Annotated in this window: 57 protein-coding genes, 1 tRNA gene and 1 pseudogene (1 of these 59 cut by a window edge); 26 read left to right on the top strand and 33 right to left on the bottom strand. The window is 62.9% G+C overall.

The features are described 5' to 3' along the window. The 3 genes from dapB to NKI95_RS08845 all read left to right on the top strand — a co-directional run. Window positions 1–194: the end of a 4-hydroxy-tetrahydrodipicolinate reductase gene (gene dapB / locus NKI95_RS08855; protein ID WP_352715989.1), read on the top strand. Its footprint begins 640 nt before the window's first position; 194 of the gene's 834 nt are visible here — the last part of the coding sequence; its start codon lies off the left edge, out of view; the stop codon is at window positions 192–194. Between the two features lie 59 nt (window positions 195–253). After that, on the top strand, window positions 254–874 hold the full coding sequence (locus tag NKI95_RS08850; protein WP_352715987.1) for a 2,3-bisphosphoglycerate-dependent phosphoglycerate mutase: 621 nt from the start codon (window positions 254–256) through the stop codon (window positions 872–874). A 73-nt stretch (window positions 875–947) separates the two neighbouring features. Then, a tRNA-Leu gene (locus NKI95_RS08845) sits at window positions 948–1,032 on the top strand. Window positions 1,033–1,161: 129 nt separating this feature from the next. Here NKI95_RS08845 and NKI95_RS08840 read toward each other — a convergent pair. From NKI95_RS08840 to NKI95_RS08810, 7 genes are all read right to left on the bottom strand, one after another. Beyond that, the gene (locus NKI95_RS08840) at window positions 1,162–1,533 is read right to left on the bottom strand and encodes a DUF4087 domain-containing protein (protein WP_352715984.1); all 372 of its coding nucleotides are present in this window, start codon (window positions 1,531–1,533) and stop codon (window positions 1,162–1,164) included. Between the two features lie 90 nt (window positions 1,534–1,623). Next, a complete protein-coding gene (locus NKI95_RS08835) occupies window positions 1,624–2,037 on the bottom strand; it encodes a hypothetical protein (RefSeq protein WP_352715981.1) in 414 nt (137 codons plus the stop codon). Between the two features lie 175 nt (window positions 2,038–2,212). Then, complete coding sequence (locus NKI95_RS08830) at window positions 2,213–4,090, bottom strand: M60 family metallopeptidase (protein WP_352715978.1); 1,878 nt, start codon at window positions 4,088–4,090, stop codon at window positions 2,213–2,215. Window positions 4,091–4,105: 15 nt separating this feature from the next. Next, complete coding sequence (locus NKI95_RS08825) at window positions 4,106–4,495, bottom strand: lysozyme inhibitor LprI family protein (RefSeq protein ID WP_352715976.1); 390 nt, start codon at window positions 4,493–4,495, stop codon at window positions 4,106–4,108. 117 nt (window positions 4,496–4,612) lie between these two features. Further along, window positions 4,613–5,353, bottom strand: a complete 741-nt coding sequence (locus NKI95_RS08820) for a PDZ domain-containing protein (RefSeq protein WP_352715973.1) — start codon at window positions 5,351–5,353, stop codon at window positions 4,613–4,615. A gap of 358 nt (window positions 5,354–5,711) precedes the next feature. Then, the gene (locus tag NKI95_RS08815) at window positions 5,712–6,146 is read right to left on the bottom strand and encodes a hypothetical protein (RefSeq protein WP_352715970.1); all 435 of its coding nucleotides are present in this window, start codon (window positions 6,144–6,146) and stop codon (window positions 5,712–5,714) included. Between the two features lie 34 nt (window positions 6,147–6,180). Beyond that, on the bottom strand, window positions 6,181–6,570 hold the full coding sequence (locus NKI95_RS08810) for a hypothetical protein (RefSeq protein WP_352715967.1): 390 nt from the start codon (window positions 6,568–6,570) through the stop codon (window positions 6,181–6,183). Between the two features lie 858 nt (window positions 6,571–7,428). Here NKI95_RS08810 and NKI95_RS08805 point away from each other — a divergent pair. Continuing rightward, window positions 7,429–8,067, top strand: a pseudogene (locus tag NKI95_RS08805) (L,D-transpeptidase). Window positions 8,068–8,202: 135 nt separating this feature from the next. After that, window positions 8,203–8,421: a hypothetical protein gene (locus NKI95_RS08800; RefSeq protein ID WP_352715965.1), complete on the top strand. Its 219-nt coding sequence runs from the start codon at window positions 8,203–8,205 to the stop codon at window positions 8,419–8,421. A gap of 120 nt (window positions 8,422–8,541) precedes the next feature. On the opposite strand, the gene NKI95_RS08795 is transcribed toward NKI95_RS08800, so the two are convergent. Then, the gene (locus NKI95_RS08795; protein WP_352716389.1) at window positions 8,542–10,539 is read right to left on the bottom strand and encodes a transcriptional regulator; all 1,998 of its coding nucleotides are present in this window, start codon (window positions 10,537–10,539) and stop codon (window positions 8,542–8,544) included. Window positions 10,540–10,786: 247 nt separating this feature from the next. Between NKI95_RS08795 and NKI95_RS08790 the strand changes: the two genes are divergently transcribed. After that, on the top strand, window positions 10,787–11,872 hold the full coding sequence (locus NKI95_RS08790) for a PLP-dependent cysteine synthase family protein (protein WP_352715962.1): 1,086 nt from the start codon (window positions 10,787–10,789) through the stop codon (window positions 11,870–11,872). Between the two features lie 25 nt (window positions 11,873–11,897). After that, a complete protein-coding gene (locus tag NKI95_RS08785) occupies window positions 11,898–13,427 on the top strand; it encodes a pyridoxal phosphate-dependent decarboxylase family protein (protein ID WP_352715959.1) in 1,530 nt (509 codons plus the stop codon). Window positions 13,428–13,536: 109 nt separating this feature from the next. Here the strand turns inward: NKI95_RS08785 and NKI95_RS08780 are convergent, their stop codons facing one another. From NKI95_RS08780 to NKI95_RS08740, 9 genes are all read right to left on the bottom strand, one after another. Beyond that, window positions 13,537–15,177: an ABC transporter substrate-binding protein gene (locus tag NKI95_RS08780; protein WP_352715957.1), complete on the bottom strand. Its 1,641-nt coding sequence runs from the start codon at window positions 15,175–15,177 to the stop codon at window positions 13,537–13,539. 140 nt (window positions 15,178–15,317) lie between these two features. Continuing rightward, window positions 15,318–16,325 (bottom strand): alpha/beta hydrolase, encoded by a 1,008-nt coding sequence (locus tag NKI95_RS08775; protein ID WP_352715954.1) that lies wholly within the window; start codon window positions 16,323–16,325, stop codon window positions 15,318–15,320. Between the two features lie 16 nt (window positions 16,326–16,341). Then, on the bottom strand, window positions 16,342–17,019 hold the full coding sequence (locus NKI95_RS08770; protein WP_352715951.1) for an isochorismatase family protein: 678 nt from the start codon (window positions 17,017–17,019) through the stop codon (window positions 16,342–16,344). Window positions 17,020–17,326: 307 nt separating this feature from the next. Continuing rightward, the gene (locus NKI95_RS08765; protein ID WP_352715948.1) at window positions 17,327–18,631 is read right to left on the bottom strand and encodes a M24 family metallopeptidase; all 1,305 of its coding nucleotides are present in this window, start codon (window positions 18,629–18,631) and stop codon (window positions 17,327–17,329) included. Window positions 18,632–18,924: 293 nt separating this feature from the next. After that, a complete protein-coding gene (locus tag NKI95_RS08760; protein ID WP_352716387.1) occupies window positions 18,925–19,902 on the bottom strand; it encodes a GlxA family transcriptional regulator in 978 nt (325 codons plus the stop codon). 289 nt (window positions 19,903–20,191) lie between these two features. After that, entirely contained in the window at window positions 20,192–21,373 is a 1,182-nt protein-coding gene (locus NKI95_RS08755) for a cystathionine gamma-synthase (protein ID WP_352715945.1), read from the bottom strand. After that, window positions 21,370–22,794 (bottom strand): pyridoxal-phosphate dependent enzyme, encoded by a 1,425-nt coding sequence (locus NKI95_RS08750; RefSeq protein WP_352715942.1) that lies wholly within the window; start codon window positions 22,792–22,794, stop codon window positions 21,370–21,372. The genes NKI95_RS08755 and NKI95_RS08750 overlap by 4 nt, the downstream gene beginning before the upstream one ends. A 186-nt stretch (window positions 22,795–22,980) precedes the next feature. Next, a complete protein-coding gene (locus NKI95_RS08745) occupies window positions 22,981–23,190 on the bottom strand; it encodes a RidA family protein (protein WP_352715940.1) in 210 nt (69 codons plus the stop codon). Beyond that, window positions 23,174–23,380, bottom strand: a complete 207-nt coding sequence (locus tag NKI95_RS08740) for a hypothetical protein (RefSeq protein WP_352715937.1) — start codon at window positions 23,378–23,380, stop codon at window positions 23,174–23,176. Before NKI95_RS08740 ends, NKI95_RS08745 begins: the two co-directional genes overlap by 17 nt. Window positions 23,381–23,556: 176 nt before the next feature. Here NKI95_RS08740 and NKI95_RS08735 point away from each other — a divergent pair, with 176 nt between their 5' ends. Both NKI95_RS08735 and NKI95_RS08730 read left to right on the top strand, forming a co-directional pair. After that, complete coding sequence (locus tag NKI95_RS08735) at window positions 23,557–23,886, top strand: hypothetical protein (RefSeq protein WP_023675896.1); 330 nt, start codon at window positions 23,557–23,559, stop codon at window positions 23,884–23,886. Continuing rightward, the gene (locus NKI95_RS08730) at window positions 23,883–24,530 is read left to right on the top strand and encodes a cysteine hydrolase family protein (RefSeq protein ID WP_352715935.1); all 648 of its coding nucleotides are present in this window, start codon (window positions 23,883–23,885) and stop codon (window positions 24,528–24,530) included. Before NKI95_RS08735 ends, NKI95_RS08730 begins: the two co-directional genes overlap by 4 nt. A 111-nt stretch (window positions 24,531–24,641) precedes the next feature. Here NKI95_RS08730 and NKI95_RS08725 read toward each other — a convergent pair whose 3' ends face one another. The 4 genes from NKI95_RS08725 to NKI95_RS08710 form a co-directional block, all read right to left on the bottom strand. Next, window positions 24,642–24,995, bottom strand: a complete 354-nt coding sequence (locus NKI95_RS08725) for a winged helix-turn-helix transcriptional regulator (protein WP_352715932.1) — start codon at window positions 24,993–24,995, stop codon at window positions 24,642–24,644. Between the two features lie 322 nt (window positions 24,996–25,317). Beyond that, entirely contained in the window at window positions 25,318–26,664 is a 1,347-nt protein-coding gene (locus NKI95_RS08720) for an FAD/NAD(P)-binding protein (protein WP_352715929.1), read from the bottom strand. A 49-nt stretch (window positions 26,665–26,713) separates the two neighbouring features. After that, window positions 26,714–27,166, bottom strand: coding sequence for an RrF2 family transcriptional regulator (locus NKI95_RS08715; protein WP_352665233.1), 453 nt, complete (start codon window positions 27,164–27,166; stop codon window positions 26,714–26,716). A gap of 147 nt (window positions 27,167–27,313) precedes the next feature. Further along, window positions 27,314–27,673 (bottom strand): hypothetical protein, encoded by a 360-nt coding sequence (locus NKI95_RS08710; RefSeq protein ID WP_352715926.1) that lies wholly within the window; start codon window positions 27,671–27,673, stop codon window positions 27,314–27,316. A gap of 177 nt (window positions 27,674–27,850) precedes the next feature. Between NKI95_RS08710 and tauA the strand changes: the two genes are divergently transcribed. The 4 genes from tauA (at window position 27,851) to NKI95_RS08690 (ending at window position 30,808) form a co-directional block, all read left to right on the top strand. Then, window positions 27,851–28,864 (top strand): taurine ABC transporter substrate-binding protein, encoded by a 1,014-nt coding sequence (gene tauA / locus NKI95_RS08705; protein ID WP_352715924.1) that lies wholly within the window; start codon window positions 27,851–27,853, stop codon window positions 28,862–28,864. A 112-nt stretch (window positions 28,865–28,976) separates the two neighbouring features. Beyond that, window positions 28,977–29,750 (top strand): taurine ABC transporter ATP-binding protein, encoded by a 774-nt coding sequence (locus NKI95_RS08700; RefSeq protein ID WP_352715921.1) that lies wholly within the window; start codon window positions 28,977–28,979, stop codon window positions 29,748–29,750. Further along, the gene (locus NKI95_RS08695) at window positions 29,747–30,613 is read left to right on the top strand and encodes an ABC transporter permease subunit (protein ID WP_352715919.1); all 867 of its coding nucleotides are present in this window, start codon (window positions 29,747–29,749) and stop codon (window positions 30,611–30,613) included. Before NKI95_RS08700 ends, NKI95_RS08695 begins: the two co-directional genes overlap by 4 nt. Before the next feature lie 6 nt (window positions 30,614–30,619). Further along, on the top strand, window positions 30,620–30,808 hold the full coding sequence (locus NKI95_RS08690) for a hypothetical protein (protein WP_352715916.1): 189 nt from the start codon (window positions 30,620–30,622) through the stop codon (window positions 30,806–30,808). A 58-nt stretch (window positions 30,809–30,866) separates the two neighbouring features. Here the strand turns inward: NKI95_RS08690 and NKI95_RS08685 are convergent, their stop codons facing one another. Then, window positions 30,867–31,052, bottom strand: a complete 186-nt coding sequence (locus NKI95_RS08685) for a hypothetical protein (RefSeq protein WP_352715913.1) — start codon at window positions 31,050–31,052, stop codon at window positions 30,867–30,869. Window positions 31,053–31,357: 305 nt separating this feature from the next. Here NKI95_RS08685 and NKI95_RS08680 point away from each other — a divergent pair, with 305 nt between their 5' ends. The 3 genes from NKI95_RS08680 (at window position 31,358) to NKI95_RS08670 (ending at window position 34,069) form a co-directional block, all read left to right on the top strand. Next, on the top strand, window positions 31,358–31,717 hold the full coding sequence (locus NKI95_RS08680; protein ID WP_352715911.1) for a septal ring lytic transglycosylase RlpA family protein: 360 nt from the start codon (window positions 31,358–31,360) through the stop codon (window positions 31,715–31,717). Between the two features lie 246 nt (window positions 31,718–31,963). Beyond that, entirely contained in the window at window positions 31,964–33,241 is a 1,278-nt protein-coding gene (locus tag NKI95_RS08675; RefSeq protein ID WP_352715908.1) for a polyhydroxyalkanoate depolymerase, read from the top strand. Window positions 33,242–33,451: 210 nt separating this feature from the next. Beyond that, window positions 33,452–34,069, top strand: coding sequence for a transglutaminase-like cysteine peptidase (locus tag NKI95_RS08670; protein ID WP_292659644.1), 618 nt, complete (start codon window positions 33,452–33,454; stop codon window positions 34,067–34,069). 9 nt (window positions 34,070–34,078) lie between these two features. Here NKI95_RS08670 and NKI95_RS08665 read toward each other — a convergent pair whose 3' ends face one another. Genes NKI95_RS08665 through NKI95_RS08650 form a run of 4 tightly spaced genes read right to left on the bottom strand, consistent with a single transcriptional unit; the run spans window position 34,079 to window position 36,842 of the window. Then, complete coding sequence (locus NKI95_RS08665) at window positions 34,079–34,447, bottom strand: helix-turn-helix domain-containing protein (protein ID WP_352715905.1); 369 nt, start codon at window positions 34,445–34,447, stop codon at window positions 34,079–34,081. A gap of 24 nt (window positions 34,448–34,471) precedes the next feature. After that, window positions 34,472–35,008 (bottom strand): Smr/MutS family protein, encoded by a 537-nt coding sequence (locus NKI95_RS08660; protein WP_352715902.1) that lies wholly within the window; start codon window positions 35,006–35,008, stop codon window positions 34,472–34,474. Beyond that, window positions 35,005–36,111 carry a murein transglycosylase A gene (gene mltA / locus NKI95_RS08655; protein ID WP_352715900.1) on the bottom strand — a complete coding sequence of 369 codons (1,107 nt, stop codon included), beginning with the start codon at window positions 36,109–36,111 and terminating at the stop codon, window positions 35,005–35,007. Before mltA ends, NKI95_RS08660 begins: the two co-directional genes overlap by 4 nt. Window positions 36,112–36,134: 23 nt before the next feature. Then, entirely contained in the window at window positions 36,135–36,842 is a 708-nt protein-coding gene (locus NKI95_RS08650; protein WP_292659652.1) for a Tim44/TimA family putative adaptor protein, read from the bottom strand. Between the two features lie 198 nt (window positions 36,843–37,040). Here NKI95_RS08650 and NKI95_RS08645 point away from each other — a divergent pair, with 198 nt between their 5' ends. Beyond that, window positions 37,041–37,532 (top strand): FxsA family protein, encoded by a 492-nt coding sequence (locus tag NKI95_RS08645; RefSeq protein ID WP_352715898.1) that lies wholly within the window; start codon window positions 37,041–37,043, stop codon window positions 37,530–37,532. Window positions 37,533–37,645: 113 nt separating this feature from the next. Continuing rightward, complete coding sequence (gene secB / locus NKI95_RS08640) at window positions 37,646–38,149, top strand: protein-export chaperone SecB (RefSeq protein WP_292659655.1); 504 nt, start codon at window positions 37,646–37,648, stop codon at window positions 38,147–38,149. Between the two features lie 258 nt (window positions 38,150–38,407). Here secB and dnaQ read toward each other — a convergent pair whose 3' ends face one another. From dnaQ to NKI95_RS08615, 5 genes are all read right to left on the bottom strand, one after another. Next, a complete protein-coding gene (dnaQ, locus tag NKI95_RS08635) occupies window positions 38,408–39,127 on the bottom strand; it encodes a DNA polymerase III subunit epsilon (protein WP_352715895.1) in 720 nt (239 codons plus the stop codon). A gap of 85 nt (window positions 39,128–39,212) precedes the next feature. Further along, entirely contained in the window at window positions 39,213–39,815 is a 603-nt protein-coding gene (coaE, locus tag NKI95_RS08630) for a dephospho-CoA kinase (RefSeq protein ID WP_352715893.1), read from the bottom strand. Then, a complete protein-coding gene (locus tag NKI95_RS08625; RefSeq protein WP_352715890.1) occupies window positions 39,812–40,654 on the bottom strand; it encodes a shikimate dehydrogenase in 843 nt (280 codons plus the stop codon). The genes coaE and NKI95_RS08625 overlap by 4 nt, the downstream gene beginning before the upstream one ends. Next, complete coding sequence (locus tag NKI95_RS08620) at window positions 40,647–41,246, bottom strand: Maf-like protein (protein WP_352715887.1); 600 nt, start codon at window positions 41,244–41,246, stop codon at window positions 40,647–40,649. The genes NKI95_RS08625 and NKI95_RS08620 overlap by 8 nt, the downstream gene beginning before the upstream one ends. Window positions 41,247–41,417: 171 nt before the next feature. Continuing rightward, entirely contained in the window at window positions 41,418–42,236 is an 819-nt protein-coding gene (locus NKI95_RS08615; protein ID WP_292659665.1) for a pyruvate, water dikinase regulatory protein, read from the bottom strand. Window positions 42,237–42,637: 401 nt separating this feature from the next. Here NKI95_RS08615 and hemE point away from each other — a divergent pair, with 401 nt between their 5' ends. The 3 genes from hemE to rho all read left to right on the top strand — a co-directional run bounded on the left by hemE (window position 42,638) and on the right by rho (window position 45,646). Continuing rightward, on the top strand, window positions 42,638–43,666 hold the full coding sequence (gene hemE, locus NKI95_RS08610) for a uroporphyrinogen decarboxylase (RefSeq protein ID WP_352715884.1): 1,029 nt from the start codon (window positions 42,638–42,640) through the stop codon (window positions 43,664–43,666). A gap of 2 nt (window positions 43,667–43,668) precedes the next feature. Then, entirely contained in the window at window positions 43,669–44,214 is a 546-nt protein-coding gene (gene hemJ / locus NKI95_RS08605) for a protoporphyrinogen oxidase HemJ (RefSeq protein ID WP_502909142.1), read from the top strand. Between the two features lie 166 nt (window positions 44,215–44,380). Beyond that, a complete protein-coding gene (gene rho, locus NKI95_RS08600; RefSeq protein WP_023675925.1) occupies window positions 44,381–45,646 on the top strand; it encodes a transcription termination factor Rho in 1,266 nt (421 codons plus the stop codon). A gap of 183 nt (window positions 45,647–45,829) precedes the next feature. On the opposite strand, the gene NKI95_RS08595 is transcribed toward rho, so the two are convergent. Next, on the bottom strand, window positions 45,830–47,848 hold the full coding sequence (locus NKI95_RS08595; protein WP_352715882.1) for a thioredoxin domain-containing protein: 2,019 nt from the start codon (window positions 47,846–47,848) through the stop codon (window positions 45,830–45,832). Window positions 47,849–47,908: 60 nt separating this feature from the next. Between NKI95_RS08595 and mnmE the strand changes: the two genes are divergently transcribed. The 5 genes from mnmE (at window position 47,909) to NKI95_RS08570 (ending at window position 53,860) form a co-directional block, all read left to right on the top strand. After that, window positions 47,909–49,237 (top strand): tRNA uridine-5-carboxymethylaminomethyl(34) synthesis GTPase MnmE, encoded by a 1,329-nt coding sequence (gene mnmE / locus NKI95_RS08590; RefSeq protein WP_352715880.1) that lies wholly within the window; start codon window positions 47,909–47,911, stop codon window positions 49,235–49,237. 339 nt (window positions 49,238–49,576) lie between these two features. Next, window positions 49,577–51,466: a tRNA uridine-5-carboxymethylaminomethyl(34) synthesis enzyme MnmG gene (gene mnmG, locus NKI95_RS08585; RefSeq protein WP_352715878.1), complete on the top strand. Its 1,890-nt coding sequence runs from the start codon at window positions 49,577–49,579 to the stop codon at window positions 51,464–51,466. Further along, window positions 51,463–52,104: a 16S rRNA (guanine(527)-N(7))-methyltransferase RsmG gene (gene rsmG, locus NKI95_RS08580; protein WP_352715875.1), complete on the top strand. Its 642-nt coding sequence runs from the start codon at window positions 51,463–51,465 to the stop codon at window positions 52,102–52,104. The genes mnmG and rsmG overlap by 4 nt, the downstream gene beginning before the upstream one ends. A 33-nt stretch (window positions 52,105–52,137) precedes the next feature. Beyond that, window positions 52,138–52,938 carry a ParA family protein gene (locus NKI95_RS08575; protein ID WP_352715872.1) on the top strand — a complete coding sequence of 267 codons (801 nt, stop codon included), beginning with the start codon at window positions 52,138–52,140 and terminating at the stop codon, window positions 52,936–52,938. 40 nt (window positions 52,939–52,978) lie between these two features. Next, complete coding sequence (locus NKI95_RS08570; RefSeq protein WP_352715870.1) at window positions 52,979–53,860, top strand: ParB/RepB/Spo0J family partition protein; 882 nt, start codon at window positions 52,979–52,981, stop codon at window positions 53,858–53,860. Window positions 53,861–54,098: 238 nt separating this feature from the next. Here the strand turns inward: NKI95_RS08570 and holA are convergent, their stop codons facing one another. Beyond that, window positions 54,099–55,145 (bottom strand): DNA polymerase III subunit delta, encoded by a 1,047-nt coding sequence (holA, locus tag NKI95_RS08565; RefSeq protein ID WP_352715868.1) that lies wholly within the window; start codon window positions 55,143–55,145, stop codon window positions 54,099–54,101. Window positions 55,146–55,432 lie beyond the last annotated feature (287 nt).

Raw genomic sequence — 55,432 nt, 5'->3', positions numbered from 1 at the left:
CCAGCTTGCGTGGCGGCTCGGTGGTCGGCGACCACAGTGTGGTGCTGGCCGGTACCGGCGAGCGCATCACGCTCGCCCACCACGCCGAAGACCGGGCGATCTTTGCCCGCGGCGCGGTCAAGGCAGCCCTGTGGGCGCGCGGCCGCAAGCCGGGCCTCTATTCGATGCGGGACGTACTCGGCCTGACAAGCTGATCCACAGAATTGGCTGATCCACAAGACTTGGCTGATCCACAAAATTTCAAGGAGCAAATATGTCGAGAACTCTCGTGCTCGTGCGCCACGGCCAGAGCGAATGGAACCTGAAGAACCTTTTTACCGGCTGGCGCGACGTCGACCTGACCGAACTGGGCCATGCCGAGGCCAAGCAAGCGGGCGCCAAACTGAAGGCGCGTGGCATGAAATTCGACATCGCCTTTACGTCGTCGCTGATCCGGGCGCAGAAGACCTGCCAGCATATTCTCGACGCCGTCGGCCAGAGCGAGCTCGAGACCATTCGCGACCAGGCGCTGAACGAGCGCGACTATGGCGATCTGTCCGGCCTCAACAAGGATGATGCGCGCAAGAAATGGGGCGAGGAGCAGGTGCATGTCTGGCGCCGCTCCTATGACGTGCCGCCGCCCGGCGGGGAAAGCCTGAAGGACACCGGCGCGCGCGTCTGGCCCTATTACCTGCACGATCTGCAACCGCATGTGCTGCGCGGCGGCACGGTGCTGGTGGCGGCACACGGCAATTCGCTGCGCGCGCTGATCATGGCGCTGGACGGCAAATCGGGCGAGGAGATCGTCAAGCTCGAACTCGGCACCGGCGTGCCGGTCATCTACACGCTCAACGCCGATTCCACGGTGGCGTCGAAGGAAGTGCTGGGGCACTGAGCCGGAGAAGGAACGCGGCTTTCAAAAAAGCGCGTTGACACTCATCCCTCGCCCGCTTAATGAGCGCGCACCAGCCCAGATGGCGGAATTGGTAGACGCGCACGGTTCAGGTCCGTGTTCCGCAAGGAGTGGAGGTTCGAGTCCTCTTCTGGGCACCAAATTCCCGTTTCGAACTTTTTGATAGGGTTCAGAAACTCCAAGAAAAAGCCCGGTCTGCCGGGCTTTTTCTTGGCCGGATGTCCTAGTCTGCCTGCCGTCGTCCATGGCATCCACAAGATATCTAACAATTATCCGCCCGGGTTAGGCAGCGATCTGTCGTTGCGACAGCGCAGCAGCGGAAGGATTTCGCCCGAGATCACTCTGGTGATCTTCTGTTGCTTGGCGTTGGTTGCTACGGTCATGCACGCGCATCCGTAGCCGTGGCCCGAACCAGGCACATTGGTCTCGACGAATTGCCGCTCGTTAAAGGCCGGCACATTGTCGATGCCTTTGGGATCCGGCCGTCCCTGCATCTGGATCCACCAATCCCCGTCACTGTCGGTCAGGACGAGGTTGCCGGGTGTCGGGCTGGAGTACCAGCCACAACGACGCTCGGCATAGGCGGCGGCAGGCAAGGACATGATGGCCAGGCAGAAACAGATTGCGAACAATGGGCGCATGAGAATCCTCACCCTCCCTTGAGTAAAGCAGGTCATGCCGCCGATAATCTGCGTTAACGCCGGTCACGAGGCGGCATGATTTTGTAAGCCTTATGGCCTCAACTTCGTGTCCACATTTTCTTCGATCAATCCGCAATGAAGCGTCACAGGCTTCCTTTGGACATCGCTTAGTGGACCGTCGATGAAATCGCAGCTGAGCAGATTGTCCGGACTGCTCTTGCGCGCCGACGCAACGTTGACGTTGACCTCGGGAGGGCCGGCAAGCCAATCGAGACGCTTCGTGTCCACCTTTGTGCCGCTGATGTGGGCGTGGCCCGCTGTGCCCGCTATCTCGACCTCTTCGTCCTGCGGCGTGAGATCGATCTGGCCGACTTCGTTGGCGTGCTTCTCGGCGCTCCGCTTCGGGTCACCGTAATAGGAGGCGAGGACAACGATCCCTTCCTTTTTAGCCGCGAGCCTGGCGGCTGCCTTTTTGGAAAGCGTGACGTTGACGTCGAAGCCCATATCGCCCTGGGTTGTTGCCGACGCAACACATGCCAACAGCGCAGATGCTGCGATCGTCACTGCGGGCAGTGATCTATAGCGTTTCACAATCCACCTCCTTTAAGGCCCCTCACGCAATGCCGATGCCCCCCGCATCCTTTCGTGTCTGGCGCCGGCATCACGCTCGCCGCCGGCTTCACCGTGAAGCGACATTCAGACGAACGCGCGACAGTTGAGAATCTGCTGGAGGCAGGTTCAAACGCTTCAATCTGTCGGCGGTTTCCTGCTCGATGTGCAGCCCCCAATCGGAAAAGAACCGGGTCAGGTCCTGATTTGCGACCGTACTGGCACGCAGGATGAAGGTTTGTATCTTGACCGCATCCTGCTCATTGGCATCATCCAGTGGATGCTCGCGATAATATCGGTGAAGCTTCGGATAGAAATCCTCGCCGAGACCCCGGCGCAATTGATCGAACATGACCAGCCGCGCCCAAAGCTCATCGTCGTCATCCGCGCTGACACGCATCTGTTTTTCATTGTCGAAATCGCGCGTCTTCCGCGCCAGATATCGCGCCGCCAGATCCAGCGGCGTCTTGCCAGTAGAGTCATCGCGCTCTTTCAAGCGGAACGGATGGCCAAAATGTGCCTGGGCGTTGAGCGAGTAGATATTGACCGTAGTTTCTACAATCTCGCCCCAGGTCCAATCTTGCTGCTGGTACATATGGCCGGTTTCATGCCAGATCGACCACGCTTGCCGCAGCTTCTTCACGTTCAGCAAATCACCCATGTTGCTGCCGGGGACACCTATGAAATAGTTGCCTGCGTACATGTATATGCCGTCGTCGAAGACCTTCGCCGGTGTCACCGTGTCCTGCTGATAGTGCATGCGCAAACGGGATGCCCGATGAAGTTTGGAGGAACCGTCGAGACCGGATAGCGCATCGTACCAGCCTAGAATTTGCTCGAGGGTGTCGAGAATTTCCGCAGGGTCGTCCTGAGGCGCCCTCATATAGACTTTGCGGGTCGCGGTAATGGCAACACGCTCGCTTATCATCTCGACGAATGGCGCACCGGGCATGTCGGTGAGCATTTTACGCCAGTCTTCGAAGCTTGTTTTTCCCTTGACGTAGAGGGGGATCGAACTGCCGCCACGCACGATTGCCACGTCGATCGGAGGCAGAGCCGCACTGAAGCCGCTCTCGGCGTAGCGGAAATAGATCAGCCCGTCGCGCTTCGCCGTGAAGTCGGTGCGCCCTTCCTTGGCGATGATCAATTGCGGGTCATCCTGGGGCCTTTCGTCATAGAAGCTGTTCATCGGGCCGATCATGATCGTCAAGCCGTCGGGGGAAGGCGGCAGGCCTTCGGCCGTAACCGATACTGCCTCTCCCTTTTTCACGAACACACCGCTTGGCTGATCGTCCATCAGCTTCGTGCGTCTCAGCCTACTGGCCTCGGGTGTGGCTGCAGGCATCGGAGCGAGGCGAAAGCGTTTGTTCAGATTGTCGAATTCCGACACCGCTGCCGACGCCGCTGCCGGTCGGTCGCCATTGCCGGCCGGATAAAGCAACCACTGGGCATTATCGTCCAGGCTGGCGTCATAGACGATGATCCGAGCGTCGTCCGCACGTTCATTGGCCCTGACGTTGAGCGTCGTGCCGCTGTCATCCAGCTCGATGCCGTAGCTGTTCAAATGCGGCTTGAAGCGCCATGCCTGCCCCTCAGCGGACTGCTCGTCCTTGAGGACGACACTCGTATTCCCGTTTTCGTCTTCGTCGCCCCCAGCAAGATACGTTCCGTATCGTCGAGACCGGATTTGATAGGTTGCGCCGTTCGTTTCTCCGGTCGCCCTGGTGATGGTCCACAGCTGCGCGGGACCATCTTTGGGTTTGCGAGCGGACTGACCAAGCACGATCTCGCCATGCCTGCCTTCAAAGGCGGTGAGCGCTTTGTAGGAATGCTTCGCGACGATGTAATAGTCCCCTTCGGGGATCTCAGCGGCACCTGCGGCCGTAACAATTGCCGCCAGCAAGAGCCCGGCTACCAAGTGCACTCCAGATACGATGAAGGTCTTCATCCCGACACCGACGTGTCAATTCGCGGCCGGAACGGGACAACTCATCGGATCGCCCTGCTTGCCGCATTTCAGGTAACCCTCGAAGGCTTTGACCCGGGATTGAGCCAGGCTGTCCATGCACTGCGCGGTGAGCATCGGCATTACGCTTCCTCCGGCCGCTCCCGCAGTCTGGAAACGGCACTCCGCATCGCGAAATTTGTCCCAATCCCGCTGTGCCTGGACGAGAAGCTTCTTGGTATCCGCGTCACCCTTCAGGCGGGCTTCGATCTGTTGGTAAAGCTCATTGAGCTTCTTGTCGGATTTCTTGAACGCGGCATCGGCGCACGCATTCAGCGAGGCCTGATCCTTGGCGGCGTCGTAGCACTTGTCCTCGGCGAGTACGAAATTCGGCATGGCCAGAACCATGGCGGCACTCAGTATTGCGGTTTTCATCGATTGTCCTCCGTTTAGAATCCACCGAATTGACGGGCGGTGGTTATCCCGCCGTTCACTTCAGATATCCGTGGCCGGCGGGGCCAGCCACTAATTGGAATCGTCATCATCCGATCCATTACTGTCGTCGCTACTGTCATCCGACGCATCGCCATCCGTGCTGTCATCGTCGGTGTCGGTGCTGTTTTGGTCATCGTCACCGGCCGCTGAGTCTTCATCGTCGTTCTGATCGGTCGAATCGTCCTGATCATCGGAATTATTGTCGTCGGTATTGTCATCCGAGCTATCGTCGTCGGTGTTGTTGTCGTCATCACCATCATCGTCATTCTGATCGCTCGAATCGTCCTGATCATTGGAACTGTCGTCGTCGGTGCTGTCGTCCGAGCTATCGCCATCGGTGTCCGCGTTGTTATCGTCGGAATCGTCATCAGCATCGGGAGGAGTTACGTCTGGACTGCTGTCGCCGGGCTGCGAGTCGTCTTCGCGATAGCTCGTGTCGTTGAGACTTGTCTCCATCTCGTCGTCATACTGATCGACGATCTGCGTCCACTCCTCATGGTTATCGACGCTCGTCCATTGCGAGATATTGTTGACCGAGATGTTGGTATTGAAGTTGTTGACGGTGATGTTGGTATTGACTTCGACGACATCTTCGACTTCTGTTCCGCGGTTCACGCCAAACAGAAAACTGGTAGCGCTGACGGCAAGAGCGGCCCAAACGAGTCGGTCGACATCGGTCGGCGTCGAAATCGGTTGATGCCGCACTGTGGCAAGCACGTCACCCGGTCGGATGCCTTGCCGCGCGGCAACGCCATGGGGTGCAACGGCCAAGACATACACCCCGCGAAGCTTGGGCGGGATCTGGTAGCGGTGCCGAGAGGCGTGGTTGATGGGGATCAAAACCGCGTTAAGAGCCGGGAAACATAGGGTTTCGGCAGATCATATTTGCTAGCATACGCAACATTGATCGTGTGCGGGACGGCTACACTCACAACAGCCGTCATTTTCACTGAAGTTGCCAATGCACGGGCGAACTGCATTATCAGTCTGGACTTTCGAACAGTTTGCATTTTGCACATCCTGCAGCTGATGATTGGAATCGATCTCAGAGGCCCCGCTCCCCGGAGCGCTCACCAATCACTCTCCCCCTGCACCAACGGTCAGCGGCAATTTCCAGCGATCATCACCGTCATTCCGTAACTTCCTCGGCAAAACACTTTGCCAGATCTTGCGGCGCTCCGAGCTTCTTCGCCCAGGATACCAGTTCAGGTTTTTCCGACGGGTCGGCATAGCCGCCCCACACGTCGCGAAATTGCTTTTTTCCGTCGACTGTCTGGAAGAACATCACGCCGTCGTCGCTCACCGGCGTGGAGACGTAGGTGGCGCTCCAGTTGCCGTTCTCCATGATCGTGATGAACTTCACCCGAGCGGGCTTGACCTTGTTGTCCAACGCCGAGGCAACGAGGGGGGCATATTCCTGCTTGCGCACCTTCGTCACATCGACCTTTACGCCGTCGCAGGCACCATTCGCGGCGAAAGCGAAGGTCAGTGTCATTCCCAACCCCATGAGGCCGATCATCATGATTTTGGCACATCGCGGGATAAGACCGTTGGATTCAGACATGAGGGCATCCTCTTCGTTCGTGTTGGAGGGTCCACTAATCGGAATCGTCGTCGTCCGATGAATTGTCATCGTCCGGTGTATCGACCTCGCAGCCGATGCCGCGGCAGCCTTGGTAGTTGCCTTGCGTATCGAAGTTCGGATTGCCTTCCTTATCGTACTGCGGCCTGTCGTCGATGCTTTGATCCCCGTCATCAGGATCGTCGACCTTACATCCGAGCCCATGGCAGCCGATGTAACGGCCCCTGGTATCGAAGTTGGGATTGCCGTTCCTGTCGAACTGCGGCCGGTCGTCTATCTTCCGGCTCCCTTTATGGGACCGATCAACCAGGCAGGTCCTTCCGCGGCAACCATCGTAGTCGTCGATGGTACAACCGGAGATCGCCATCAAAGCAGTGGCCAAGGCCGCACAGATTACGAATTTCATGACTCATTCCTCCGACTGGTTGGCGGCGGACATCGTCCATATCGGAAGGCCATTGCAGGCGGCGATCCCCGCTCTTGCCGCGAAGTCTGGCGCCAATCGGAGGACGGCAAAGCTTCGCCGGCCATCGAACGAGAGCCGGGCTGTGGGCGATGCATTCGACGACTTAGCCGACGGTTGCCGTAATCTCTTACGTAGGAGGAAACGCTCCCGGCGGGGGCCGCCGCATTAGCGAATGTCAATATTCCTCTCCATGCTTAGTGCCCCATCCGCCCAAGCATGTTTCAACAATCCGCTGACGCGGCTGTGCTTCCAAGAAATTGCATCCGAGTCAGCCTATGACAAGGACAAATCCCAATATCGCAGGATTGAATTTTGCAAATGCTTAATAATTCGGAATCAGCACTGGCTATCTTAGCAGATACTGAAATGTGACCAGTAGCAAGATTCCGGAATACTCCCTTAGTTCTGTTCTCATTAATCCGAGTTAGTACAAGTAATATTCTACGTTGCTGTGAATTTTGCGCCAGCTTTACAAAAACGGCGCGACGAGACTGCATCTTATATGATCGCCCTAATCGCGATCTATTGTGGTATTTTTTCGAACCCAGCCGGCAGTTGCGCAGGCCGAAAGAAACGCCGCCCGTTTACCGGACTTTCAACGCTGCGGCGTGCCGCATAGAGGCGCAGTGGAGGGCGCCGCGGCCGCGTTGTGAGCATCTTCCCAGTCGGATTGTCATCGGGTAGCCTGCAGGGGCGGCACGTGAAGGCGCTCTCTTTGGCGGACGCACTGCTGCACCTTCAGCCGTTGCCCGTCGGAAGATGGGGCTGCTGTCACAACCCGGTGCTTGCCGCGACAGATTGTTCCCGTCCCGGTTCATTTCAGCACCGAAGCGAGGGGGAAGAGCGCTGGCTGCGGGAACACAGGTTTTCGACCCGAAAACCCACAAATGGGTGGACTACGATCGCACCAAGGCGCAAATACTACGCCGCGCATAATGAGGTGCCCGAGGCATTTCGTCCGCAGATGGTCAAATTCCGCACCGCGGAAGCGCCAGGCACGATCATTATCGATGGCAACCAGCACTTTCTCTACCTTGTGCAGCCGGGTCAGCAGGCCATGCGCTACGGCATCGGCGTGGGCCGGGAGGGGTTTGGCTGGGCCGGCATCGTGCGCGTCGGCCGCATGGCGGAGTGGCCGACCTGGACGCCTCCGGCCGAAATGGTCGCTCGCGATCCGAAGGCGGTGAAATACGCCGGAGGCATGAAGGGAGGGCCCGACAACCCGCTCGGCGCGAGGGCGTTCTACCTCTATGAGCGCGACCAGGACACGATCTACCGGATACACGGGACCCCGGAGCCATGGACGATCGGGCTCGACGTGTCATCGGGATGCATCCGTATGAGAACGACGACATCGTCGATCTCGCATCCCGCGTCAAAGTTGGGGCCAAGGTCATCGTTCTCATGCAAGGGGCGGCACTTTACAAGGGTGTGTGAGCGGCATTCGGAGAGGGACAAGCAATGTCGGCAAAAAATGCAGTGAGAACTTCAATCCGGGCGACAGCAATCGCACTCCTGGCTGGAGCCCTCAGCGCTTGCGTCAGCGCGCCACCGCCGCCGCCTCAGGACCAGATGTCCAGGACCAAGGTCGAGACGGCCCCGGCGGACCTTCAGCTGCTTTGCGCCAATGCGGTCGCCAAGGCGAGCGGCGTCGACAGCACGAAGATACTTCCGGTTTCATCGAGCAAGCTCGATTCCAAGACCTATCAGGTCGAACTCGATGCCAGTGACAAGAAGACAAGCTGCCTCGTGGACACCGCCGGCAACGTCAAATCGGTTGAGCCCGTCTGATCCGCTCTGGTCGACGAATTCGCAACCAATCTGACGATGCGCCTTGGCTGCGGACATGACGATGTTTGGGGCGGCCAGCCGCGATGAGCGGTTTGGAGAACCCGGCTAACCGCGCCTGCTTCACCCGAGCCCGATCCGCCTGGCGCCTTGCCGGAACAGCGCCTCGGCGCCCGGCTCGAAGCGGAAGGTGCCGATTAAATCGTCGGCGCAGTAGTTCGGCAGCATCTTGCGCAGCGCAGCGGCGAAACTTTTAGCCTCCTCCAGCCGCCCCGCCAGCGCAAGGCAATGCGCGGCAATCGCGAGGATGATGGCATGGGCGTTGGGACGCGCGGCTGCTTTCAGCGCCCATTCGGCGGCTTCGTCGAACTGGCCGAGCCGGACATGCGACATCGCCCTGGCGCCCAACATGCCGAACAGCAGCGGATCGAAGGGACTCAGATGCCTGGAATGGTCGGACGAGCCGATCGCGGCCTGCGGATCGCCGGACTGCGAATGGACGAAAGAGAGCGCATAGTGGCCGAGCGCGAAATTCGGGCTGAGGTCTACGGCGCGTTCCAGCTCGATGAGGGAGCCGTCCTGCTCGCCGCGCAGCCACAGCGCCCGCCCCATGGCCCAGTGCGCGGCCGGATTGTGATCGTCGACGAGCAGGCTCTGGCCGGCTGCCTCGAAGGCCAGGGCGCTTTCCTGGTCGCGGTCGCCCCAACGCTGGAAGGCATTTTGCCAATGGGTGAAGGAGAGCCCGGCATAGGCGCGGGCGAAGGTCGGATCAAGCTTCAAGGCTATGTCGAAGAAATGCCGGGCCTGTTCGTTTTCCGTGCGAGTGAAGCGATACATGTGCCAGAGGCCGCGGTGGTAGGCTTCCCAGGCGTTCAGCGAATTGGGCGCCTTCAGCATGGCGCGATTGCGCTCGACCGTTTCGATCTCGGCCGAGATCGACGAGACGATACTGTTGCCGATATCGTCGAGCACGGCAAAGATGTCGTCCGGCCTGCGCTCGAACGTCTCGGCCCAGACGATCCTGGCGGTGCGCACTTCGACCAGCTCGACCGCGACGGTGACGCGGCCGGCCTGGCAGCGCACGGTGCCGGTGGCGACATAGTCGACGTTGAGCCGCCGGCCGGCATCTTCGGGCGCGATGTTTTTCTCCGCCAAGGCAAACACCGAGCCGCGCGCGATGACGAAAAAGTCCCTGAGCTTGGCCAGGCGGGTGATGATGTCGTGGGTGAGGCCGTCGGCCAATCCACCGCGCGGGCCGCCGACAGCCGCCTCTTCGGCAAACGGCATCACCGCGAGCGAAGCCTTCTGTGATGCAGCGGTATCGGAACGGGAAAGCATAATTGACGCGTGAGGGGCCGCGGGTACGAGTGACGGTCGCGCCCAGAGCGTAGCGGCAGGTCGTTCGTTGCGGATCATCCGCCATGCCTCACGAACGGGTCCGAAATCCAGATCCTCCGAAGCAAACAGCTGCGCCGCTGAAGCGAGATGTTCCTCGCCCGCGCCAAACTGGCCGCGCTGCGCCAGCCCTTTCAGAAGAGCCACATGCGCGCGCCCGTCGAACGGAGCGAGTTCCAGCCATTTGTCCAGATGCGAAGACATCTCGTCGGCATCCGCCGGAAGCTTGTTGACGAGATGTTCCAGGATGGCGGCGTGCCACGAGGTGAAGCGACGGCGCTGAGCGATCAGCCAGCTGTTGAAATGCGGGCTGCGGTCGATCTCCAGCCCATCGAGAAGGTCGCCGGCGAACATTCCGGAAAGAGCCTGGAGCCGCTCTAGACCGAGCGTCTCAACGCCCTTGGCGGCGGCCGAGGCTATGTCGACAGCGTCGACGGAAGCACCTCTCAGATCAAGCGCGATCATGTCGCCTGGTGTCTCGACCCTGCGATGATGCGGTTCATCGAGGATGCCTCTAAGCTTGCTCAGGCACCAGCGAAGCTCGCCGCGCGGGTCGTTCGGCACATCCCACAAAAGCTCGCACAGGCGGCTGCGGCCGACCGGATGCGGCGCCAGCGCCAGATAGGCGAACAGCGCACACAGTTTGCGCGACTTCGGAAGCTCGACGGAGGTGCCGTTGCGTGCGATCGTCAGCGGTCCGAGCAGACGCACCGAAAGACCGGCCATCTCGCCACCGAGGCTCGATCGGGCGGATTCCACGTACGTTTCCACGCCTGCTCCCACGCTGGCCAGTCGGCCTTTGTTTTATCACCAAACGCGACACGGTGCATCCGGCAGCGAATTCCCGCGCCGGATGCTGGCATTGCCGGGAGGCAAATGTAGCGCGACAAGGTCTCGAAACCTCGCCGCCCAAGCCACCGGTCTGTAACCGGCCCGTGACTACAAGAGACAACGACAAAGCGAGGAGATCGACGTGTTGCATCAACAGAAAATCAGAACCACCGCCGGGCGCGGCCGTCTGTTCGACAGCATTCTCGATACGGTCGGCGATACGCCGGCGATCCGCATCAATAATCTCGGACCGGACCATGCCACGATCTATGTGAAGGCCGAGTTCTTCAATCCCGCCGCCTCGGTAAAAGACCGGCTGGCGCTCAACATCATCGAGGAGGGCGAGCGCAGCGGCGCTTTGAAGCCGGGCCAGACCGTCGTCGAGGCGACCAGCGGCAACACCGGCATCGGCCTTGCCATGGTCTGCGCCCAGAAGGGCTATCCGCTGGTGGTGACGATGGCCGACAGTTTTTCCATCGAACGCCGCAAGCTGATGCGCATGCTGGGCGCCAAGGTGGTGCTGACGCCGCGCGCCCAGAAGGGTTTTGGCATGTACACGAAGGCGGCGGAGCTCGCCGAAGCCAATGGCTGGTTCCTTGCCCGCCAGTTCGAGACCAAGGCCAATGCCGCCATTCACGAAGCGACGACGGCGCGCGAGATCATCAACGATTTCGCCGGCGCCCGGCTCGACTGCTTCGTCACCGGCTACGGCACAGGCGGCACCGTCGCCGGCGTCGGACGCGTGCTCCGCCGCGAGCGGCCGGAGACCCGGATCGTGCTCGCCGAACCGGCCAATGCGCAGCTTATCGGCAGCGGCAAGCCGCAGCAGCGCAGCACCGGCGGCGCGCCTGCCGCCAGCCATCCGGCGTTCGAGCCGCACCCGATCCAGGGCTGGACGCCCGACTTCATTCCGGACGTGCTGCAGGAGGCGATCGACGCCGGCCTCTATGACGAGGTGGTGCCGATCGCCGGGCCCGAGGGCACGAAATGGGCCAAGGCGCTGGCGCAGAAGGAACGCATTTTCACCGGCATCTCCGGCGGAGCGACCTTCGCTGTGGCGCGGCAGATCGCGGAAAGGGCGGCGCCCGGCTCGGTGATCCTGTGCATGCTGCCCGACACCGGCGAGCGCTACATGACGACGCCGCTATTCGACGGCATCGAAGCGGAGATGGACGCCGAGGAGACCGCGCTTTCGCAGTCGACGCCCGGCTGCCAGTTTCCGGCGTGACGGCGGCACATCGGGAGCGGCCTGCATGGACACGAAGCCTGGACTGGCCGTCACGGCCACCGAGGAAACGCTTGACCCCTCGAACTGGGCCGACGTGCAGGTCTTGTCGCATCGGATCGTCGATGATGCCGTCGCTTACCTGCGCGATGTCAGAGAGCGTCCGGTGTGGCAGGAGATGCCGGTTGATGTGAGGACCTTCTTCACATCGCCGCTGCCGTGTTCGCCGGCGCCGCTGGCAGAAATCTATGGCGACGTCACCAGGAGCTTGATGCCCTATCCGATGGGCAACATCCATCCGCGCTTCTGGTCCTGGTATATGGGCTCAAGCAATTTCACCGGCGCGCTCGGCGACTTCCTGGCGGCGATCCAGGGCTCCAACCTCGGCGGCGGCAACCATGCCGCCGCGTTGATGGACAACCAGGTCGTCGACTGGTGCAAGGAAATGATGGGCTTTCCGCAATCGGCCAGCGGCACGCTGGTCAGCGGCGGCTCGATGGCCAACATCATCGGGCTGACCGTGGCGCGCAACATCAAGGCCGGCATCGACATACGCGAGCACGGCGTTGCCGGCATCGACAAGCCGCTGCGTTTCTACGGCTCCGACCAGCTTCACTCCTGTCACCGCAAGGCGATGGAAGCGCTCGGCCTCGGCAACCGGGCGCTGCGTCGCATCCCGAGCGATGCGGGGCTGCGGATCGACATCGCTGCGTTGCGGGCGGCGATCGCTGAGGACCGCGAGGCCGGTTTCAAGCCGGCCTGCGTAATCGGTACGGCCGGCACAGTGAACACCGGCGCAATCGACGATCTGCAAGCGCTGGCTGACCTGGCCGCAAAAGAAGATCTGTGGTTTCACATCGACGGCTGCATCGGCGCCTTGCTTGCGATTGCGCCGGACAATTCGCATCGCGTCGCCGGCATCGAGCACGCCCACTCGATCGCGCTCGATCCGCATAAATGGCTGCACGCGCCCTTCGAGGTCGGCTGCGCGCTGATCCGGGATGCCTCCGCGCATCGCGGCACGTTCGCGGTGACGCCGGAATATCTGGAATCGACGCCGCGCGGCCTGGCCTCCGGCCAATGGCTGCACGATTACGGCCTGCAGACGACGCGCGGCTTCCGGGCGCTGAAGGTGTGGATGGCGCTGCGAGAGCACGGCATCGAAAAGTTCGGTCGGCTGATCGACCAGAACATCGCGCAAGGGCATTATCTCGGTGCGCTGATCGAGGCCGAACCGGCACTCGAACTGGTGGCGCCGGTGAACATCAACATCGTCTGCTTTCGCTACCGCGCCGATGGGTTGGACGCTGAGCGCCTGAAAGCGCTCAACACCGAGATCATGCTGAGGCTGCAGGAAGAAGGCATCGCCGCCATTTCCGACACGACGGTGCATGGCCAGCATTGCCTCAGGGTGGCGATCAACAACCACCGCACCCGGCGCGACGATCTGGACCTGCTGATCCGGGAAACGGTGCGGCTTGGACGGGAGATTTCAGGGAGGGGCGTGGCTCTTCCTTCTCCCCTTGTGGGAGAAGGTGGACGCGAAGCGGCCGGATGAGGGGTGTTCCAGCTTGGTACCGACGGCACTCCGTCCAGCACCCCTCAACCGTCTTGGCGCTGCGCGCCAATCCACCTTCTCCCACAAGGGGAGAAGGGAAGACCCGCAGTCACGCCTCAATCCAGACCTTCTCGAAATGCTGCTCGAGCGACTGGTGTTGCTCGCAGCCATGCACGCCCTTGCGATAGGTGCGATAGACCGAGCGCCAGTAGGGCTGGATGATAACGCCGGAATCGCGCAAATTCTGTTCGATCTTGGCCATGAGCTCTTTGCGGGCGCCGGGATCGGGCATTGCCAGCGCCTTGTCGAGCAGAGTATCGAATTCCGGATTGGCATAGGCGCTCTCGTTCCAGGCGGCGCCAGACTTATAAGCGAGCGCCAGCACCTGCACGCCGAGCGGCCGGCCGAGCCATTCCGTGCAGGAGAAAGGATATTTGCTCCAGTCGTTCCAGAAGGTGGCGGCCGGCAGCACTGTGCGCTTGATCTTCAGCCCTGCCTCGCGCATCTGCGCGGCGATGGCGTCGCCGGTGCTCTTCTGCCAGTCGACATCGACCGAGATGAGTTCGTATTCGTGGTCGGCCTTGCCGGCCTCGGCAAGCAGCGCCTTGGCTTGATCGACATTGCGGACGGCCGGGCCGATATCGGCATATTCGGGATGCATCGGCCCGACATGATGGTTCTCGGCAGGCTTGCCGCGGTTGTCCATGCCGATCTTCAGCACGGCGGCGTTGTCGACTGCGAGCTGGGCGGCGCGCCGAACCTTGATGTCGTCATAGGGCGGATTGCCGATGTTGAACCGCGCGACGATGGTCGAGCCGGTGGCGATCTCGGAATTGCTCAGGCCCATGGAATCGGTCTGCGCAACCGTGTCGGAGGCGGTTTCGTGGTCGGTGTCGACCTCGCCCGATTCGAATGCCGACAGCATGGCGTTGGGATCGGAGCCGTAGTCGACCCATTTGATGCCGTCGAGATAGAACTCGCCCTTCCACCATGGCTTGTCCTTGCGGCGGACTTCGGCGCCGACCTCGGCATCCCATGCCACGAGTTCGCAAGGCCCAGTGGTGATCGCCAATGCCTTCAGCGGATCGCCGTCGCCTTCATAGCTGCGATGCATGATCAGCGCCGGATAATCGGCCATGCCGGCAATCAGCGAGATGTCGGGCTTAGGCAAATTGAGCCGGACGGTGAAATCGTCGACGCGCTCGATGCCGCCGTCGACGGCCTTCTTGGTATCGGCGTTGACCAGTGCGCCCATGCGCGCGGCGACTGAATTGCCGGCGACTGACGCATCGCACCAGCGCGTCAGATTGTGGATCACGTCGTCGGCGTTGAAGGTGTCGCCGTTCGACCAGGTGATGCCCTTGCGCACATGCAGCGTCAGCACGCGGGCGTCGTCGCTGGTTTCCCAGCTCTCGAGCAGCCATGGCTCGAAGGTGAAGTCGCGCTTCCAGCGCACCAAATATTCGTTGCACTGGCGGGCGACGTTGGACATCTCGACGCCGTCGAAGGTGCGCGGATCCTTCCAGCCCTTGACGTTCATGGCGACACGCAAGATGCCGCCGCGCTTCGGTTCCTCGGCCCTGGCCGGCGACGGCGCAAGCCCGCCCAGCGCCAACGCGCCGGCAGCGCTGACGCCGAGCGCAGCCATGGTGGCGAGATATTCGCGCCGGTTCATCTGGCCTTTCCTGAAGCCGTCGGCGACGGGCTCGGCCTGCGGATGCAGTTTTCGATCGGTCAGCATGAACTTCATCGTAAATCCTCCCTGTCGGGCCGGCGCATCGCGGATGCGGGCGGGCGTGATGATAGGGCTGGCCTGACCGCAGCAGTGTTCGGGTTTCCGCAGTTGTTGTGCGCTGTTCCGCGACAGTGGAGCTTGGAAGACGGCCCGCGTCACTCCGGCCAGTCACCCCCGCCCAGCGCGGCTATTGCCGCCACGATGCGATCAAAGGCCTCGCCGGCTCGCGGCACGGTTTTGCGGGCGCGCAGGAAACTGTGCACCAGCCGCGGCTCCTCGCGCCACCAGGCCTTGCCGCCGGCGGCAAGGATGCGGTCGCGATAGGCTTGGCCGTCCGCTGACAGCGGGTCGCATTCGGCAGTGACGATGACCGTCGGCGGCAGGCCGGAGAAGTCGGTATCGCTAAGCGGCGAAAATGTCGGGTCGTCCGGCGACTGCCCCTTCCCTGCCCGGATATGCCGATAGAATTCGACATCGCGCAATGTCAGCAGCGGCGCCTCGGCGTGCTCGACATAGGAGCCCGCGCGCGCTTTGCCGTCCAGCTCTGGGCCGTCCAGCTCGTCACCGCCGAGCTCGGGATAGATCAGCACCTGGCCGATCGCATGGTGAGGATGGCGGCGTGTCGCCTGTGCCACCGCAGCGGCCAGGTTGCCGCCGGCGCTTTCGCCGCAGAGCACGATCGGCAAGCCGGTCGTCGCTGTCGCCCGTTCGAATACGGCCAGCGCATCCTCGAAGGCCGCCGGATGCAGATGTTCCGGCGCCAGCCGGTACTCGGCGGACAAAACGGCAAAGCCAGTGCCGGCGCAAATCTCGGCGCAGATGTCATCATGGCTGTCGAGCCCGCCAAGCACGAAGCCGCCGCCGTGATAATAGACGACCATCGCTTGTGGCGCCGTGCCCGCCAATTGGTAACGCCGGACCGGGACCACATGGTCGATGGCAGGAACCGCGCTATCGCTGGCCTTGACACCGGGTGGATAGGGCTCGCGAAACGCCCGGCACATGGCGTCATAGACCGCCCGCTGCCGCTCGATCGGCATGTAGACGATTTCGGGCGGATGCCACTCATTGACCCTGTCGATATAGGCCCACAGTTCCGGATCGAGCAGCGTTTGGTATTTTCCGCGCCCTGTCGTTTCGGGTCGCTCGGCCTCGCTGATCATCGCTTCGCGATCCCGTTCAGAGCTCGGCGTAGAGCCGGGCAGCATTTTCATAGCTGAAGCGCAGCGGCACCGAGCCCTCGACCTGCCAGGCTTCGACCGTCTCGCCGGCCAGCAGCCGGCAGGCGCCGTCGGTGGTGGTGACGGCGCCGCCATAGAGCCGGTTGGCGAGATTGAGAATGGCCGTCTGGTGCATCGCAGTGCTGCCGCTGCCGCAGGCATCCTTGACCAGCAGCACGCGAAACCCGAGCGCCACCGCATCCTTGACGGTGGCATCGATGCACGCCTCGGTCCAGACGCCGGCAAAGACCAGCCACTCGATGCCGTCGGCCTTCAGCCGCTCGGCGGCGGGCCCCGCGCGGAAGGCGCTGGCATCGGTCTTGACCAGCATCGTCTCGCCTGGCACGGGGCCGACCTCTGGACAGATCGCCGTCAGCGGATCATCCTTGTCGGAAAACGCCGACTTGCCGTTGGCCTCGACCGGGTGGAACGGCCGTGCCGTGGCGAGATCGACGATATAGGCCCAGTGATACAAAGGCACATGATTGGCTCGTGCCGCTGCCTGCAGGCGCTGGACGTTGGCGAGGATGTCGCCATAGCCTTCGACCAGATAGCGCTTGTCCCGCCGATGCTCCTCCTGGAGATCGATGAACGCCGCCGCCACCTTGCCGCGCTTGATCGAGATCGGGCTTTTCATGCGAATGCGCCTGGGTTGCGGGCTAACGCTGTTCCTTTCAGCGCGCCGGTGCAAGCAGTGGTGATTGGCCGAAGCGCCCCCACCTTCGTCATCCTAGGGCGAAGCAGGAGCGAAGCTCCGTCGCGAAGACCCTGGGATCCATGCCGTGACGTTAGCCGTGGCGTGCAACGGAGCAGAATTCTGCGCGGCAGCAGCGCTCTGAAGTCACGGCATGGATCCTGGGGTCTGCGCCGCGTCGCTGCGCTCCTTGCTCCGCCCCAGGATGACGAAGCGAAGGGGGGTTCCGACAGTCGCCAAAGGATGAGCGTCAAACCTGCTTCTCCAGAAACTCATCCTCATAGGGGAAGCGCGACAGAAGCTCGGTGCCGGTCTCGGTGATCAGGATCTCGTCTTCCAGCTTGACGCCCTCGCGGCCGCCCTTCTCGCCGATATAGCTCTCGACGCTGACCACCATGCCGGGCACGATGACCCCGTCGCGGCCATAGGTCTCGTAATCCATGGCGTGCGCGATGAACGGCGTCTCGCCATGCATGCCGACGCCGTGCATGACCGAGGTATAGCGCTGGTCGACGAAGCGGTCCGGGATTTTCCAGGCCTTTTCGGCAATCTCGCGAAACGCCATGCCCGGCTTGACGACCCCGATATTGTGCTGAACCTGGTCGTGCGCCATGCGGTAGAGCGACTTCTGATAATCCGTCGGCTTGCCCGGGCCGCAGCGGAAGGTGCGCGAAAAGTCCGAATAATAGCCGTAGCAGCCGATCGTGTCGGTATCGAGCGCCAAGAGTTCGCCCGGCCTGATCTTGCGGCCGCTCGCCTCGTTGAACCACGGATTGGTGCGCTGGCCCGAGGTCAGCAGCCGGGTTTCGATGAACTCGCCGCCTTGTCGGATCACCTCGCCATACATGATGGCGAACAGCTCGTTTTCGGAAACGCCGGGCTTGATCGCCTCGCGCACCGCATAGACCGCAGCCTCGGCGCCAGCCATCGACACCTGCAGGCATTTTACTTCCTCGGGTGTCTTGACCGCGCGCACCGCCAAAATCTCGCCCTGGCAATCCCGCACCTCGCAGCCGCGCTTTTCCAGCGCGAGCGCCTGCAGATGGCTGCAGCGGTCGAGGCCGAGCTTCATCGAGCCGCCGCCATGCGACTTGAGCAATTCGGCGATCTCGTCGGCGAACGGACCGGCGGTTTCGTCGTCACGGCCCGAAACCGAAGACCACACCAGCTTCGACGGACGCGCCTCGTCGATCGTGTCGAGCACCATCGAGACATGGTAGCTCTGCGGATATTCGAACAGCACGATCGGCCCTTCTGTCGGGATGAAGAAATAGCGCGTCGAGTTGCGCAGGAAATAGCCGAACATGTTGCGCGAGCCGGTGGCGTAGCGCTGGTTGTAAGGGTCGAACAAAACCACGCCGCCATAGCCGGCCTCGCGCATCCAGGCGCGCAGCCTGGCCAGCCGGCCCTTGCGCAGCGCGTCGGCGTCGATGAAGGACGGCTCGGTATCCGACAACCACATGCCGCCGGCCGGATCCGCCGCAGCCGGATGGCGCATGCGATCCCTAAAGTCGACATCCTCGGTGCTGTCGGGGTCAAAAACGACGATGCTCATGGGTGCCTCCTGGAAGGCCCTGAACATAGCGGCGCGCCGCGAAGAGGCTATGCCGAATCCCGCAGATGTTGTGCCGGACGCCGCAGAGGCGCTGGAGGGACAGCACCCCCCTCTGGCCTGCCGGCCATCTCGCCCGCAAGGGGGGAGATTGGATGTCGCGTCGGCCTTCGCCAATGACCAACGCAGCAGGATATGCGGCGGGACCAAAGCTGCCGATCTCCCCCCTTGCGGGGGAGATGGCCGGCAGGCCAGAGGGGGGTGGGCGGGAACTCGGCGTGGAGCGGTTAACGCATCTAATGCCGCCGCATCACCTTCGGCGCGTGGCCGTGTTCCTCCCGGAACGCCCGGGCAAAGCTCGACATCGAAGCAAACCCGCAGGCCAGAGCGACATCGCGCACCATCAGCGTCGAATGCGCCAAGAGGTCGGCGGCGCGCTTCAGCCGCAGGCGGCGGTAGTAGCCGTTGGGCGAGATGCTGAGTTCGGAGCGGAAATTACGTTCGAGCTTGTCGGAGGAGACACCAAGCCGCCCCGCCAGTTCCGCCATACCGAGCCGCTCCTCCACCGCGTCCTCCATGATGGCGATGGCCGACAGCACCAGCTCGTTCTGCACGCCGGTGCGCAGGCGCAGCGGCATCAGCTTGCGGTCGACGCTGGAGCGTAGCGGGCTGTGCACGAACCATTCGGCGACGCCGGCCGCAAGCTCGGCGCCATAATCGTTGGTGATGATTTCCAGCATCATGTCGAGACTGCCGACGCCGCCGGCCGAAGTGAAGCGCTTGCGGTCGATAACATAGAGATCGCGCCTCAGCTCGATATCCGGAAACGCTTCGGTGAAGGCTGCCTGGCTGGTCCAGTGCAAGGTGCAGGCATGGCCGTCGAGCAGGCCCGCGCGGGCGAGGAAGAACGCCGCATCCGCCACCGCACCGATATGGGCGCCGCCGCGCAGGCTCTTGCGGATCCAGCTCACGGCATCGTGCGCGACGAGATGATCGGCATCGCCGCCCGAGCAGACAACGATGCGATCGACCTTCGGCGCGTCATGGGCGGCAAAGCCGGGCTGGATGACGACGCCATTCGAGGCCTCCACCGGACCTTCGGCGGCGCCGACGATGATCCAGCGGTAGCAGTCCCGCTTCGCCAGCACGTTGGCGGCGCGGAGCGGCTCGATGACCGAGCTGAACGCCATCATCGGAAAGCCGGGGAAGACCAGGATGGCGAAGGTGAGCGGGGTGTCGTTTGCCGTCGGTTGGTTGCGTTGTCGGTTGTTCATGGTGTGCATTACAATTCTGCCAGATGCCACTTAGTCAATTACATTGCGGGACGGATGGCACCGCCCCTCATTGCCCTGCCGGGCATTTCTCCCCGTATAGTGACGGGGAGAAAGGGGCCGTCGCGACCTCGGCGCTAGTTCTGCTGCGCAGAAGACTTGCGAAACCACAGGCAAAGGCGTCCCTCTCCCCGTCGCTATACGGGGAGAGGATGCCGGCAGGCAGGTGAGGGGCGGCGCCGACATTGGCAATTGTCCGTCTCAGCACGAGTCCTCCGACACGACTGCCCCCTCAACTCGCCAGCGCCTGATCCAGATCCGCAATCAAATCGTCGCCATCCTCGATCCCGGCCGACAAGCGCACCAGCGAATCGGAAATGCCGATCTCAGCGCGTTTTTTCGCCGGGATCGAGCCGTGCGTCATCAGCGCCGGGTGCTCGATCAGGCTTTCGACGCCGCCGAGGCTTTCGGCCAGCGTGAACAGCTGCGTGTGTTCGAGGAAGCGTTTGGTGCCGGCGAGGTCGCGGTCGAGCTCGACCGTGATCATGCCGCCGAAGGCGTGCATCTGCCGCCTGGCGATGGCGTGCTGCGGGTGGCTGGGCAGGCCGGGATAGATAACACGGCGGATGTCGGGGCGGCTTTCCAGCCAGTGCGCAATCTTCTGGCCGTTCGACGAATGACGCTCCATCCTCAGCGCCAGCGTCTTCAGTCCGCGCAGCGCCAGGAAACTGTCGAACGGCCCTGAAATGGCGCCGATGGCGTTCTGCAGGAATTTCAATCGGTCGGCGAGATCCTTGTTGTCGCCGACCACGGCGACGCCGCCGACCATGTCGGAATGGCCGTTGAGGTATTTCGTCGTCGAATGGACCACGATGTCGATACCGAGCTCCAGCGGCCGCTGCAGATAGGGGCTGCAGAAGGTGTTGTCGGCGACTGAGAGCACGCCTTTGCGCCTGGCCAGTGCTGCGACACCTTCGAGGTCGACGACACGCAGCAGCGGGTTGGTCGGCGTCTCGACCCAGAGCATTTTGGTTTCCGGGCGGATCGCCGCCTCGACCGCGGCAAGATCGGTGAAGTCGACGAAGTCGACCTGGAGGTTGGCCGAGCGCTTGCGCACCCGTTCCAGCAATCGGAACGTGCCGCCATAGATGTCGTCGGTGGCGACGATATGCGCGCCTGAATCGAGCAGTTCGAAAATGGTTGCGATCGCTGCCAGCCCCGAAGCGAAGGCGAAGGCGGCTGCGCCGCTTTCGAGGTCGGCCACCGCGCGCTCGAAGGCGAAGCGGGTCGGGTTCTGGCTGCGGGCATATTCAAAACCCTTGTGCACGCCCGGGCTCTGCTGGCCGTAGGTCGAGGTGGCATAGATCGGTACCATCACCGCGCCCGTCGTCGGGTCGTGGCTCTGGCCGCCATGGATGGTGCGGGTCGAGAAGGCGAGGCGGTTTTTGCCCGATACGGTGGCTTTGACGGTCATCGGGCGCGCCTCAGATGGTTGATCAGGTCGATGCGGGTTATCAGGCCAATAAATTCGTCGCCATCGAAGACGATGGCAACCTCGTTGCGGTCGAACACCGGCAGCAGCGCGTCCAGCGTCTGGCTGGCCTGCAGCGTGTGCAGGTTAGAGGTCATGGCCGTCCTGACCGGGGCCTTGAAGCGGTCCCAGCGGCTGTCATAGGGGCCTTCGACCTTGGCGAGGATATCGCTTTCGTCGATGATGCCGACGAGCTTGCCGTCGTCCAGCACCGGCAGTTGCGAGACATCCGAGCGGCGCATGCGGCCATAGGCGTTGAGCAGGCTTTCGTCGGGGCCGACCGACACGACATCGCCGGTGCGAAGCGTGCGCATGACCAGGTCGCGCAGATCGCCATGCTGCTCCTGCTCGGCCAGGCCCTGCTCAACCAGCCAGAAATCGTCGAAGACTTTCGACAGGTACTTGTTGCCGCTGTCGCAGACGAAGGTAACGACGCGCTTCGGCACGGTCTGCTCGCGGCAATAGCGGAGTGCCGCCGAAAGCAGCGTGCCGGACGACGAGCCGGCGAGAATGCCTTCCTTGGAAAGCAGGTCGCGTACCGCAAGCATGCTCTGCTTGTCGGGAATGGAATAGGCCTTCCTGACCAGCGACAGATCGGCATTGGGCGGCACGAAATCCTCGCCGATGCCTTCGACGGTCCAGCTTCCGGCCTCTACCATCTTGCCGGTCTTGATCAGCGGCGCCAGCACCGAGCCGACCGGATCGGCCAAAATCATCTCGGTCTTCGGCGAGACTTTCGCAAAGTAGCGGCCGAGCCCGGTCAGCGTGCCGCCGGAGCCGACGCCGACGACCACCGCATCGACATCGCCTCCGAGCTGTTGAAAGATTTCCGGCCCGGTCGTGGTTTCGTGGGCGTGCGGATTGGCCGGGTTGGCAAACTGGTTGGCATAGAAGGCGCCGGGCAGCTCGGCGGCGATCTTTTCGGCCATGTCCTGGTAATATTCGGCGTGGCCCTTGCCGACGTCGGAACGCGTCATGCGCACTTCCGCGCCGAGCGCGCGCAGATGCTGGATTTTTTCGCGCGACATCTTGTCGGGCACGACGAGGATGATGCGGTAGCCCTTCGGGATACCGACCTGGGCGAGGCCAAGACCGGTATTGCCGGCGGTCGCCTCGACGATGGTGCCGCCGGGCTTCAGTCTGCCCTGTTTTTCGGCGGCGGCAATCATCGACAGCGCGATGCGGTCCTTGATCGAGCCGCCGGGATTCTGGCTTTCGAGCTTGATGAACAGCCGGCACTTGCCGATGTCGAATTTGGTCAGCTCGACGACCGGCGTCTGCCCGATCAGGTCGAGAACCGAGGCATAGGGCGGGCGCAGGCGGGACGATGCATCGTCCGGTGCCACGATCTTGTGCTTGCTCATGTCAGATGCTCCGTTGCCAGAATGAGCAACCGCCCTGGAAGACGGCAACCTACCGTCTTTTCCAGCCGTTTGCAGTTGGAAAGAAGATAGATCGTGCCAATCCGGCCGCCAGCAGGGGAATGGAATTTCGCAAAAGCTTCGCCGGCCTCCAGGCAGGGCAAAAGATTTGCAGAACCTGTTTAGGGCTCAGGCGATCGCCGCCTGGGCTTCCATCTCGATCAGAAAATCCGGATTGCCGAGGCCAGCGACGCGCAGCACCTTGATGATCGGCGGCGCGCCACGGTTTGCCCAGAAGGCCATCCAGGCGCCGAAGGCCGGCCCTATGTCCAGGTCGCCGGCGATATAGACCGAGAGGCTGATGAGGTCTTCAGGCTTTGCCCTACCGGCTTCGAGCACCTTTGCCAGGTTGGAAAGCGCCTGAGCGGTCCTGTGCAGCGAGATCGTCCCTGGCGACGATCCGGCCTTGCGCGTCGACGCCATTCTGGCCGCCGACCAGCACGATGCGCGCGGATGCCGGTAGCGACACGCCTTGCGAATAGGCCGGATTGCTGTGCATGCCCTCGGGGTTCAGCCTTTCGATGGTCACCGCGCTTTTCCTCCTCTTCAGCAAAAATTATCCCGCGGCCGCCCGGCCGCCCATAGGGATCGCGCGGCACAGAACGGCAATCGTGCGGCCGTTTCAACGCACCATCTCGTTCGTTGCCGCCGCCGATTCAGCCATGCTACCCGGCGCTGGGCGAACAGCAATGCAAGGAACGGCCGATGAAGATTCTTGCCTATGACAATTTCAGGCCCGGCGTCACGCTCGACGACCTGCGGCCTTATCTGCGCGACGAAGTGTCGAACGTCTGGCGGCTCTGGAAGGCGGGGATCGTGCGCGAGAATTATGCGCGCGGCGATATTGGCGGCGTCATCATCGTCTTCGAGCTCGACAGCGTTGCGGAAGCGCGGCGCTACACCGAGGACTTCCCGCTGTCCAAGGCCGGGCTGCTGGAATGGCACTTCATCGCCTTCGACGCGCCATTGCCCCTGGAATTCCTGTTCGACCCGACCGTCGATATCGCCAAGCCATGGGACCGGACTGCGGCATGATCCGGTCGAGCGACGGGATCGAAATCCCGGCCAACCTGGGTGAGTGGTGCGATCCGCGCCGTACCGCGCTGGTGGTCTACGACATGCAGGTCGGCATCTGCCGCCAGGTGGCCGGCGCCGCCACCATCGTCGAGCGCACCGGCACAGTGCTGGAAGCGGCGCGCGTGGCCGGAATGCGGGTGGCGTTCACGCGCCATCTGTCGCTGCCGCGCAAATGGATGGGGGCGACGCAGCTGCGCACCGCCATGGCCTGGCAGCGGCGCGACAGCCCCGACACGGTTGAGCCGTGGTTCCCGCGCGACGCCGAAGCGACGCGGATCGTGCCCGAGCTGGAACCCCGCGCGGACGAGGCGGTGTTCGACAAGCTCACGATGTCGGCCTTCGATTCCACCGCGCTCGGCTTTGCCTTGCGCGATTGCGGCGTGCGCACGATAGCGCTCGCTGGCATCGCAATGGAGATCGGCATCGAGCCGACCGTTCGCCAGGCGACCGACAATGGCTTTGTCGCCGTGGTAATCGAGGACGCCTGTGGCTTCGGCAACCGCGAAGCGCGCGACCGCTCGATGGCGACGCTACGCTTCCTCGGCGAAGCCGTTGTCACCGATGTCGCAAGCTTCTGCAGCGCGCTTGCCGATGCGGGTTGAGGGCAGTCGGCTTGCCGGCGCGACCCACCGTTTCACCGGAACGCCGAACCGCTCTATGCCTTTGTTTTCAGGCAATTGCAGATGGAAAAACCGCGCTTTCCCGGAATTGATCTAGGTGGTGGCTGCGCTATCGGTGCGAAAACGCACGCCCTCGGCGCGGCCATGCACGCTGCCCCATTCATAGAGTGCCTGGAGCGCAGCGGCGAGATCACCGCCGCGCCCGGTCAAGGCGTAGCGTCCCTTGCCGTCCGGCGACGTCTCGAGCGTGACGAAGCCGATCTCGACAAGCTCGGCCAGCCTCTGGGTCAGCATCTTGTCGGAGAGCGAGGGGATCAGTCGGCGCAGTTCGGAATAGCGCATCGGCTGTTCCTTGATGCGCGCCAGGATCACCGTCTTCCATTTGCCGCCGAGCGCGTCGAGAGCGAACTCGACCGGGCAGCCGTAGAGTCTTCCGCGTTGGGTCATGCGCCATGGTAGGCAAGGCACGGTGGCGACGGAAGCAGAATTCGCCCGGTCATCTGGCCAGGGTCGCGTCCTGCGGCCAATCCATGGAGGAGAACGAAGATGAGCGTCCGCGACACCAATCTGGTCAATGCGAGACAGCCGAAACGTGTGGCGTCATCGCCAACCCGGCTGTCTCGACCACCACGGGCTGGCCGGTCGGCTTCTGGTGGAGCGAGCTCATGCACCTCTGGTTCGCCTTCACCGAGCGCGGTTATGCGGTCGAGATCTTTTCACCCGACGGCAGCGGTCTTGCATCCGGAATTGCGTCAAAACAAAGAGGTTCTCATCCGAGTAAGCGCTTGCTCAGCCGCGCGCACTGCACGCGAATATCGGGAATGGCGTCGATTTCGAAGAAGGTGCCGCGCGTCAGTGGCCCGACGGCGAGGATCTTGGCCGATACCGTGCCGTCGCCGGCGATGACCTCGCAGTTCGCGGTCACGTCGAGGCCGAGGCGCAGCGGATCCGGCCGTGCCAGCCCACGGTCGACCAGCGACCGCACCACGCTGTTCGAGGTGGCCGAGATGTCCCTGGCGATGCCGGCGCAATCGTAGATGCGAGCAACGTCGAACCTTTCGAGCTGCTGCGTGTGGCGCGACTGGACCTGTACGCTGAAGCCGTCGCCGGCGGCGATCTCGACGACGCGCCCGGCGACAAGGCGGATGCGGCCCGCTTGCACCGCCTCGGCAACGCGGGCGTAGACTTGCGGCGCCATGCGGTGGCGGTGGATATCCCACCACGCCTTGGTGTGTTCGACAAAGCGACGCTTGGCCGAGGACGGCCAGTTCTGCCAGATTTTCTGGTTGAAGGGTCTCAGACCGTCGACCACGTCGCGCCAGTCGATGCCGGCCTTGTGGTTTTCCCGGATCAGGTCGCGGAACCAGGCGACGAAATAGGAAAGCTGGGTGCCGAGCGGAATATCGGCGACGTCGAGCTTGATCGGATTGCCCTTGCGATGCGGCGAAGGCAGCAGGCCGCGCCGCGACACCGCGACGATCGCGCCGCGGTGGCCGCGCTGCTCGAGCGACAGGAAGGCATCGACCATGCTCAAGCCGGTGCCCAGCACCAGGACTCGGGCTTCGGGGTCGAACGCAGTGTCCGCCTCGGATCCCATCCTAATCGCATGGCCCTGCCCCGCCCCCGGCTCTTCGTCATGGCCGGTGGCGAGCACGGAAAGATGCGCAACCACGCTGGTGCCGTTGGCCAGCGCCACCTCGACGCCGGAAGCGGTCGGCGAGATCGACAGGCTCTCCTCGCGGATCAGGCGTAGCCGGCCCGTCTGCTGCTCACGCGCCTCGAGCTCGTCGAGCAGCTCCTTGAGATAGCGGGCGTAGACGCTGCGCGGCGCGTAGACCGGCGCCTGCTCTGGCGTAGCCAGGCCTCGTCCAAGCAGCCAGCGCGAGAAATTGCCGGGATCGTCGGCATAGGCGCTCATGCCCGCCGCGCTGACATTCAGCACATGCGCCGACAGCAGCGTTGAATAGGCCATGCCTTGCCCGAAATGCGGGCGTTTTTCGATCAGACTGACGCGGAGATCGGGATTGGGCGACTTCAGCAGATGCGCGGCAAGCACGACGCCGCTGGCGCCGCCACCGACAATGATGATGGAACTTGGCGTAGCGCGCCCGGTCATGCGCACACCAGCTGTCCTGGCGATCGTCGCCGGCTCAAGGGAGCATGGTTCAGGCCTGCACTTTCAACGCCGCCGAAAGGTCCTCGTCGCCGGCGATGTCGCGCATTTCGGCGAGGCTGCGCTGGTCCAGCACCTCGGCGATAGCCTGCCGGACCTCCAGCATCAGATGTCGGACTTGGCATGTCGCCTCGTTGCAATCTTCGCAGCGCTGATACTGGGTGCGGCTGGCGCAGGGAATGGGGGCAAGCGGCCCGTCGAGCACGCGCACGACGTGGCCGACCTTGATCTCGTCCGCTGGGCGCGCCAGCCGGTAGCCGCCCTCCTTGCCCTTGCGGCTCTGGACGAAACCGGCATTACGCAATTCGCCAAGGATGGCATCGAGGAACTTCTTCGGAATATTGTTTCCTGTGGCGATGTCGTTGACGAAGGCGAGCTGTCCAACCGGCAGGCGCGCCAGATGGACGAGCGCCTTGAGGCCGTATTTACCTTTTTTCGTGAGCATAACCCGAACGTTTCTCTGTCATGCGATGGCGCAAGGCCACCGGTTGCGAAACGCCTGGCGTGCCTCCCCGCCGCGTCCAAGCTGTCACTACAGATAAATTCTAGTGACATGATATACAAGCCGAGGAACGTTGATTTTGCTTCGTTTTCAAGCCGCAATGGCCATTTTGGCCGGGGCTTGTGCCCTCGGGGGCACAGAAGCCGCCGCCAATGGCACACCGCCAAACTGGCCGGCGACAGAAATGTCCCGACCGGCGAGAATGCCGACAGCAGCTTCTGCCCCTGAATTTGAAGGCCAAAGCATGCCGCGCGCGGCAACAAGGAGGGTGGCGTCGTTCATCGTCCTCTCCAATCCTTCAATGTCGATAAGGATACTAGACTTAACGGCGAACACAGGGAACTTGTTTCCAATTTCTTGGCTATCCACAGCATGGGTTTGCCGATGCAGGGGCGAAAACGGGAAATTCTTGCTGCGCGCATGGACGACGTGGAAGCGGTTCCCGGACAAGGACGACCGTTCTCACCCGCGCCATCACCCAGAAGCGTGCGAATGGGCAACTGCCATAGCCAGATGACTTTTTCTAACAAGACCGAACCGATTGGAAGGATTTAACTCTACAAGAACGATAGAGTTAGGTGACTATGAAACGCAATCCGGGTTTTTCTCGTTTCCAAGGAGCCTTTCATGTCCACCATTTCGCGACGTATCGTTCTCTTGTCCTCGGCGGCCTTGGCTGGTGCCGCCTTTCTCGGCCCAGCCGATGCGCAGGACCTCAAGATCACTATCGGCTACCAGACGGTCGTCGAACCCTCGAAGGTGCCGCAGGCCGACGGCGCCTATGAGAGCGCGACCAAGGCAGCAATCGACTGGCGGAAATTCGATTCCGGCGCCGACGTGATCGCCGCCATCGCTTCCGGTTCGGTCGACATCGGTTATGTCGGCTCGAGCCCGCTGGCGGCGGCGGCGAGCCGCGAGCTTCCCATCCAGACAATCTTCATTGTCGGGCTGATCGGCGAATCCGAGGCCCTTGTCGCCCGCAGCGGCGCCGGCATCGAGAAGGTCGCCGACCTTGGCGGCAAGAAGGTGGCGGTGCCCTTCGTCTCGACGACGCATTACAGCCTGCTTGCGGCGCTGAAGCATGAGGGTGTCGACCCGAAGTCGGTCGATATTCTCAATCTGCGGCCACCGGAGATCGCGGCGGCATGGGCGCGCGGCGACATCGACGCCGCCTATGTCTGGGATCCGGCACTCGGCCAGATCAAGACGACGGGCAAGGTCGTGCTGGATTCCTCCCAGGTCGCCGCCTGGGGCGCGCCGACCTTCGACGCCTGGATCGTGCGAACCGACTTCGCTGAAAGGAACCCGGAAGCGGTGCGCGACTTCGTCAAAGTGACGGGCGCTGCCTATGCCGACTTCCTGGCCAAGCCGGACCAATGGTCGGTGTCCTCGCCGCAAGCGGCCAAGATCGCCAGGATCACCGGGGCTAAGCTCGAAGACGTGCCGCAACTGCTGAGGGGCTATGTCTTCCCGACGCTCGAGGAGCAGGCCTCGGACAAGTTCCTCGGTGGCGGCACGGTCAAGGCGGTCGAGGCGACATCAGCCTTCCTCAAGGAGCAGGGCAAGATTGACGCCGTGTTGCCGGATTATTCGAAATACGTGTCGTCGAAATATGTCGGCGAGGCGCTGGCCTCGAATTAGCGGCTGCTCAATGCGCGCTTCCTCCCTTCCCTGACGCGCGCGTTGCCTGCCCCGGAGCCGCTGACGAGGAACGACTTCGGGGCAGGCAGATTCAGAATATCGGCGACCCCACATGACGCATCTCGTGCTCGACCAAGTCTCGATTCATTATGACGGCCAGCCGGCGCCGGCCGTCGAACGCGTGTCGATTGACATCGCCAAGGATGACTTCGTTGTCCTGGTCGGCCGCTCCGGCTGCGGCAAGACCTCGTTGCTCAATGTCGCTGCGGGCCTGGTCCAGCCTGTGCGTGGACGCGCCACGATTGGCGGCAGGCCGATCTCGGCGCCAGGCTCGGACCGCGCCGTCGTGTTCCAAAACGACGCGCTGTTTCCGTGGCTGACCGCGCGGGAAAATGTCGCCTTTGCTCTCAGGCTGCGCGGTGTCAGGGCCGCCGAACGGGCGCGGACTGCGGACAACCTTCTGGCGCTGGTGAAGCTCGACCGCGCCGGCGACAAGCGCATCTGGGAGCTTTCCGGCGGCATGCGCCAGCGGGTCGGCCTGGCCAGGGCGCTGGCGGCCGAGCCGCAATTCCTGCTGCTCGACGAGCCGCTGGGCGCACTCGACGCGCTGACACGCGAACGCATGCAGACAACGCTGCTCGATCTGTGGACGGCAAGCCAGGTCGGCGTGCTGATGGTCACGCACGGCATCGAGGAAGCGCTGGTTCTGGCAACCCGTATCATTGTGCTCGCTCCCGGCCCGGGGCGGGTGGTGCGGAGTTTCGAGGCCGGCTTCAGCCGGCGCTATGCAGCCGGCGAGGCCATTCGCAGCATCAAGGCCGATCCCGCCTTCGCCGCGGCGCGCGGCGAGCTGACCGATGCGATCTTCGAAGGGGAGGCAGCATGACCGTTACCTCCTATACCGAGCGGCCGCAGCGCTCCAAGGTCGACGATGGAGCCGACGCGCTGTCGGTGCCATGGTCGCGGCCGCGGCCGAGACGCAGCCGCGTTTCGGCCCGCGTGGTTAGCGCGATCACCATTCTGATGGTGCTGGCAGTGTGGACGGTATCGGCCCGCCTGCAACTGGTGTCGCCGGTTTTCCTGCCGTCGCCTGTGGCAGTCTGGAACAAATTTGTCGTGGTCGCCGGTGGCGGCTTTGTCGACGCGACGCTGCTCCAGCATATTGCCGCCAGCCTGTGGCGCGTGTTTGCGGCGTTGATCGTCGCCCTTGTCGTCGGCGTTCCCATCGGGCTGGCGATCGGCGTCAGCACGATCGGGCGGGGCATCTTCGATCCGCTGCTCGAATTCCTGCGGCCGATCCCGCCGCTCGCCTATCTGCCACTGATCATTATCTGGTTCGGCATTGGCGAGCCGTCCAAGATCCTGGTGATTGCCATCGCCATGCTGGCGCCGGTCGCGCTGTCGACGGCATCGGGTGTTCGCGGCGTCTCGCAGGAACGCATCAATGCAGCGCGCTCGCTTGGCGCCACGCAGCGCCAAGTGATCAGGCACGTTATCCTGCCCAGCGCGCTGCCCTCGATCCTGACCGGTCTGCGCATCGCGCTTGGCGCCGGCTGGTCGACGCTGGTTGCCGCCGAGCTGGTGGCAGCGACGCGCGGGCTCGGATTCATGATCCAGTCCGCTGCCCAGTTCCTCGTCACCGACGTGGTGGTGATGGGCATACTGGTGATCGCGGCCATTGCCTTCGTGCTTGAATTCATCATCCGCAGGATCGAGCGGGTGCTCGTCCCGTGGGCAGGGCGGGAGTGACCGACAATGCCCCATTCCATCGCTGTATTGTTTGCGCATTTCGGCCATTGGCTCCGCCTGATCAAGGCCGGAGACAAACTGCTGCCTGGGGACGAACGCAAAACGCCGACGCCGGTGCAGCTGGACGCGGAGCGCAACCGCCTGCCGCCGCGCGACGAAAGTTTCTACTGGGGCTGGCAATACTGGTCGCGGTGACCGACCGCCACGGTCCGCTGTGCGCTGCTCTGGAGGGAACTTGACGATGAACGCCTGCTCAAACGCGTGAACGGTTCGCCCAAGCCAAGCCGACCAGGCCGACCAGCACCGTCACGATGCCGACATAGAGCCATTGCGACTGGCCGGTCATGAAGCTGCCCCCGATGAAGCCGATGCCTTGCAACGTCCACAGCATGCCGATGGCGAGCACAATCAAGGCCAGCAGATTTTTGATCAATCTCATTGCTGAAACTCCTTTCCAAGTCGATCATCAGCCCGGCTCCGGCCGGAATGGAACAGCGAAAAGAAGCCGCTCGATTACACCAACTTCTACTTAGATGCTAACCTCCGATCCTGCGCAAGACATGCGGAGATCGGTGCAAAGATCATCAAGGAAGCTGTGCCGCTCTGCGGAAAGTCTCTGACAAATTGTTTCGCGCCGACTCCAAACGTGTAACATTGCCATGGAACCGACAGATCATTGCCGCATTTGCTGCCTCATTCGTCCCTAACCGCTGCGGGTCTGTCAACGGAGCCAGTCCCCAACACATGAACAAAAGCAACCAGACCGCGCTTGTCGCGGCCACGATCGCGGGCGGCCTGATGGTCGGCGCATCCACTGCCAGCGCCGCCGCGCAGTGCGGCCGTGCCTCCTGGTACTCACTGCATTCCAGAACCGCTTCCGGCGAGCGCATGAACCCGTCGGCGCTGACCGCAGCGCATCGCAGCCTGCCGTTCGGCACCAAGCTGAAGGTGACCAACCGCAACAATGGCCGCAGCGTCGTCGTGCGCATCAACGACCGCGGCCCGTTTATCAGGGGCCGGATGCTCGATCTGTCGAAGGGCGCAGCCAGTCAGCTCGGCTTCATCAGCTCGGGCCATACCGCTGTCTGCATGGCACGCGTCTAACTGCTCGGCCCGTCGCCGCTGCCGGGCACCTCGTCCAACGATCGTCCCAATAGCCTTCGCACTTGCACACTGAGCCGGCTGTTGCCGTTCCAGGCGGATTCTCAACGCCTTGGACGAAAGAACGAGCATAAATCACGCAAGTTGACGTATTGCATCGCAGCAGATTGTTGCTAACTTCCCCGCAAGGCATTCAAGGCTCGGCGCTGCTCGTCGGCCCTTCCATCGCAGTCGGCAGCGGGGTTCTCGATGTTCTACCAGCTCTACGAACTGAACCACGCCGCCTTGCAGCCGGCGCGCCTCTATGCCGATGCGGTGCGCCTGTTCTACTCCAATCCGCTCAATCCGGTCTCACACACGTCCTGGGGCCGCTCGGTTGCCGCAACGGCCGAACTGTTCGAGCGCACGACGCGCCGCTACGGCAAGCCGCAATTCGGCCTGACCAAGACCGTGGTCGACTGGAAAAACGTCGAGGTCAGCGAACGCACCGTCTGGTCGCGGCCATTCTGCAACCTGGTTCACTTCGAGCGCGCAGTTCCGGCCGGGCGCCGGCCGGATCCGAAGCTGTTGATCGTCGCGCCGATGTCGGGCCACTACGCGACGCTGCTGCGCGGCACGGTGGAGGCGATGCTGCCCTATGCCGACGTGCATATCACCGACTGGGTCGACGCGCGCATGGTGCCGCTGGCCGACGGCAGCTTCGATCTCGACGACTATATCGACTACATCGTCGACATGCTGCATGCGCTAGGCCCCGACACCCATGTGATGGCGGTGTGCCAGCCTTCGGTGCCGGTGCTGGCGGCGGTGGCACTGATGGAAGCCAAGGGTGATCCGTTCGTGCCCTCGACGATGACGCTGATGGGCGGCCCGATCGACACCCGCCGCAGCCCGACGGCGGTCAATCTACTGGCCCAGGAAAAGGGCATCGACTGGTTCCGCGACAACGTCATCATGCGCGCGCCCTGGCCGGTGCCGGGCTTCGGCCGCGAGGTCTATCCCGGCTTCCTGCAGCTTTCGGGGTTCATGAGCATGAACCTCGACCGCCACATCATCGCCCACAAGGACTTTTTCATGCATCTGGTGAAGCATGACGGCGACAATGCCGAGAAGCACCGCGAGTTCTACGACGAATATCTGGCGGTGATGGATCTGACGGCGGAATTCTACCTGCAGACCGTCGACACCGTGTTTGTCCGCCAGGCCTTGCCCAAGGGCACGATGACGCACCGCGGCGTGGCGGTCGACCCCTTGGCGATCCGCAATGTCGCCCTGTTCACGGTCGAGGGCGAGAACGACGACATCTCCGGCCTCGGCCAGACCAAGGCCGCGCACGACCTTTGCATCAACATCCCGGCCGACAGGCACGCCCATTACATGCAGCCGGCGGTCGGCCATTATGGTGTGTTCAACGGCTCGCGCTTCCGCTCCGAAATCGTGCCGCGCATCGTCGATTTCATTACCAGCTACGGCCGTCAGAACCGGGTTGCGGTGAAGCCCAAGCTGGTGAGGACCGGCAAGAAATAGGCGACCAGTGATGATGCCCGCCAATCCGCATCAGGTCGGTCAATGCCAAGATCATCGGTTGGCGGCCGTGCGGCCGGTCAACCTGTTGCACAATAGTCGCGTTGGCGCCACGCGGGTAACCATGCCGCAAAAATCAATCCATCCTCATAATTGACACGGACTGTAAATACCCCTTAACGTTTCGTTAATAACAAGGGACAAGCGGGGACAATGATTTCCTCACCAATGGCGAGAACGCTGCGCCTGTGCGCGCTGGCTGGACTTACTGTGGCGGCAGGTTGGGCCAGTTCGGCCTCGGCAGCCAGCCCGATGATAACAGGTGGCCCGACCTCGCAGCCGATCGGCCATTATGATTTCTGCAAGAGCTACGCGTCCGAATGCTCGATCCGCCCGAAGGATCTGTCGCCCGCCAGCCTGACCGGCTCGCTGTGGCGCAAGCTGCTCAGCGTCACGACAAAGGTCAACGCCGCCGTCAAGCCGGAGAGCGACTTCGACATCTACGGCAAGGACGAGGTCTGGGCCTATCCCGACAAGGGCGTCGGCGATTGCGAGGACTATGTCCTGGAAAAGCGCCGTGAGCTGAACCGGCTGGGCGTCTCGTTTGCCGATCTGCTGATGACCGTCGTCCGCAAGCCGGATGGCGAAGGCCACGCTGTGCTGACGGTGCGCACCGACAAGGGCGACTACATCCTCGACAATCTGACCGACCAGGTCCGTTCCTGGGACCAGACCGGCTATCGTTTCCTCAAGCGGCAGGCGATCGACAATACCGGCCGCTGGGTCTCGATCCGCGGCGGCCAGCAGGTTCTGGTCGGCTCGGTCCAGTAACAAAGCAACTCATTTCGGCCGGTTCAGCGCGGCGCGGATCGACGCAATGATGCGGCGAAGCTCAACTTCGTCGAGCTTTTCGATGTTGTCGGCCAGGAGATTCGCAAGTTCGGTCGCCGCCGGACTAAGGCCCGACGTGTCGAGCTTGACACGCGGATGCGAGGTTTCGGCCAATCGCGCCAGTTCCTCGGCGTCGTCCCAAATGATGTTGAAATAGCCGATGATCTTCTGGATCAGCGTCCAGCTCGGCGCACCGCGGCGGCCGTGCTCCAGCGCCGAGAGATAGGCTGCGCTGACGCCGATCGCCTTGGCCATGTCCTTCTGGCTGACGCCGCGCTCGCTTCGCAGCACCCTGAGCCTTTCGCCGAACGGGGTCACAAGCACATCCTCATGGGCATATCCTCATGAGCGCGCACGCCGCAAGCGGACATAGAGCGCGCCCGAGCCGCCATGGTTGCGGGCGGCATGGTCGTGGCTGGAGACGAGGGGCCGGAAGGCGGGTGTCGACAGCCATGACGGCACGGAGCGCCGCAAGACGCCGTCGCCGCCCGACGAGGAACCCTTGCCGGTGATCACCAGAACATAGCGGATGCCGCCGGCATGCGCCCGGCGCAGGAAGGAAAACAGCAGCGAATAGGCTTCGTCTTGGGTCAGGCCATGCAGGTCGACACGGCCCTCGATCGGCAGCCGGCCCTTCGACAGCTTGTCCAGCGTCGGTTCGTCGAGTGCGTGGGAGACATGCTGCGCCTTCGGCTTTGCGGCCGTGGCAGCATTGCCCGCGACCTGTGCCGGCGGCGGCGCCTGCCTGGTCTCGTCGATCTCCGGCCCGGCGTGTGGAATTTCGACGGCGGTTCTGCCCTTCAGCGGTTTTGCGGTGTGCGCCACCAGGTTCCACAGCACCCGGTCGTCCTCGCTCAGCCTGTCGATGCGCCGGGTCATCGGTCTGCTCCTGAAACCAGCGACCGGGGGATCAGCGCATAAAAATCGGCGGCGTTGCGGACGACGCCGGCGATCTCGCCGGCCGCATCGCCCGACCCGGCAAACAGATCACCGCGGGCCGGCCCGTTGATCGCCGAGCCGGTGTCCTGTGCGATCATCAGCCGCCGGAACGGTTTTCCGTCGAAGGCGGTCAGCGACGGTGCATCGATATGGAAGGGCGTGCCGAACGTGTGCAGCAGCCGGTCGACAGCGATCGAGCGGCCGGGTGTCAGTGGCACCTTGGCGGCAGCGATCGGGCCGAGGTCTGGATCGTCGACGCCCATCTCGCGGAAGAAGATGTAGGAGCGGTTGCGCCAAAGGATCTCGTCGACGCGTTCCGGATGCGCCTTGAACCAGGCACGGATCGACTGCATCGTCACTTTCTCCAGCGGGATCTCGCCTTCCTCGCTCAGGATCTTGCCCGGTCCGGTAAAGCGCTGGCCGGATTTGGCGGCATAGGTGATGCGGCGAAGCCTGCCGTCGGTCATGTTGAGCCGTGCCGCGCCCTGCACGTGAATGAAGAAGGCGTCGACCTTGTCGGCGAGCCAGGCGATTTCCAGCCCTTTTCCGGCAAGCGCGCCGCGTTCGATCTCGCCGCGGTCGAAATATTCGACCGGGCCGTTCGGCGCCGCACGAGCGAAGGCGAGATAAGGATCCAAGCCGGAAGGACGATTGCCGTCGTCGATGTCGACAAGGTCGGCCGGGCGGGCCAGCAACGGCACCGAAAATCGTTGCGTGCGCACCGGCGAGGCTTCGACCTCCGGCTCATAAAAGCCGGTGACCAGGCCGGGACCACCATCTTCGGCATCGATACGGGCCGGAACGAAATGGCGCTCGAAAAAGCTTCGGGCCTCAAACCGATTCGCCGGCGAAACGGTACGCGCTTCGGCATAGGCATCGGCAAAGCCATTGTAATCGACGCCGAGCGCGCCGGAGCGGTAGGGTTTGGTCAGGATATGGAAGGCCGAGCGGCGAAAGGCGTCAAAGGCAGGGAGATGGTCGTCCTCGCCCCAGCCCGGCAATTCGCCAAAGGATTTTTCGCTGAAGGCTCTAGAGAGCGACACGACAGCCCCCGCCGCCGTCCAGTTCAGTCTTCTTCTTCGGTGGCGACGAGCTTCCAGTTCGGATCGCGCGAGCGCGCGTCGCGGGCGAAGGTCCAGACGTCCTTGACCTCGGCGACGGTCTCCGGATCGCCGTCGATGACGGCGCCGGCCTTGTCGCGGGTCGCCGAGATCAGTTCGCTGACGATGCGCAGCGTGATGTGCGCCTCGCTGCCCTTCATTTCGGCCGAAACGATGTCGGCCTTGTCGATGCCGACGAAGGAGGACTGGATCTTTTCGGCTTTCGCCTCACGGTCGCCGATGGCCGCGACGAAGCCGTCATAGACCTCGCGCGACAAAAGGTTCTTCAAGGTTTTGCGGTCGCCATCGGCGTAGGCCATGACGATCATCTCATAAGCCATCTTGGCGCCGTCGACGAATGTCTTCGGGTCGAAGGTCGGATCATTGTCCTTGATCGCCCGCAGACCCCGGTTGAGATCGGTGTCGGGCTTGGCAAAGGCATCGATCGCCACATAGGTGTCGGCCGCCGGCTCTCCCGCCAGCCGCTTGCGCGGCAGCGAAACCACGTTCTCGGGTTTCTGGGCGGCATCCTTGTCGTTTTTGCGCGCTGCCGTATATGGATCGAAGGGCGGGCGTTCGTTGCCCGTGCGTCGGCCAAGCACGTTGCGCAGCTGGAAGAAGATCACCACCGCCGCAATCAGAAAGAAAATCGTGCCGAAGTCGAAAAAGCCCATATCTTGCGCCAATCAATCCCTGCTTTGGCCGGACCAGCGGCCAAGCAAGGGCCGCGATCACATAGCGTTCGGTATCCAAAGCATATAGAACGCATGGCGCAATCATTCAAATCAAAGGCAGCCATACCTATCTAACAGCTCTGGTGCCAGCGGCGATTGCTCGCCGGCCGGCAAAACATCGAAACGATCGGTCAAGATTTGCGTATTTCGCTGCTTCCCCTGTTTGTTCTCGCGCTTCCGCTGCTGGAGATAGCCGGTTTCGTCATTGTCGGCCGCCAGATCGGCGCGCTGGCGACGGTTGGGCTGGTGCTGGCCTCGAGCATAGCCGGCGCCTTGCTCCTTCGACACCAGGGTTTTGGCGTCATGGCCAGGGTGCGTGCCGAAATGGATGCCGGGCGTGATCCGAGCGCCCAGCTTGCGCATGGCGCCATGATCGTGCTGGCAGCGATCCTTTTGATCATCCCCGGCTTCATCTCGGATATTTTCGGCATTCTGCTGTTCCTGCCGCCAGTGCGCGATCTTGCCTGGCGGATGCTGAAAGGCCGCATCGTGCTGGCAACCGATTTCAGCAGTGGTTTGCGGGCAAGGCAACGCGGCAAGACCATCGATCTCGACGACGGCGACTATTCGCGCGCCGACGACCATACGCGCGGACCGGATTCTCCCTGGCGCCGCCTCAAGGACGAGTAGCCGCAAGGCAACCAGCGTCTTTTGCAAACCTTGTCTTGTCGGGCCGGCCATGATAGCGAACCCCGAATTTCAATCCGGTCAGCAACGCTGCCCAGGCAAAAGGACCACAGCTTATGGCCAGCAACGACGACGCGCCGACCGGCGCAGCCAACGGTAATGGAAATGCGGCGCAGCCTTCGCTCAACGTGCTTGCGCAATATGTGAAGGACCTTTCCTTCGAAAGCCCCGGCGCACCGAACTCGTTGCGCGGCCGCGACAAGGCCCCCGGCATCGCCATTAATGTCAACGTCAACGCCAACCCGCTTTCGGACAAGCAGTTCGACGTCAATTTGACGCTGAACGCAAAAGCGTCGTTCGACCAGGAAGTGCTGTTCAACGTCGAGCTGGTCTATGGCGGCGTCTTTGCCATCAGCGGCTTCCCGCAGGAGCACATGCTGCCGATCCTGTTCATCGAATGCCCACGGCTGCTGTTCCCGTTCGCCCGGCAGATCATTGCCGAGGCAACACGCAATGGCGGCTTCCCGCCGCTGATGCTAGACCCGATCGATTTCGCGCAGATGTTCCAGCAGAAGCTGGCCGAGGACCAGGCTGCCGCCGCCAAGGTCAAGGTGAGCTGAGCGCGGCTGTCTCGCTAGCGTTTGAAAAACCCGACCTTGCGCCGGGTTTTTTGTATACCCGCTGGCGGGACAGTACCCCCCTCTGGCCTGCCGGCCATCTCCCCCTCAAGTGGGGAGATCGGACTTCACGTCAGCCTTCGCCAATCCTTCATCGTCGCAGGAATGAGCCAAGCGCTGGGACGGCCCAATCTCCCCCCTTGAGGGGGAGATGTCCGGCAGGACAGAGGGGGGTGCGACGGATCACTCCGCTCAAAATCACTATGCCGCGGAACTCGCTTCCGGGGCGACGCGCAGCCAGAGCGCCTTTTCGCCCAATGTACCAACCATGCCTGCGTGTGCTGCGCGCTCGGCGTCGGTCAGGCGCGACGGCAAGGCGATCGGCCGCACACCGATCGAAATATCGATGTCGTCGACATTCTGCCTCCCGCCCGCCGGAGTCAGGATGCTGTCGAGGATAAGGCTTGCCTGCTTGCCGCCGATAAGCTCGATATAGACCTCGGCTAGCAATTCCGAATCGAGCAGCGCGCCGTGCTTGGTGCGGCGGCCGTTGTCGATGCCGTAGCGGCGGCAAAGCGCGTCGAGCGAATTGGGGCCCATCGGATGCTTGCGGCGCGCCAGCGCCAGCGTGTCGACGATCCGTCCCGGATCGATGGCCGGATGACCAAGCCGGCCGAATTCGAGATTGAGGAAGCCGATGTCGAAGCCGGCATTGTGCGCGACCAGCTTGGCGCCGTCGATGAAGGCCAGAAACTCCTCGGCGATCTCCATGAAAGTCGGCTTGCCCTGAAGATCGGCGGCGCTGATGCCGTGCACGGCCTGCGCCTCGTGATGGATCTGGCGGCCTTGCGGGTTGATGTATTTGTGGAAGGTTCGGCCGGTCGGGAAGCGGTTGACCAACTCGACGCCGCCAAGCTCAATGACGCGGTCCTCGCGCGTGTCGAGGCCGGTGGTTTCCGTATCGAAGATGATCTCACGCATCGAATCAGTCCATTGGTTCCGGTGTCATTCTAGCCGAATCACACCCGGAACAAAATGGCAACGAGTAATGTGGGCTGCAAGCCTCTTAACCAGGCCTGGCTGCCTTATCCCCGACTAGTTCGGCGATGATGGCCTTGACGGCAGCGCGAGCGGCGTCAAAGCCCTGGCCGGTGTCGATGACGAAGTCGGCGCGCCGGCGCTTTTCGGCGTCGGGAACCTGCCTGGCCAGGATCGACGCAAACTTTTCCTCGCTCATGCCCGGGCGTGCCAGCACGCGGGCGCGCTGGACTTCAGGCGGCGCGGTGACGACCACGACCTTGTCGACACGGTTCCGGCCGCCGGTCTCGAACAGCAGCGGTATATCGAGCACGGCAAGCGGTGCGCCGGCGGCACGATTTTCAGCCAGGAACGCATCGGCATCGGCACGGACCAGCGGATGGATGATCGCTTCGAGCCGTTTCAGCGCGGCGGCGTCGCCGAGCACCCGCTCCGCCAGTGCCGCGCGGTCGACCGCACCGGATCTGGTGGTCCCGGGAAAGGCCGCCTCGACCAAGGGCGCGGCCTTGCCGGCATAAAGCCGATGCACCGCCTCGTCGGAATCATGGACCGGCACGCCGGCCTCGGCAAACATCTTGGCTGTGGTCGACTTGCCCATGCCGATCGATCCGGTGAGGCCGAGTACAATCATTTTATCGCGCCGATATCGGCAATGATCATTTGCCGCAGCTCGGCGGAGACCTGCGGCCTGATGCCGAACCAGCGCTCGAAGCCGGGCACCGCCTGGTGTAGCAGCATGCCGAGCCCATCGACGGTTCTCAGGCCGCGCGCCTTGGCTGCGGCAAGCAGCGGCGTCTCCAGCGGCACGTAGACGATGTCGGTGACGATGGCGCGGTCCGGCAGTCTGCCCGGATCGGCGGACAGGCCTTCATTGCCATGCATGCCGAGCGCTGAGGTGTTGACCAGCAGGCCGGCATCCTCGAGCAATTCGCCGGTTGCCGCGATGTTGTGGGCGGAGACGCCGGCACCGAAGCGGTCGCGCAGCTCCTGCGCCCTCGCAAGCGTCCGGTTGACGATGCGGATGTCGCTGACGCCGCGCTGCTTCAGCGCATGGATGACCGCGCGAGCGGCGCCGCCGGCACCGAGCACCACGGCGGGGCCGTTGGCCGCCCAGCCCGGTGCATACTCGTCCAGATTGGCGGCAAAGCCATGGGCATCGGTATTGCCGCCCCACAATTCGCGATCCTCGAACCACAGTGTGTTGACCGCACCGATCTGTTCGGCGTCGGCGTCCCGCCGCTTGGCCAGAGCGAAGGCGGCTTCCTTGTGCGGGATGGTGACGTTGCCGCCACGATAGTCTTGTGCCTGCAGCGTTCGCAGGAATTCCGCAAACGCTTCCGGTGCAACGTCGATGGCCTGATAGAGGCCGTCGATGCCGTATTTCGCCAGCCAGTAGCCGTGGATCTTCGGGGACCTGGAATGTACGATCGGGTGGCCGGTGACGAAGGCTTTTTTCGGGGCCTCAGCCATCGATCGCCCCGAACTCACGCAGCTTGGCCAGCACCGGCAAAAGCGGCAGGCCGACAATGGTAAAATAGTCGCCTTCGATTTTTTCGAACAGCTGGATGCCCTCGCCTTCGATCTGGTAGGCGCCGACGCTGGACGACGCCTTGGCGCCGACGCGCGCCAGATGGCGGCCGATGAAGGCCGGATCGAGCTTGCGCATGGTCAGGTTGGCGATGCCAACATGCCGCCACAGAACCTGGCCGTCACGGGCCAGCACGACGGCGCTGTTGAGCTGATGCGTCTTGCCCGACAGTGCCAGCAGATGACGGCGCGCGTCTTCCATAGTGGCCGGCTTGTGGAACAGTTCGTCGCCGAGCGACAGCGTCTGGTCGCAGCCGAGCACCAGGGCGCCGGGCTTGCGCTCGCTGACTTCGGTGGCCTTGGCTTCGGCAAGCACCAGGGCGACATCCTCCGGCGACACGCCACTATTTTGCAGCGGCGCCTCGAGCGCGCGTTCGTCGACAGAAGCCGGAACCGCTTCGACCGTAACGCCGGCATTGACGAGCAGCGCCTTGCGGAACGGACTGCCCGAGGCAAGGATGATTTTTTCGGCCATTTTTTTCGCCCGTTTCCTGGCGCTCGCTAGGGTGTGTCGAGATTCAGGTCAGGCCGAGTCGAGAATGGTGGGTTCCGAGAACCGGAACGGAGCGGACATTTGGGTCCGTGAGTACCGGAAGCGCAGGAAACCGCCGTTCGCAGGCCGGCATCACCTGAATATGGACATGCCCTACCGCGTCTTGCCGCGCAGGGCAACGATCGCCGCCGCGGTCTCCTCAATCGAACGGCGGCTGACGTCGATCATCGGCCAGCCATGCCGCGTGCATATCTGGCGGGCATAGGCGAGCTCTTCGGCGATCGCGGCGCGGTCGACATAATCGGTCGGCTCATAGGCGCTGGTGCCGAGAATGCGGTTCTGCCGGACTTGCGATATGCGTTCGGCGGTGGCGACCAGGCCGACGATCAGCGGCCTCCTGGCATCGACCAGGCTTTCGGGCACCGGCACGCCGAGCACGATCGGAATGTTGGCGGTCTTGATGCCGCGATTGGCGAGATAGATGCTGGTCGGCGTCTTTGAGGTGCGGGAGATACCGACAAGCACGATGTCGGCATCGTCCATATTGGCCGGCAGCTGGCCGTCATCATGCTCCATGGTGAAATTGAGCGCGTCGATGCGGCGAAAATATTCAGCGTCCAGCACATGCTGGGCGCCGACGCGGCGGCCGGCCGGCGTGCCGAGATAGGACTGGAACACCGTCAGCACCGGCTCCAGCACCGAGACGCAAGGCAGGCCCATCGCCGCGCAGCGTTCGTCGATGCCACGGGCAAGCTTCTGGTCGACCACCGTGTAGAGGATGATGCCTGGCTCCTCCTCGATGTCCTCGAACACCTTCGTCACCTGCTTTTCGGTGCGGATGAGCGGGTAGATATGTTCGATGGCGCGCGCGTCCTTGTACTGCGCGGAAGCCGCGCGGCCGGCGGCCAGCAGCGTTTCGCCGGTGGCGTCGGAAATCAGGTGAAGGTGAAAGAAGCTCTGCGGTTTGTTCACAGGATACATTCCAGGCTGTGGGCCGATGTGGATAAGCCGGGCGGAAAACTCGGCCACCGCGAAGCGACTGTATCAGATGCCGGTTTGTCCACAATTCGATGTGCTGTCGGCTTCTCAGGGCGGTTGGGGACAAGTCCGGGGACGGAGCTTCTTGCCTTCGCGTCATCCACAGGGGCAATTTCCCTGGCCTGGCGGCAACGCATTGACTCCAGTCGTAAATTCCCGACTTTCCACAAAGTCCTGCAATCCCATTGGAGAAGCGCGCGACAATATGCTGGCTGGTCTTTTCGAGGGCAAAGCGGGACAGGAGACAACCACCACAACCAACAGACTCTTAGAATCATAAGATTCCTAAAAATAGAATATTTAATTATAGGGAAGCCTGGAAAGGCGAGCGCTCAATGCCTCAAGACCGGATCGTGCTGGACGTGTTGAGAGGCAAGGCGGCGTTTCCGCCGCCGCTCTGGATGATGCGCCAGGCTGGCCGCTATCTGCCGGAATACCGGGAGACGAGGAGACGGGCCGGATCGTTCCTCGATCTTTGCTACGACCCGGATCTCGCCGTCGAAGTGACGCTGCAGCCGATCGAACGCTTCGGCTTCGACGCATCGATCCTGTTTTCCGATATCCTTGTGGTGCCGCATGCGCTCGGCCGCGACGTGCGCTTCGAGGAAGGACGCGGCCCGCTGCTGACGCCGATCACGGCTGCGGAAATTGCGGCTCTCGACGGCGAAACGTTTCACGTGAATCTCGAGCCGGTCTACGAGACGGTGCGGCGGTTGCGCGCCAGACTGCCTGATGAAACGACGCTGATCGGCTTCTGCGGTGCGCCCTGGACGGTGGCGACCTATATGATCGCCGGCCACGGCACGCCCGACCAGGCGCCGGCCAGGCTGTTCGCCTATCGCGAGCCGGCAGCCTTTCTTCGGCTGCTGATGGTGCTCGCCGATCATTCGGCTGCCTATTTGATCCGCCAGATCGATGCCGGCGCCGACGCGGTGCAGATCTTTGATTCGTGGTCCGGCGTGCTCGACGAAGCGTCGTTCGAGTTGTTCTGTGTCCAGCCGGTGGCCGAGATCGTCCGGCAAGTGAAGGCTGCCCATCCCGACGTTCCGATCATCGGCTTTCCCAAGGGTGCCGGAGATCACTATCGAAGCTATCGCCAGAAGACCGGCGTGGCGGGGCTGGGCCTCGACTGGACCGTGCCCTTGTCGACGGCAAAGGAATTGCAGCGTGACGGCGCCGTGCAGGGCAATCTCGATCCGCTGCGGCTCGTAGCCGGCGGCAAGGCACTTGGCGACGGCGTAGCGGCGATCCTGAAGGCGCTGGGCGACGGGCCGCTGATCTTCAACCTCGGCCACGGCATCACACCGGAGACGCCGCTCGCGCATGTCGAGCAGATGGTCAAGCTGGTGCGGAGCGCGTCGTGACGATGATGGGCGCAGACAATGCGAACGGCACCAACACCGGCAAGGGCGCGATGCGCCGCGCGGCAATTGCGATCGCCATTTTTCTCGTGCTGGCCGGGCTGCTGTTTCTCTTCGGGCCCGATGATTTCTATCCCTGGGCGAAGGCGATCCATGTGATTGCCGTCATCTCCTGGATGGCGGGCATGCTCTATCTGCCGCGCTTGCTGGTCTATCATGCCGATGCCGAAAAAGGCTCCGTCCAGTCGGAGACTTTCAAGGTGATGGAGCGCCGCCTGCTGCGCGGCATCATCAATCCGGCAATGGTGATCACCTGGGCGTTCGGCCTGTGGCTTGCCTGGAAAGGCTTTGGTTTTCAGGGCGGCTGGCTGCATGCCAAGATCGCTGCGGTGGTTGGCCTGTCGGCCGTGCATGGCTATCTCGCCGGCGCCGTCCGGAAATTTTCCGAAGACCGCAATGAAAAACCGGCAAGGCACTGGCGGATCGTCAATGAGATCCCTACATTGCTGATGATCGTCATCGTCGTCCTGGTTATCGTGAAACCGTTCTGACGTCTTCGGTTGCCCGCAAAAGGCGGCTTGCTCTTTCAACCGACCGACGATAAAAGACGGGTCTTCCTTCCCGTCATGCGCCGCCCATTTATCGCTTCGGCCGCGCCCGGCATTTGTCGCATCCCGCCGATATTTTTCCCAAAGCTTACTCAGAGTCCGTCTAATGATGCAAGAAATGAAACTCACAGAGTTCAAGAACAAGAAGCCACCAGAGCTGATCGCTTACGCGGAATCGCTCGAGGTCGAGAACGCCAGCGTCATGCGCAAGCAGGAGCTGATGTTCGCGATCCTGAAGAGGCTGGCGACCCAGGATATCGAGATCATCGGCGACGGCGTCGTCGAAGTGCTGCAGGACGGTTTTGGTTTCCTGCGCTCTGCCAATGCCAACTATTTGCCAGGTCCCGACGACATCTATATTTCACCCTCGCAGATCCGGCGGTTCTCGCTGAAGACCGGCGATACGGTCGAAGGCCCGATCCGCAGCCCGAAAGAGGGCGAGCGCTATTTCGCGCTGCTCAAGGTCAACACGATCAATTTCGACGACCCGGAAAAAATCCGCCACAAGATCCATTTCGACAATCTGACGCCGCTTTATCCGACCTCGCGGCTGAAGATGGAAATGGAGGTTCCGACCTCCAAGGACATTTCGGCGCGCGTCATCGACCTGGTGGCGCCGCTCGGCAAGGGCCAGCGCGCGCTGATCGTGGCGCAGCCGCGCACCGGCAAGACGGTGCTGCTGCAGAACATCGCCCATTCGATTACCACCAACCATCCGGAATGCTACCTGATCGTGCTTCTGATCGACGAGCGGCCGGAGGAAGTCACCGACATGCAGCGCTCGGTGAAGGGCGAGGTTGTCTCCTCGACCTTCGACGAGCCGGCGGTGCGCCACGTCCAGGTTGCCGAAATGGTCATCGAAAAAGCCAAGCGCCTGGTCGAGCACGGCCGCGACGTCGTCATCCTGCTGGATTCGATCACCCGCCTAGGCCGCGCCTACAACACCGTCGTGCCGTCATCCGGCAAGGTGCTGACCGGTGGTGTCGACGCCAACGCGCTGCAGCGGCCGAAGCGCTTCTTCGGTGCTGCCCGCAATATCGAGGAAGGCGGTTCACTGACCATCATCGCCACGGCGCTAATCGATACCGGCAGCCGCATGGACGAGGTCATCTTCGAAGAGTTCAAAGGCACCGGCAATTCGGAAATCGTGCTCGACCGCAAGGTGGCGGACAAGCGCATCTATCCGGCCATGGACATCCTCAAGTCCGGCACCCGCAAGGAAGACCTGCTGGTTCCGCGCCAGGACCTGCAGAAGATCTTCGTGCTGCGCCGCATCCTGGCGCCTATGGGAACGACCGACGCCATCGAGTTCCTCATCGACAAGCTCAAGCAGACCAAGACCAACGCGGATTTCTTCGATTCGATGAATACGTAAGGTTGCGGGCTGGCCGTTGCCTTCGTCATCCTCGGGCTTGACCCGAGGATCCATGCCGTGAGGTCTACCGGAGAAAGCAGCGGGGCAGAATCTGCGCCGTTGCAGCGCGCGAAAGTCACGGCATGGATCCTATGGTCTGCGCTGCGTCGCTTCGCTCCTTGCTTCGCCATAGGATGACGAATTCTATCTTCGCCGCAATAACCCTTCCAGCTCTTCAGCTTCCATTATCACCGGCAGGCAAACCTGCCCGGTGCACAGCCAGGCGCCGGGCTCGGCCGTTGGCGGCAGGACGCCACCTGGCAAGGCCGGCAGATTTGTCGCCGAGCCAACAGGCACGACGATGTCCACCCGACGGGGGTCTGGATTTCGATTCGCAACCGGAACAAGCCTTGGATTCTCCGGTCTATCCACGATCACCAGTTTCAGCGGCTCCAGCGCCAGGGCACAGGCATTGACTATTCCCGCCTGGCCGTAGCCCTGGTGCTCCGCCCGCCCGCCCGCGTGCTCTGCGACTGTCCAGGCTTTCTCCCAGAGTTCGAGATCGCCCGAAAGCGACGACAATCGGACCAGGGCTTCGATGATCTGGCCGGTAGCGGAAGGAATGGCTTCGTCGACATCGCCGCGGATGCGGATCGGCACATCCCCGCTGTCGGACGCGGTCAGATAGTAGCCGGTCTTGTCGCTGTCGCGGTGCCAGAGATCGAGTTGCTCAATGAATTTCCTGCCTTGGGCGATGTAATCCGGACTGCCTGTCGCCTCGAACAGCGAGAAGGCGGCATTGGCCATGGCGGCATAGTCGCTCGATAGAGCCGGGAACAGCCTCTTTGCGCCGAGCATCGAATGCGGCAGGCGATTATCACGTCCGGCGCCCGCAATTGCGGCAAAGGCCGCTGCCGCCACTTCGATCCAGTCGGATCGGCCAAGCGACCGCCCGGCCTCGGCAAGGACTGCGATCATCAAGCCGTTCCAGTCGGTCAGGGCCTTGCCGTCACGCCCGGGCCGAACGCGCTGTTCCCTTGCCGCCAGCAGCCTTTGCTTGAGCGGAACCAGAAGGGCACGATCGACGACGCTTTGCGCCTGTTGAGCATCAGTCTGGCAAATGATCGGCTTGCCCTCCCAGCCATGCGGACCGGCAAGCGTGAAGTATTTGAAAAACAAGGCTGAATCGTCGCGGAGGGTGGCTTCGAGCTCATCCCTGCTCCAGGTGTAGAACAACCCCTCCTCGCCCTCGCTATCGGCATCGAGGCTGGCGGCAAAAGCGCCGCCCTCGACCCGCATTTCGCGCAACAGCCAGGCAATCATCTCTTCGATTCGCAGCCGGAACAATTCCTTGCCGGTTGACGCATAGGCCCAATTGCACAAGCGGATGAGCTGGGCATTGTCGTAGAGCATTTTTTCGAAATGCGGCACCAGCCATTCGGCGTCGGTCGAGTAGCGGCTGAGACCGCCGCCAATATGGTCGTAGATGCCGCCGGCCAGCATCTTTTCGAGGCTGAGGAGAACGGCGTCGCGGTGGGAAGCTGCGCCGTCGCGCAGCCAGGACAGCCAGAGGCTCTGCATGAACGGCGCGTTGGGGAATTTCGGCGCGCCGCGCAGGCCGCCCAAATCGCGGTCGATCATGCCGTCAATGCCGTTGGCGAGCTTTGCCAGCATGCCGCGGTCGAGCACGGCCTTGCCATGGCTGCCCGCCAGCCGCGTCTCGACATGCGTAGTCAAACCGTCGGCACTTTGGTTAAGGCTTTCTTTCTTCTCCCGCCAAGCCTTGTCTACCGCCTCCAGCACCTGGACGAAGCCCGGCCGGCCGTAGCGGGCCTCGCGCGGAAAGTAAGTGCCGCCCCAGAACGGCTTGCCGTCCGGGGTCAGGAACATGGTCAGCGGCCAGCCGCCCTGCTCGCCCATCGAGGACAGCGCCGCCATGTAGATCTGGTCGATGTCGGGGCGCTCCTCGCGGTCGACCTTGATATTGACGAAGAGACGGTTCATGACGGCGGCGACGTCGTCGTTCTCGAAGCTCTCATGCGCCATGACGTGGCACCAGTGGCAGGCGGCGTAGCCGACAGAGAGCAGGATCGGACGCTGCAGCGCCTTTGCTTCGGCCAAAGCGGCGGGCGACCATGGCCGCCAGTGCACCGGATTGCCGCTGTGCTGCTGCAGATAGGGGCTGGCCTCTTCGGCGAGCAGGTTTTGTGCAGGCAATGTCAACGGCGCTACTCGATGGCGGATTGAACAGGCATAGCTAGGGCGCTTCGGCAGAGCGGGCAAATGATTTCAAAAGACTCCATCGTGGCGCTGTCGAGCGGGCGCCTGCCGGCCGGCATTGCAGTGATCCGGATTTCAGGATCGCAGAGTCGATTCGCTATCGAAACGATTGCCGGATCGACGGTGCCGAACCGCGTTGCCACCTATCGCAAGCTCCGGGCGCCCGACGGATCGGTGCTGGACAGCGGCCTGGTCGTCTTCTTTGCCGGTCCCGACAGTTTTACCGGCGAGGACGTTGCAGAGTTCCATGTGCATGGCGGGCGCGCCGTCGTGGCGAGGATGCTGGAAACCATCGCCTCCTTCGATGGCGTCAGGCATGCCGAGCCTGGCGAATTCACCCGCCGCGCCTTTCTCAACGGGAAGCTCGATCTGGTCGAGACCGAGGCGCTGGCCGATCTCATCAACGCCGAAACCGAGGCGCAGCGGCGCTTTGCCGTGCACAACGCCGAAGGCGTGCAGAGCGACCTCTATCTGGGCTGGCGCCGACGGCTGATCCACGCCCGCGCGATGATCGAGGCCGAGATCGACTTTGCCGACGAGGATGACGTGCCGGGCTCGGTCGCCGATACGGTCTGGTCGGATGTCCGGGCGATGATCGAGGAAATAGAGCGCCATGTCGCCGGCTTCCGCGCAGCCGAAATCATTCGCGACGGGTTCGAAGTCGTGATCCTCGGCGCGCCGAATGCCGGCAAATCCAGCCTGTTCAACGCCTTGGCGCGGCGCGAAGCGGCGATCGTGACCGACGAGCCGGGCACGACCCGCGACCTGCTCGAGGTGGTACTGGACCTGAAAGGGATGCGGGTCAGGGTAACCGACACCGCCGGTCTGCGCGAAGCGCCAGGCATGATCGAGGCGATCGGCATCGAGAAGGCCAGGACCAAGGCGCACAGTGCGGATCTGCTGTTGCTGCTGGAGGATCTGGCGGAGCCAGTCGCGATCGGTGTGCTGCCGGGCGACATGCCGGCGCTGAGGGTCGGAACAAAAATTGACCTGTTTGGGACCAAATCGCCCTCGCCCTCGGCGCACTATGATTTCGCTATCTCGACGCGGGACGGCACGGGTTTGGCCGAACTGCTGGACGAGATCGGGCGTCGTGCCGCAGCGCAGATCGGCAAGGCCGGCGATATCCTGCCGTCTCGGCTGCGGCACGTCGAGCTGCTCAATGAGACGAAACGGTTCCTGGTTGCGGCTGTCACGGGGGGCGAGCGCGGGCAGGAGCTGCGGGCCGAGGAACTGCGCCTGGCGGCGGATCGGCTCGGACGAATCGTTGGGGCGGTCGATGTGGAGGATATGCTCGATGTGATTTTTTCGCAGTTCTGTATTGGGAAATGACTCACGTGAAACATTGGGGAAGGAGCACACAGCGATGGAGACGGAACGCTGGCGCTGTCCCCTCCAACGTCTGCTAGGTTCCTCGCGCTGCAGATCGCAGGGACTGTGGTCCGCTTCGCTTCGGTGAAGTAAAGCTGGCAACCAACGCGGACATTCTTCTAATCTAAAGTGTCGGACAAAATCAGATCCTCTGGCGAAGGAACCGGGGCCGTGATTCACGTGAAACAACTCCCAACCCACGCAGATGGGATTGTTTCACGTGAAACGAACAGTCCCCTGTCCTTGACAGCGCGTGCCTCCGGGGACATGTGTCGGTCCACTTGAATTCGGGATTCTGAAATGACCAATCACTATGATGTGGTTGTGGTGGGCGGCGGCCATGCTGGGTGCGAGGCGGCCAGTGCTGCCGCGCGGGCTGGCGCCAGAACGGCGCTGGTGACGCTGCGCTTCGACACGATCGGTGTGATGTCCTGCAATCCGGCGATTGGCGGCCTCGGCAAGGGCCATCTTGTTCGCGAGATCGATGCCATGGACGGGCTGATGGGGCGCGTCGCCGATGCGGCCGGCATCCAGTTCCGGCTGCTCAACCGCCGCAAAGGGCCGGCGGTGCGTGGTCCCCGCACGCAAGCCGACAGAAAGCTCTATCGGCTCGCCATGCAAGCGGCGATTCGCCAACAGACCGGTCTCGAGGTTGTCGAAGGCGAGGTGCTGGATTTCGAAATCTATGACGGGGAAATCGACGATGGGCGCATCGCGGCGGTGCTGTTGGCGGACGGAAGCCGGCTCGCCTGCGGCGCTGTGGTGCTGACGACCGGCACTTTTTTGCGCGGGCTGATCCATATCGGCGAAAAGAAGATTGTCGCCGGCCGCATGAACGAACAGGCGAGCATCGGTCTGTCGGCGACGATGAGCCGCGCCGGCTTCAAGCTCGGGCGGCTGAAGACCGGCACGCCGCCGCGGCTGGACGGCAGGACGATCGATTGGGCGTCACTGGAGAGCCAGGCGGCGGACGAAGACCCCGTGCCGTTCTCGCTGCTCACCGAGCGCATTCAAAACCCGCAGATCCATTGCGGCATTACCCGAACGACCAATGCCACGCATGAGCTGATTCGCGCCAATCTCGGCCGCTCGGCCATGTATTCGGGGTCAATCGAAGGCGTCGGGCCGCGTTATTGCCCGTCGATCGAAGACAAGATCGTCAAGTTCGGCGACCGCGAGGGCCACCAGATTTTTCTAGAGCCGGAAGGGCTGGACGACGACACGGTCTACCCGAACGGCATCTCGACCTCGCTGCCGGAAGATGTGCAACTGGACATCCTGAAGACCATTCCGGGGCTGGAGCGGGCAACCATGCTGCAGCCGGGCTATGCCATCGAATATGACCATGTCGACCCGCGCGAGCTCAAGCCAACGTTGGAAACCAGGCGGATAGTCGGGCTTTTCCTCGCCGGCCAGATCAACGGCACAACCGGCTATGAGGAGGCCGGTGCGCAAGGGTTGCTCGCCGGCTTGAATGCAGCGCGCAAGGCGTCGGCGAGCGATGAAATCGTGCTGAGCCGCACCGAAGCCTATATCGGCGTGATGGTCGACGATTTGACCAGCCGCGGCATCGCCGAACCCTACCGTATGTTCACCTCGCGGGCCGAGTTCCGGCTGTCGTTGCGGGCCGACAATGCCGATGAGCGGCTGACGCCGCTGGCGATGAGACTGGGGATCGCCTCGCCCGAGCGAATGCAGCGGTTCAACAATGTCATGCAAGACCTTGAGAAAGCGAGACAGCTCGCCCTCGGCACCACGATGACCCCCAATGAGGCGGCGCGCCATGGGCTCGAAATCAACCGGGACGGTGTACGCCGCTCGGCCTATGAGTTGCTGGCCTATCCCGGCGTCGACATCGCCTGGCTGGCGCGCATCGAACCGGCGTTCGCGGCGATCGACGCCAAAACGGCTGAACGTCTTGAAACGGAAGCCAAATATTCTGTCTATCTCGACCGCCAGCAGGCCGACGTATCGCAGATCAGGCATGAGGAGAGCCGGCTTATTCCGGAGTCGCTCGACTTTGCTTCTGTTCCCGGCCTGTCGAACGAGTTGAAGCAGAAGATGCTGGCACGCCAGCCTCGCTCCATTGCCGATGCGCAACGCATGGAAGGCATGACGCCGGCGGCGCTGGCGATTATTGTCGCACATGTGCGCAATGCCGAGGCGGCCGCGCGAAAGCAGGTCGCGTGAGCGCTGCGTCCTGGGCAAACCTGCAAGCGGCAGCGGGCCCGGTTTCACGTGAAACATTCGATCGTCTGGTCGAGTTCGAGGCCGTCTTCCAGAAATGGAATCGCCGGATCAATCTGGCCGCGCAGTCGACGCAGGACGATGTCTGGGGCCGCCACATCCTCGACAGCGCGCAACTGGCGCGAATCAAACCAGAGGCGAAGCGCTGGGTCGATCTCGGCTCGGGCGGCGGGTTTCCCGGCCTCGTGCTGGCCTTTTTGCTTGCCGAGCGAGAAGGCGCCGGTATCGACCTGGTTGAAAGCAACCGAAAAAAAGCATCGTTCCTGCAAGCGGTCGTCGGCCAGTTCAGCCTGCCCGCCAAGGTCATCGCGCGACGCATAGACGACAGCTATCCTCTTGTTCCTGCACCGCAAATCGTCACGGCCAGGGCGCTTGCTTCGCTGCCGGCCTTGCTCGACCTGGCTGCCCCATGGCTGACTAAGGGGTCGCGCGGCCTGTTTCACAAAGGCCGGGATTACCGCGCCGAAGTGGCAGAAAGCGCTCAACGATGGTCTTTCGATCTGGTAGAACATGCCAGTGCAACCGACGCGCAGGGCGTCATTCTCGAAGTATCCGACTTGCGACAGCTCCCTGGCTTGTGACCGGCGACCCAAATGAATTTCTGGCATAGACCCATGATGAAGAACGGCCCCCGAATCATCACCGTCGCCAACCAGAAGGGCGGCGTCGGCAAGACGACAACCGCCATCAATCTGGCCACCGCGCTGGCAGCCATAGGCGAACAGGTGCTGATCGTCGATCTCGACCCGCAGGGCAATGCCAGCACCGGGCTTGGCATCGACCGGCGCGACCGCACCGTATCCTCCTATGATGTGCTGACCGGCGAGCTCGATCTCGAAGCAGCCGCGATCCCGACGGCGGTGCCAGGCCTGTCGATCGTGCCGTCGACGCTCGACCTGCTCGGCATCGAGATGGAAATCGCCTCGGCGCCGGATCGGGTTCTGCGGCTGCGCAACGCGCTACGGGCTTCGGCCGAGCGTTCGGCCAAATTCGGCTATGTGCTGATCGACTGCCCGCCCTCGCTCAACCTGTTGACACTGAATTCGATGGCTGCGGCCGATTCGGTGCTGGTGCCGCTGCAATGCGAGTTTTTCGCGCTGGAGGGCCTGAGCCAGCTTTTGGAGACGGTCGAGCAGGTGCGCCGTTCGATCAACCCCAACCTGACGATCCAGGGCATCGTGCTGACCATGTTCGACGGGCGCAACAATCTCGCCAACCAGGTGGTGCAGGATGTCCGGGCGCATATGGGCGACAAGGTCTATGAAACCGTCATCCCGCGCAACGTCCGCGTTTCCGAGGCGCCGTCCTATGGCAAGCCGGCGATTCTCTACGACCTCAAATGCTCGGGCAGCCAGGCCTATCTGCAGCTTGCTTCGGAAGTCATCCGTCGCGAGCGCAAATTGCGGGCCGCCTGAACAATAAGCCGATTCGACACCGAAACGATCTGGACGGACGATGAACGAAGACCCTTCGAGAAAAAGACTGGGACGGGGACTAGCGGCGCTGATCGGCGAAATCGATCGCCCGGCGGCTCCGGAAAAGCCCGGGCTGACGGCCGACGGCAAGGTGCCGATCGAGTTCCTCAGCCCCAACCCGAAGAACCCGCGCCGGCATTTTGGCGACGCCGACCTGACCGACCTCGCCCAGTCGATCCGCGAGCATGGCGTGGTGCAGCCGGTGGTGGCGCGGCCGTCGAAAACCCAAACAGGCCGCTACGAGATCATCGCCGGCGAGCGTCGCTGGCGTGCGGCGCAACGCGCCGGGCTGACCGAAATCCCGATCATCGTACGCGACGTCAACGATCGCACGGCGCTAGAGCTTGCGATCATCGAAAACGTCCAGCGCACCGACCTCAACCCGGTCGAGGAAGCATTGGGCTACCAGCAGCTGATCGACGACCACGGGTATACGCAGGCCGATCTCGGCCAGGTGATCGGCAAGAGCCGCAGCCATGTCGCCAATACACTGAGACTGCTCAAGCTGCCCGACGTCATTCGCGACATGCTGGTCGACGGCGCGCTCTCGGCCGGCCATGCCCGCACCCTGGTGACGGCCGCCGACCCGGCCGGGCTTGCCAAGCGGATCATCGACGAGGGGCTTTCGGTGCGCCAGGCCGAAGCCTTGGCGCAGATGCCGGTCGGCGCGCCGACGGCAAAGCGCCAGCCTGCGCCCCCGCCGCAAAAGGATGCCGACACGCTGGCGCTGGAAAAGCTGATGACCAATACTATCGGCATGATCGTCACGATCGAGCACAACCAGCGCGGCGGCGTGATCAGCGTCGCCTATCGGACGCTGGAGCAGCTCGACGAGCTTTGCCGAAGGCTGAAGCGGGAGTAGGGTTGCCAAAACGTCGAGGTCTTTAGCCGGCAAATAACGTTTTTTCTGCGGCGCCGGTCATTGGCGAAATCGTCGAAGTAATTAATCTCCCCCCTTGAGGGGGAGATGGCCGGCAGGCCAGAAGGGGTCGTCTCACATCAAGCGCCCACGTCGTCTGTCGTCGCGGAAGGGGCTGGTGTTCCACGCGCTGCGACCCCCTCTGTCGCCTTCGGCGACATCTCCCCCTCAAGGGGGGAGATCAGGTGCGCTGCGCCAGCCTTGCGCTCTCCACGGCAATGCCGAGCAGCGCCTGGCGTGCCAGCGCGACCGACAGATCCGGCCGCCGGCGGGTCTGCAGGACCGCCGTCTGCAGGCGGTTGAGTGCGCGGCCGAGCGCTTCGCTGCTCCACCGTTCGAGGGCTTTCTCCACCAGCTTGCGCCGCGAGAAAAAAACCGGCGGGCGCGCCGCGGCAACGACCGAAGCGGCATTGCGGCCGCCGGCGTCCATCTGGCCACGCATCGCCTGGATCGTCTGCAGCTGCCGCATCGCCGATGAAAGCACCAGGAAGGGCTGGCCGCCGGACTGGCAATGGCGGGTAAAGGCGGTGTCGAAGTCGGCGATCCTGCCTTCGAGCAGGGCGTCGACCGCCGCATCGAAGGAGAGGCCGGAGACATCGCCAGACGTCGCCTTGACGTCGTCGAGGCCGATTTCGGGCTGGCCATGCGCATAAAGCACCAGCTTTTCGATCTCGCCGCGCGAGGCCAGCCGGTCGCCGCCGAGATTGCGGCGCAGCGCCTGCCGCGCCTCCAGTGTCATCGACATGCCGGCCTTGCGCAGTTCGTCGTCGATGACCGTATCGATATCCCTGGCTTCATCGGCATAGCAAGGCAGAGCCATGGCATTGTCGGCCGCCTCCACCACGGCGCGCAGGCCGACGCCCTTCTTCAGGTCGCCGGCCTCGATGAGGATGATGGCGTCGCGCGCGGGCTCTGACGTTAGCGCCTTGACGTCGTCGGCAAGCGCCTTCTGGGCGCCGGCATTGCGCACCCATAGCAGGCGCCGCTCCGAAAACATCGGCACGGTGCGGGCCTCGTCGAGCAGGCGGCCCTCGTCGCGATCGACCTCCGAACCGTCCAGCCTGACCACCGAGAACGGATCGTCAAGCGGCAGGCCGGTTCTGCCGGCAAAGGCCTTTGCCCGCTCGGCAACCAGCCCGCGATCGGGACCGTAAAGCAACACGATCGAGACGCGCGGATCCGGCTTCGCGAGCCATGCATCGACCTCGTATGCTTTCTTCTGTGCCATGGGCGCTGATTAGCATGACGCGGGCGCGGGGTGAACCAAGGTGTTGACGGACGCCGGCGGGACAGCACCCCCCCTCTGTCCTGCCGGACATCTCCCCCTCAAGGGGGGAGATTGGCAGCTTTGCCGCCGGCTCTTTCTACAGCATTGGAAATTGGCGAAAGCGGAGATGAGGGCGAAATCTCCCCCCTTGAGGGGGAGATGTCCGGCAGGACAGAGGGGGGCGAAGGAACTTGACCTAGCGATCTTGTCACCGAAATTCACTCCTCGTGCGCCAGATCAGCCCGGAC

Source organism: Mesorhizobium sp. M0306, assembly GCF_040321655.1.
Taxonomy (GTDB): Bacteria; Pseudomonadota; Alphaproteobacteria; order Rhizobiales; family Rhizobiaceae; genus Mesorhizobium.
The sequence above is the reverse complement of the archived record's forward strand: the minus strand, read 5'-3'. Positions and strand labels throughout refer to the sequence as shown.

Excerpts from the sequence above, each read along its gene's own strand:
- NKI95_RS08850 (WP_352715987.1), top strand. The coding sequence starts at position 254 with ATGTCGAGAACTCTCGTGCTCGTGCGCCACGGCCAGAGCGAATGGAAC.
- NKI95_RS08840 (WP_352715984.1), bottom strand. The coding sequence starts at position 1,533 with ATGCGCCCATTGTTCGCAATCTGTTTCTGCCTGGCCATCATGTCCTTG.
- NKI95_RS08835 (WP_352715981.1), bottom strand. The coding sequence starts at position 2,037 with ATGGGCTTCGACGTCAACGTCACGCTTTCCAAAAAGGCAGCCGCCAGG.
- NKI95_RS08830 (WP_352715978.1), bottom strand. The coding sequence starts at position 4,090 with ATGAAGACCTTCATCGTATCTGGAGTGCACTTGGTAGCCGGGCTCTTG.
- NKI95_RS08825 (WP_352715976.1), bottom strand. The coding sequence starts at position 4,495 with ATGGTTCTGGCCATGCCGAATTTCGTACTCGCCGAGGACAAGTGCTAC.
- NKI95_RS08815 (WP_352715970.1), bottom strand. The coding sequence starts at position 6,146 with ATGTCTGAATCCAACGGTCTTATCCCGCGATGTGCCAAAATCATGATG.
- NKI95_RS08810 (WP_352715967.1), bottom strand. The coding sequence starts at position 6,570 with ATGAAATTCGTAATCTGTGCGGCCTTGGCCACTGCTTTGATGGCGATC.
- NKI95_RS08800 (WP_352715965.1), top strand. The coding sequence starts at position 8,203 with ATGTCCAGGACCAAGGTCGAGACGGCCCCGGCGGACCTTCAGCTGCTT.
- NKI95_RS08795 (WP_352716389.1), bottom strand. The coding sequence starts at position 10,539 with ATGGCCGGTCTTTCGGTGCGTCTGCTCGGACCGCTGACGATCGCACGC.
- NKI95_RS08785 (WP_352715959.1), top strand. The coding sequence starts at position 11,898 with ATGGACACGAAGCCTGGACTGGCCGTCACGGCCACCGAGGAAACGCTT.
- NKI95_RS08780 (WP_352715957.1), bottom strand. The coding sequence starts at position 15,177 with ATGAAGTTCATGCTGACCGATCGAAAACTGCATCCGCAGGCCGAGCCC.
- NKI95_RS08775 (WP_352715954.1), bottom strand. The coding sequence starts at position 16,325 with ATGATCAGCGAGGCCGAGCGACCCGAAACGACAGGGCGCGGAAAATAC.
- NKI95_RS08770 (WP_352715951.1), bottom strand. The coding sequence starts at position 17,019 with ATGAAAAGCCCGATCTCGATCAAGCGCGGCAAGGTGGCGGCGGCGTTC.
- NKI95_RS08765 (WP_352715948.1), bottom strand. The coding sequence starts at position 18,631 with ATGAGCATCGTCGTTTTTGACCCCGACAGCACCGAGGATGTCGACTTT.
- NKI95_RS08760 (WP_352716387.1), bottom strand. The coding sequence starts at position 19,902 with ATGAACAACCGACAACGCAACCAACCGACGGCAAACGACACCCCGCTC.
- NKI95_RS08755 (WP_352715945.1), bottom strand. The coding sequence starts at position 21,373 with ATGACCGTCAAAGCCACCGTATCGGGCAAAAACCGCCTCGCCTTCTCG.
- NKI95_RS08750 (WP_352715942.1), bottom strand. The coding sequence starts at position 22,794 with ATGAGCAAGCACAAGATCGTGGCACCGGACGATGCATCGTCCCGCCTG.
- NKI95_RS08735 (WP_023675896.1), top strand. The coding sequence starts at position 23,557 with ATGAAGATTCTTGCCTATGACAATTTCAGGCCCGGCGTCACGCTCGAC.
- NKI95_RS08730 (WP_352715935.1), top strand. The coding sequence starts at position 23,883 with ATGATCCGGTCGAGCGACGGGATCGAAATCCCGGCCAACCTGGGTGAG.
- NKI95_RS08725 (WP_352715932.1), bottom strand. The coding sequence starts at position 24,995 with ATGACCCAACGCGGAAGACTCTACGGCTGCCCGGTCGAGTTCGCTCTC.
- NKI95_RS08720 (WP_352715929.1), bottom strand. The coding sequence starts at position 26,664 with ATGACCGGGCGCGCTACGCCAAGTTCCATCATCATTGTCGGTGGCGGC.
- NKI95_RS08715 (WP_352665233.1), bottom strand. The coding sequence starts at position 27,166 with ATGCTCACGAAAAAAGGTAAATACGGCCTCAAGGCGCTCGTCCATCTG.
- tauA (WP_352715924.1), top strand. The coding sequence starts at position 27,851 with ATGTCCACCATTTCGCGACGTATCGTTCTCTTGTCCTCGGCGGCCTTG.
- NKI95_RS08700 (WP_352715921.1), top strand. The coding sequence starts at position 28,977 with ATGACGCATCTCGTGCTCGACCAAGTCTCGATTCATTATGACGGCCAG.
- NKI95_RS08695 (WP_352715919.1), top strand. The coding sequence starts at position 29,747 with ATGACCGTTACCTCCTATACCGAGCGGCCGCAGCGCTCCAAGGTCGAC.
- NKI95_RS08690 (WP_352715916.1), top strand. The coding sequence starts at position 30,620 with ATGCCCCATTCCATCGCTGTATTGTTTGCGCATTTCGGCCATTGGCTC.
- NKI95_RS08685 (WP_352715913.1), bottom strand. The coding sequence starts at position 31,052 with ATGAGATTGATCAAAAATCTGCTGGCCTTGATTGTGCTCGCCATCGGC.
- NKI95_RS08680 (WP_352715911.1), top strand. The coding sequence starts at position 31,358 with ATGAACAAAAGCAACCAGACCGCGCTTGTCGCGGCCACGATCGCGGGC.
- NKI95_RS08675 (WP_352715908.1), top strand. The coding sequence starts at position 31,964 with ATGTTCTACCAGCTCTACGAACTGAACCACGCCGCCTTGCAGCCGGCG.
- NKI95_RS08670 (WP_292659644.1), top strand. The coding sequence starts at position 33,452 with ATGATTTCCTCACCAATGGCGAGAACGCTGCGCCTGTGCGCGCTGGCT.
- NKI95_RS08660 (WP_352715902.1), bottom strand. The coding sequence starts at position 35,008 with ATGACCCGGCGCATCGACAGGCTGAGCGAGGACGACCGGGTGCTGTGG.
- NKI95_RS08650 (WP_292659652.1), bottom strand. The coding sequence starts at position 36,842 with ATGGGCTTTTTCGACTTCGGCACGATTTTCTTTCTGATTGCGGCGGTG.
- secB (WP_292659655.1), top strand. The coding sequence starts at position 37,646 with ATGGCCAGCAACGACGACGCGCCGACCGGCGCAGCCAACGGTAATGGA.
- dnaQ (WP_352715895.1), bottom strand. The coding sequence starts at position 39,127 with ATGCGTGAGATCATCTTCGATACGGAAACCACCGGCCTCGACACGCGC.
- coaE (WP_352715893.1), bottom strand. The coding sequence starts at position 39,815 with ATGATTGTACTCGGCCTCACCGGATCGATCGGCATGGGCAAGTCGACC.
- NKI95_RS08625 (WP_352715890.1), bottom strand. The coding sequence starts at position 40,654 with ATGGCTGAGGCCCCGAAAAAAGCCTTCGTCACCGGCCACCCGATCGTA.
- NKI95_RS08620 (WP_352715887.1), bottom strand. The coding sequence starts at position 41,246 with ATGGCCGAAAAAATCATCCTTGCCTCGGGCAGTCCGTTCCGCAAGGCG.
- hemE (WP_352715884.1), top strand. The coding sequence starts at position 42,638 with ATGCCTCAAGACCGGATCGTGCTGGACGTGTTGAGAGGCAAGGCGGCG.
- hemJ (WP_502909142.1), top strand. The coding sequence starts at position 43,669 with ATGATGGGCGCAGACAATGCGAACGGCACCAACACCGGCAAGGGCGCG.
- rho (WP_023675925.1), top strand. The coding sequence starts at position 44,381 with ATGCAAGAAATGAAACTCACAGAGTTCAAGAACAAGAAGCCACCAGAG.
- mnmE (WP_352715880.1), top strand. The coding sequence starts at position 47,909 with ATGATTTCAAAAGACTCCATCGTGGCGCTGTCGAGCGGGCGCCTGCCG.
- mnmG (WP_352715878.1), top strand. The coding sequence starts at position 49,577 with ATGACCAATCACTATGATGTGGTTGTGGTGGGCGGCGGCCATGCTGGG.
- NKI95_RS08575 (WP_352715872.1), top strand. The coding sequence starts at position 52,138 with ATGATGAAGAACGGCCCCCGAATCATCACCGTCGCCAACCAGAAGGGC.
- NKI95_RS08570 (WP_352715870.1), top strand. The coding sequence starts at position 52,979 with ATGAACGAAGACCCTTCGAGAAAAAGACTGGGACGGGGACTAGCGGCG.
- holA (WP_352715868.1), bottom strand. The coding sequence starts at position 55,145 with ATGGCACAGAAGAAAGCATACGAGGTCGATGCATGGCTCGCGAAGCCG.